This window comes from Mycobacterium interjectum, from assembly GCF_900078675.2.
Lineage (GTDB): Bacteria > Actinomycetota > Actinomycetes > Mycobacteriales > Mycobacteriaceae > Mycobacterium > Mycobacterium interjectum.
The window spans coordinates 4060945-4107314 of record NZ_LT546237.1; the positions used below are offsets into that span (position 1 = coordinate 4060945).

The 46370-nt window shown below is 69.2% G+C and carries 32 protein-coding genes, 1 tRNA gene and 8 pseudogenes; 28 read left to right on the forward strand and 13 right to left on the reverse strand.

The features are described from left to right. Positions 1 to 331: pseudogene (locus tag BN4348_RS54130) on the reverse strand (hypothetical protein); the annotation flags it as partial. Positions 332 to 354: 23 nt separating this feature from the next. Between BN4348_RS54130 and BN4348_RS54135 the strand changes: the two are divergent. The 4 genes and pseudogenes from BN4348_RS54135 to BN4348_RS54150 all read left to right on the forward strand — a co-directional run bounded on the left by BN4348_RS54135 (position 355) and on the right by BN4348_RS54150 (position 2862). After that, on the forward strand, positions 355 to 1179 hold the full coding sequence (locus BN4348_RS54135) for a crotonase/enoyl-CoA hydratase family protein (RefSeq protein WP_066916948.1): 825 nt from the start codon (positions 355 to 357) through the stop codon (positions 1177 to 1179). Positions 1180 to 1205: 26 nt separating this feature from the next. Then, positions 1206 to 2441: a lipase LipE gene (lipE, locus tag BN4348_RS54140; protein ID WP_066916950.1), complete on the forward strand. Its 1236-nt coding sequence runs from the start codon at positions 1206 to 1208 to the stop codon at positions 2439 to 2441. Positions 2442 to 2470: 29 nt separating this feature from the next. Beyond that, positions 2471 to 2674, forward strand: a pseudogene (locus BN4348_RS54145) (hypothetical protein). After that, on the forward strand, positions 2674 to 2862 hold the full coding sequence (locus BN4348_RS54150) for a hypothetical protein (protein ID WP_066916952.1): 189 nt from the start codon (positions 2674 to 2676) through the stop codon (positions 2860 to 2862). The pseudogene BN4348_RS54145 and the gene BN4348_RS54150 overlap by 1 nt, the downstream one beginning before the upstream one ends. A gap of 6 nt (positions 2863 to 2868) precedes the next feature. Here BN4348_RS54150 and BN4348_RS54155 read toward each other — a convergent pair. Then, positions 2869 to 2958 (reverse strand) — tRNA-Ser (locus tag BN4348_RS54155). Positions 2959 to 2995: 37 nt separating this feature from the next. Here BN4348_RS54155 and BN4348_RS54160 point away from each other — a divergent pair. Then, complete coding sequence (locus BN4348_RS54160) at positions 2996 to 3967, forward strand: NAD(P)H-quinone oxidoreductase (protein WP_066916954.1); 972 nt, start codon at positions 2996 to 2998, stop codon at positions 3965 to 3967. Between the two features lie 8 nt (positions 3968 to 3975). Here BN4348_RS54160 and BN4348_RS54165 read toward each other — a convergent pair whose 3' ends face one another. After that, positions 3976 to 5172, reverse strand: a complete 1197-nt coding sequence (locus BN4348_RS54165; protein ID WP_066916956.1) for a cysteine desulfurase-like protein — start codon at positions 5170 to 5172, stop codon at positions 3976 to 3978. Between the two features lie 102 nt (positions 5173 to 5274). On the opposite strand from BN4348_RS54165, the gene BN4348_RS54170 reads away from it, so the two are divergent. The 13 genes and pseudogenes from BN4348_RS54170 (at position 5275) to BN4348_RS54230 (ending at position 20950) form a co-directional block, all read left to right on the forward strand. Beyond that, complete coding sequence (locus tag BN4348_RS54170; RefSeq protein ID WP_066916957.1) at positions 5275 to 7254, forward strand: DUF6541 family protein; 1980 nt, start codon at positions 5275 to 5277, stop codon at positions 7252 to 7254. A gap of 14 nt (positions 7255 to 7268) precedes the next feature. Continuing rightward, positions 7269 to 7805 carry a bacterial proteasome activator family protein gene (locus tag BN4348_RS54175; protein WP_096866216.1) on the forward strand — a complete coding sequence of 179 codons (537 nt, stop codon included), beginning with the start codon at positions 7269 to 7271 and terminating at the stop codon, positions 7803 to 7805. A gap of 10 nt (positions 7806 to 7815) precedes the next feature. Continuing rightward, entirely contained in the window at positions 7816 to 8613 is a 798-nt protein-coding gene (wzt, locus tag BN4348_RS54180) for a galactan export ABC transporter ATP-binding subunit Wzt/RfbE (RefSeq protein ID WP_066916958.1), read from the forward strand. Further along, positions 8610 to 9518 carry a galactofuranosyltransferase GlfT1 gene (glfT1, locus tag BN4348_RS54185; protein WP_066916959.1) on the forward strand — a complete coding sequence of 303 codons (909 nt, stop codon included), beginning with the start codon at positions 8610 to 8612 and terminating at the stop codon, positions 9516 to 9518. The genes wzt and glfT1 overlap by 4 nt, the downstream gene beginning before the upstream one ends. After that, positions 9515 to 10345 (forward strand): galactan export ABC transporter permease subunit Wzm/RfbD, encoded by an 831-nt coding sequence (gene wzm, locus BN4348_RS54190; protein WP_066916960.1) that lies wholly within the window; start codon positions 9515 to 9517, stop codon positions 10343 to 10345. The genes glfT1 and wzm overlap by 4 nt, the downstream gene beginning before the upstream one ends. Before the next feature lie 65 nt (positions 10346 to 10410). Then, positions 10411 to 11946: pseudogene (locus tag BN4348_RS54195) on the forward strand (DUF222 domain-containing protein). 54 nt (positions 11947 to 12000) lie between these two features. Continuing rightward, complete coding sequence (locus BN4348_RS54200) at positions 12001 to 12540, forward strand: 6-carboxytetrahydropterin synthase (protein WP_066916961.1); 540 nt, start codon at positions 12001 to 12003, stop codon at positions 12538 to 12540. A gap of 169 nt (positions 12541 to 12709) precedes the next feature. Next, a complete protein-coding gene (locus tag BN4348_RS54205) occupies positions 12710 to 13189 on the forward strand; it encodes a GreA/GreB family elongation factor (RefSeq protein ID WP_066916962.1) in 480 nt (159 codons plus the stop codon). Between the two features lie 105 nt (positions 13190 to 13294). Next, the gene (locus BN4348_RS54210) at positions 13295 to 13660 is read left to right on the forward strand and encodes a GtrA family protein (protein WP_096866325.1); all 366 of its coding nucleotides are present in this window, start codon (positions 13295 to 13297) and stop codon (positions 13658 to 13660) included. Between the two features lie 31 nt (positions 13661 to 13691). Beyond that, positions 13692 to 15056: an FAD-binding oxidoreductase gene (locus tag BN4348_RS54215; RefSeq protein WP_066916964.1), complete on the forward strand. Its 1365-nt coding sequence runs from the start codon at positions 13692 to 13694 to the stop codon at positions 15054 to 15056. Next, positions 15057 to 15821, forward strand: a complete 765-nt coding sequence (locus tag BN4348_RS54220; protein ID WP_066916965.1) for a decaprenylphospho-beta-D-erythro-pentofuranosid-2-ulose 2-reductase — start codon at positions 15057 to 15059, stop codon at positions 15819 to 15821. A 32-nt stretch (positions 15822 to 15853) separates the two neighbouring features. Beyond that, positions 15854 to 17710: a galactan 5-O-arabinofuranosyltransferase gene (locus tag BN4348_RS54225; RefSeq protein WP_096866326.1), complete on the forward strand. Its 1857-nt coding sequence runs from the start codon at positions 15854 to 15856 to the stop codon at positions 17708 to 17710. Between the two features lie 3 nt (positions 17711 to 17713). Continuing rightward, positions 17714 to 20950: an arabinosyltransferase domain-containing protein gene (locus BN4348_RS54230; protein ID WP_096866217.1), complete on the forward strand. Its 3237-nt coding sequence runs from the start codon at positions 17714 to 17716 to the stop codon at positions 20948 to 20950. A 16-nt stretch (positions 20951 to 20966) separates the two neighbouring features. Here the strand turns inward: BN4348_RS54230 and BN4348_RS54235 are convergent, their stop codons facing one another. Next, positions 20967 to 21431, reverse strand: a complete 465-nt coding sequence (locus BN4348_RS54235; RefSeq protein WP_160040589.1) for a PASTA domain-containing protein — start codon at positions 21429 to 21431, stop codon at positions 20967 to 20969. A gap of 258 nt (positions 21432 to 21689) precedes the next feature. Between BN4348_RS54235 and BN4348_RS54240 the strand changes: the two genes are divergently transcribed. The 3 genes from BN4348_RS54240 to BN4348_RS54250 are packed head-to-tail and all read left to right on the forward strand — an operon-like array spanning position 21690 to position 23115. Continuing rightward, entirely contained in the window at positions 21690 to 22016 is a 327-nt protein-coding gene (locus tag BN4348_RS54240) for an ArsR/SmtB family transcription factor (RefSeq protein ID WP_066916969.1), read from the forward strand. After that, positions 22013 to 22495: an SRPBCC family protein gene (locus tag BN4348_RS54245; RefSeq protein ID WP_066916970.1), complete on the forward strand. Its 483-nt coding sequence runs from the start codon at positions 22013 to 22015 to the stop codon at positions 22493 to 22495. Before BN4348_RS54240 ends, BN4348_RS54245 begins: the two co-directional genes overlap by 4 nt. Continuing rightward, positions 22492 to 23115 carry a maleylpyruvate isomerase family mycothiol-dependent enzyme gene (locus tag BN4348_RS54250; protein WP_066916971.1) on the forward strand — a complete coding sequence of 208 codons (624 nt, stop codon included), beginning with the start codon at positions 22492 to 22494 and terminating at the stop codon, positions 23113 to 23115. The genes BN4348_RS54245 and BN4348_RS54250 overlap by 4 nt, the downstream gene beginning before the upstream one ends. 2 nt (positions 23116 to 23117) lie before the next feature. Here BN4348_RS54250 and BN4348_RS54255 read toward each other — a convergent pair whose 3' ends face one another. Next, the gene (locus BN4348_RS54255) at positions 23118 to 24257 is read right to left on the reverse strand and encodes a BTAD domain-containing putative transcriptional regulator (RefSeq protein ID WP_066916983.1); all 1140 of its coding nucleotides are present in this window, start codon (positions 24255 to 24257) and stop codon (positions 23118 to 23120) included. A gap of 141 nt (positions 24258 to 24398) precedes the next feature. Here BN4348_RS54255 and BN4348_RS54260 point away from each other — a divergent pair, with 141 nt between their 5' ends. From BN4348_RS54260 to BN4348_RS54270, 3 genes are all read left to right on the forward strand, one after another. Next, positions 24399 to 27689: an arabinosyltransferase domain-containing protein gene (locus tag BN4348_RS54260; RefSeq protein WP_066916972.1), complete on the forward strand. Its 3291-nt coding sequence runs from the start codon at positions 24399 to 24401 to the stop codon at positions 27687 to 27689. Further along, positions 27686 to 30901, forward strand: coding sequence for an arabinosyltransferase domain-containing protein (locus BN4348_RS54265; RefSeq protein WP_066916973.1), 3216 nt, complete (start codon positions 27686 to 27688; stop codon positions 30899 to 30901). The genes BN4348_RS54260 and BN4348_RS54265 overlap by 4 nt, the downstream gene beginning before the upstream one ends. A gap of 184 nt (positions 30902 to 31085) precedes the next feature. Next, the gene (locus BN4348_RS54270) at positions 31086 to 31592 is read left to right on the forward strand and encodes a hypothetical protein (protein WP_066916974.1); all 507 of its coding nucleotides are present in this window, start codon (positions 31086 to 31088) and stop codon (positions 31590 to 31592) included. 16 nt (positions 31593 to 31608) lie between these two features. Here BN4348_RS54270 and BN4348_RS54275 read toward each other — a convergent pair whose 3' ends face one another. Continuing rightward, positions 31609 to 31803 carry a DUF1918 domain-containing protein gene (locus BN4348_RS54275; protein WP_066916975.1) on the reverse strand — a complete coding sequence of 65 codons (195 nt, stop codon included), beginning with the start codon at positions 31801 to 31803 and terminating at the stop codon, positions 31609 to 31611. Positions 31804 to 31991: 188 nt separating this feature from the next. Between BN4348_RS54275 and BN4348_RS54280 the strand changes: the two genes are divergently transcribed. The 4 genes and pseudogenes from BN4348_RS54280 (at position 31992) to BN4348_RS54295 (ending at position 35521) form a co-directional block, all read left to right on the forward strand. Continuing rightward, on the forward strand, positions 31992 to 32459 hold the full coding sequence (locus BN4348_RS54280; RefSeq protein WP_066916976.1) for a hypothetical protein: 468 nt from the start codon (positions 31992 to 31994) through the stop codon (positions 32457 to 32459). Next, entirely contained in the window at positions 32456 to 32902 is a 447-nt protein-coding gene (locus tag BN4348_RS54285; protein ID WP_066916977.1) for an FHA domain-containing protein, read from the forward strand. The genes BN4348_RS54280 and BN4348_RS54285 overlap by 4 nt, the downstream gene beginning before the upstream one ends. Positions 32903 to 32967: 65 nt before the next feature. Further along, entirely contained in the window at positions 32968 to 33690 is a 723-nt protein-coding gene (locus BN4348_RS54290) for a Crp/Fnr family transcriptional regulator (protein WP_372514174.1), read from the forward strand. A 53-nt stretch (positions 33691 to 33743) separates the two neighbouring features. Then, a pseudogene (locus BN4348_RS54295) lies at positions 33744 to 35521 on the forward strand (acyl-CoA dehydrogenase family protein). Positions 35522 to 35524: 3 nt separating this feature from the next. On the opposite strand, the gene BN4348_RS54300 reads toward BN4348_RS54295, so the two are convergent. The 7 genes and pseudogenes from BN4348_RS54300 to BN4348_RS54325 form a co-directional block, all read right to left on the reverse strand. Beyond that, a complete protein-coding gene (locus BN4348_RS54300; RefSeq protein ID WP_066916978.1) occupies positions 35525 to 37099 on the reverse strand; it encodes an acyl-CoA carboxylase subunit beta in 1575 nt (524 codons plus the stop codon). A gap of 7 nt (positions 37100 to 37106) precedes the next feature. Further along, positions 37107 to 40063: pseudogene (locus BN4348_RS62975) on the reverse strand (acyltransferase domain-containing protein); the annotation flags it as partial. A gap of 221 nt (positions 40064 to 40284) precedes the next feature. Continuing rightward, positions 40285 to 40338, reverse strand: a pseudogene (locus BN4348_RS62980) (hypothetical protein); the annotation flags it as partial. 52 nt (positions 40339 to 40390) lie between these two features. Further along, positions 40391 to 42877: pseudogene (locus BN4348_RS62985) on the reverse strand (beta-ketoacyl synthase N-terminal-like domain-containing protein); the annotation flags it as partial. 11 nt (positions 42878 to 42888) lie between these two features. Beyond that, positions 42889 to 44781 (reverse strand): long-chain-fatty-acid--AMP ligase FadD32, encoded by a 1893-nt coding sequence (gene fadD32 / locus BN4348_RS54315; RefSeq protein WP_066916980.1) that lies wholly within the window; start codon positions 44779 to 44781, stop codon positions 42889 to 42891. Positions 44782 to 45060: 279 nt separating this feature from the next. Continuing rightward, a complete protein-coding gene (gene culp6, locus BN4348_RS54320; protein WP_066916981.1) occupies positions 45061 to 46071 on the reverse strand; it encodes a carboxylesterase Culp6 in 1011 nt (336 codons plus the stop codon). A gap of 96 nt (positions 46072 to 46167) precedes the next feature. Then, a pseudogene (locus BN4348_RS54325) lies at positions 46168 to 46370 on the reverse strand (hypothetical protein); the annotation flags it as partial.

The window sequence follows — 46370 nt, forward strand, 5'->3', positions numbered from 1 at the left end:
ACCCACAGACCTGTCCCTCATCCCCAGCGTGAGCGTTAGAAGACACCGCGTCCAGGGCGGGCCGGGCCGCGGCGATGACCTGCCGCTCCACCGAATCGCCGTCGTCGCGCTCCGGCAGCTGCGCGCCCACCATGCCGCCGAGGCCGGCGATCGACTTCAGCAGGTGCGCGGTCAGCCGCGTGACATCGAACTCGCTGCACGGCGTTTGGCGGGTCAGGTCGTCGGCGGCGATCGGGTGCAGCACGCGCTGCAACACCCCCAGCGTGTCCTCGGCGCTGTGCAGCTCGTCGGTGGGCGGGGAATGAGGTCCGGGTCGCAGATCGGGAGCCATGTTTGCCACGCTACGGTCTGCTGATGGGCGAAACATACGAATCCGTCACCATTGAAACCAAGGACCAGGTTGCTCAGGTGACGTTGATCGGGCCGGGCAAGGGCAACGCGATGGGTCCCGCGTTCTGGTCGGAGATGCCGGAGGTGTTCGCGGCGCTGGACGCCGACCGCGACGTGCGGGCGATCGTCATCACCGGATCGGGCAAGAACTTCAGCTACGGCCTGGACGTGCCCGCGATGGGCGGGTCGTTCGCCCCGCTGCTGTCCGGGGACGCGCTGGCCGGCCCGCGCGCGGATTTCCACCGCGAGGTCAAGCGCATGCAGGGCGCGATCACGGCCATCGCCGACTGCCGGACGCCGACCATCGCGTCGGTGCACGGCTGGTGCATCGGCGGCGGCGTCGACCTGATCTCCGCGGTGGACATCCGCTACGCCAGCGCCGACGCCAAGTTCTCCGTGCGGGAGGTCAAGCTCGCCATCGTCGCCGACGTCGGCAGCCTCGCCCGGCTGCCGCTGATCCTGAACGACGGACACCTGCGGGAGTTGGCGCTCACCGGTAAGGACATCGACGCGGCCCGCGCCGAGAAGATCGGTCTGGTCAACGACGTCTACCCCGACGCCGACGCCACGCTGGCCGCCGCCCACGCCACCGCCGCCGAGATCGCGGCCAATCCGCCGCTGACGGTCAACGGCATCAAGGACGTCCTCGACCAGCAGCGCATCGCGGCGGTGTCGGAGAGCCTGCGCTACGTCGCGGCCTGGAACGCGGCGTTCCTGCCGTCCAAGGACCTGACCGAGGGCATCTCGGCGACGTTCGCCAAGCGCCCGCCGCAGTTCACCGGGGAGTAGCGCACCGCTCGGCTACTCTCGCTGAAGTGACTCCCGACGGCAGAATCCGCGTCCCGACCGACCTGGACGCCGTGACGGCGATCGGCGACGAGGACCACTCGCAGATCGACAGCGCGGCCGTCGAGCGCGTCTGGCAGGCGGCCCGGCACTGGTACCAGGCCGGCTTCCACCCCGCCATCCAGGTGGCCATCCGGCACCGCGGTCGCGTCGTGCTGAACCGCGCCATCGGCCACGGCTGGGGCAACGCGCCCACCGATCCGCCCGACGCGGAGAAGAAGCCCGTCACCACCGACACACCGTTCTGCGTGTACTCGGCGGCCAAGGGCATCACCGCGACCGTCGTGCACATGCTCGTCGAACAGGGGCACTTCTCGCTCGATGACCGGGTCTGCGAGTACATCCCGAGCTACACCAGCCACGGCAAGCACCGCACCACGATCCGGCACGTGTTGACCCACAGCGCGGGCGTCCCCTTCCCCACCGGACCCAAGCCGGACCTGCGCCGGGCGGACGACCACGAGTACGCGCAGGAGCAGCTCGGCAAGCTGCGGCCGCTCTATCGGCCGGGCCTGGTGCACATCTACCACGCGCTCACCTGGGGCCCGCTGATGCGCGAAATCGTCTATGCCGCCACGGGTAAGGACATCCGCGAAATCCTGGCCACCGAGATCCTCGACCCGCTGGGCTTCCGCTGGACCAATTTCGGCGTCGCCAAGGAGGACATCCCGTTGGTGGCGCCCAGCCACGCCACCGGCAAGCCCCTGCCGCCGGTGATCGCGGCGATCTTCCGCAAGGCGATCGGCGGAACCGTGCACGAGATCATCCCGTACACCAACACCCCGGCGTTCCTGTCCACCGTGGTGCCCTCGTCCAACACCATCTCGACCGCCAACGAGCTGTCGCGCTTCGCCGAAATGTGGCGTCGCGGTGGGGAACTCGACGGGGTGCGGATCATCAGCCCGGAGCGGATGTACGGCGCGGTGCAGGAGTGCCGACGGCTGCGGCCGGATTTCGCCCTCGGCCTGCAGCCGGCCCGCTGGGGCACCGGATACATGCTGGGCACCAAGCGCTTCGGGCCGTTCGGGCGCAACGCGCCGAAGGCGTTCGGCAACCTCGGCCTGGCCAACATCGCGATCTGGGCCGACCCCGAGCGCAGCATGGCCGCCGGCGTGATCAGCAGCGGCAAGCCCGGCCGCGATCCCGAAATCCGCCGCTACACCGCCCTGATGGACACGATCACCGCCGAGATTCCGACCGGTTGAGCCCTCCCGGCGGTGGGAACATTGGGGGCATGGCCACCTACCGAGTGCTCAACCCCAAGGGCGACGTCGTCGCGACCAAGGAGATCGACAGCGCTGACAAGGCAGCAGCGCGTGGTTTCTAGACAAGCAAAGACGACGCGGTCGAGGGCAACGAACTGGGCTGGCGCATGGAGGTCGAGCAGGACGGCGTATGGCATTCCTTCGATTACAGCGAGGGCGATCGAAGCTACTAGTGTTTGTCTCCCCGCGAGCGGGGCAACTGTCTGAGCAGGGCGCCGAGCCCGCCAAGACGCTGCGGGCCGACGAGGCGCTGCCGATGTTCGCGGTGTCGGTGGGGGCGGCGCTGCTGCACGCCGGCGAGCGCGTCGCACCGGCCGACGGCGTCGGCGCCGTGCTTCGGTACGCGCCGACCCTGCACTGACCCGGTTGGCGGTGGCGGAGGGATTTGAACCCCCGGACGGTTTTGGCCGTCTCTCGCTTTCAAGGCGAGTGCATTAGGCCGCTCTGCCACGCCACCGCTGATAAGGGTAACGGGGCTCGGTAGCGTTGCCCCCATGCGCGCCATCGTCGCCGAATCCCCCGATCAACGGTCCTGGCAGGAAGTACCCGACGCCGCGGCGGGGCCCGGCGAGGTGCTGCTCAAGGTCGCCGCGGCCGGCGTCAATCGCGCTGACGTGCTGCAGGCCGCCGGCAAGTACCCGCCCCCGCCGGGCGCCAGCGACATCATCGGCATGGAGGTGTCGGGGGTGGTCGCCGACGCGGGCGAGGGCGTCACGGATTGGTCTGCGGGACAAGAGGTTTGCGCCTTGCTGGCCGGCGGCGGCTACGCCGAATACGTCGCCGCGCCGGCCGGCCAGGTGCTGCCGGTTCCCGACGGCGTGGACCTCGTCGACGCCGCCGGGTTGCCGGAGGTGGCGTGCACGGTGTGGTCGAACCTGGTGATGGTCGCCCATCTGGGCAAGGGCCAGGTGTTGCTGATGCACGGCGGGGGCAGCGGCATCGGCAGCCACGCGATCCAGGTCGCGCGTGCGCTGGGCGCGCGGGTGGCCGTCACCGCCGGCTCGGCGGAGAAACTCGAATTCTGCCGCGAGCTGGGCGCCGAGATCACCATCAATTACCGCGACGAGGACTTCGTCGCCCGATTGCGGGAGGAGACCGGCGGCGCCGACGTGATTTTCGACATCATGGGCGCCTCCTACCTGGACCGCAATATCGACGCCCTGGCCACCGACGGGCAGCTGGTCATCATCGGCATGCAGGGCGGGGTGAAGGGCGAGCTCAACATCGGCAAGCTGCTGGCCAAGCGGGCCCGGGTCATCGGCACCACGCTGCGGGCCCGGCCGGTGAGCGGGCCGAACAGCAAGACCGAGATCGTGCAGGCGGTGCGGGCATCGGTGTGGCCGATGATCGCCGAGGGCCGGGTCCGAGAGATCATCGGCGCGCGCCTGCCCATCCAGCAGGCCGGTGCGGCGCACCAACAGCTGGTGGGCGGCAAGGTGACCGGAAAGATCGTGCTGACCGTCTAGCGGCGCGCTCAGCCCAGCGACGCCAGCGCGCGCACCAGCTGGTCGACCTCGGCCGTCGTCGAGTAATGCGCCAGCCCGACGGTGACGGCGCCGCCCACGTCGTTGACGCCCAGCACGTCGAGCGCGCGTGAGCTCTCGTTGGTGATGGCCAGGATTCCGTTGTCCGCAAGGCGCTGCACCACGCGTTCGGCCGGGACGTCCTGCAGGGCGAAGCTGACGACCGGTATCCGCGCCTCGGGACGGCCGATGACCATCACCAGCGGCAGGGACCGCAGCGACACCATCAGGTAGTCGAACACCCGGTTCAGGTACGCGGTGGCCGACTGCGTCGAGACCGACAGACGTTCACGGCGGGTGCCGCGCGCGGACTCGTCGAGCGCCGCCAGGTACTCGATACTGGCGACCACGCCGGCCAGCAGACCGAACTGGTGGGCACCGAGCTCCAGGCGCGCCGGGCCGGCGGCGTTGGGGTCGGTCGAGACGGTGCCGAAGGTGCGGATCGTTCCCGGGTCGCGGAACACCAGCGCCCCGACCGGCGGGCCGCCCCAGGCGAGGGCGTTCACCGCCACCACGTCGGCGTCGGTCTCCTTGACGTCGAGCAACCGGTAGGGGGCGGCGGCGGAATGGTCGACCACCACCAGGCCGCCGACGTCGTGCACCAGCTTGGTCATCGCCCGCAGGTCGGTGACCGTGCCCAGCGTCGCCGACGCCGTCGAGACCGCGACCAGCCGGGTCGACTTCCCGATCAGGCTTTCCCACTGCCAGGTCGGCAGCTCGCCGGTCTCGATGTCGATCTCGGCCCACTTCACCTTGGCGCCGTAGCGGTGGGCGGCCCGCAACCACGGTGCGATGTTGGCCTCGTCGTCGAGCCGACTGACCACCACCTCGTAGCCGAGGCCGGCCCGCGAGGACGACGCCTCGGCCAGCGACGACAACAGGATGGCGCGATCGGCGCCCAGCACGACGCCCGCCGGGTCGGCGTTGAACAGATCGGCCACCGCGGCCCGCGCCGCGTCGAGCACCGCGGCGCTGCGCCGGGCCGACGGGTGCGCGCCGGAGGTGGTGGCGCCCGACCGGCGAAACGCCGTGGACACCGTGGTCGCAACGGAATCCGGGATGAGCATGCCGGCCGGCGCGTCGAAGTGCACCCATCCGTCACCCAGCGACGGATGCAGTCCGCGCACCCGGGCGACGTCGTAAGCCATGCCAGCCACCTTAGAGCTTCGCAGTTCCGCGAAAATTGTGACGGTAGCGGGTGCCCTTCAGGCATTGGCAAGCCGGGTCACCCGGGCAGCCATACTAGTCGAGTGGGCCTGTGGACCGGAACGCTGATCGCACTGTTCTTGCTGATCGCACCGGGTGTGATAGTCGCGCGCATCAACCAGCAAACCTGGCCGGTGGCCATCGCGGTCGGCCCGGCGCTGACCTATGGCGTTGTGGCGCTGGCGATTATCCCCTTCGGAGCGCTCGGGATCCCGTGGAACGGTTGGACTGCGCTGGCGACGCTCGCGGTGGTGTGCCTGGCGGCGACGGGTTTGCAGCTGCTGCTGGCCCGCTACCAGCGCGGCGACGCCGAGGAAAAAGGGACCCGCGGAATCGGGGCGTGGCCGGCGGCACTGGTGGCCGCCGGCGTGCTGCTGGGCGCCGCGCTCATCATGTGGGCGGGCTACCGCGGGCTCACGCACTGGCAGTCGATCCCCAGCACCTGGGACGCGGCCTGGCACGCCAACGAGGTGCGCTACATCCTCGACACCGGCCAGGCGTCCTCCACCCACATGGGCGAGCTGCGCAACGTCGAGACCCACCAGCCGCTGTACTACCCGTCGGTCTTTCACGCGCTGACCGCCATCTACTGTCAGCTCACCGGTGCGGCGCCCACCACCGGCTACACCCTGACTTCGCTGGCCGCGTCGGTGTGGCTGTTTCCCTCCAGCGCCGCCACGCTCACCTGGTTCCTGCTGCGCCCGATCAGCACCCAATGGCGCACGGCCGCCGTCTCGGCCACCGCCGCGGCGCTGTCGGCGTCGTTCACCTCGGTCCCCTACGTCGAGTTCGGCGTCGCCGCGATGCCCAACCTGGCCGCCTACGGGGTCGCGATCCCGACGTTTGTCCTGATCGCCTCGACGTTGCGGCACCGCGACCGCATTCCGGCGGCGGTGCTGGCGCTGGTGGGCGTGCTGTCGATGCACCTGACCGGCGGGTTCGTCGTCATCCTGTTCCTGGTGGGCTGGTGGCTCCTGGACGCCCTGTGGCACCCGGTGCGGGGCCGCCTGCCCGACGTGCTGACCCTGGCGGCCGTGGCCGTGCCGACGGGCCTGGTGCTGGCCCCGCAGTTCATCGGGGTGCTCCGGCAGGCCGACATCATCGCCGGGCACGCGTTCCCCAGCTTCAAGAGCGCGAAGCAGGGCGTCATCGACGCGCTGCTCCTGCACACCCGCCACCTCAACGACTTCCCCACCCAGTACGGGTTGCTGGTGCTGATCTACCTCGGCATGGCGATCCTGCTGTACAAGCGGATCTGGTGGCCCCCGGCCGTCTGGCTGGTGCTGACCGTGGCGACGATCTACTCGGGGGCGCCGTTTCGCAATCCCGCGGGCCGCGCCATCGAGGAGTTCAGCCAGTTCTTCTACAACGATCCGCGGCGCCTGGCGGCGGTGGTGACGATGCTGGTGACGCCGATGGCGGCCATCGCGCTGTTCGCGATCGTGGCTGTCGTGGTGGGGGTGGCCAGGCATGTCACCGACCGGTTCAAACAGCTACGCTCCCCGGTCTGGACCGCCGCCACGGCGGTCCTTCTTCTGCTGGCCACCGTGCTCACCGCCCGGCACTACCTGTACCGGCACATCGTCCTGTTCGGTGACAAATACGACTCGGTGATGATCGATCAGCGGGACCTCATGGCGATGGCCTACCTGGCCACGCTGCCCGGCGCGCACGACACGCTGATCGGCGACTCCAACGTCGACGGCACCACCTGGATGTACGCAGTGGCCGACCTGCACCCGCTGTGGACGCACTACGACTTCCCGCAGCAGACCGGCCCCGGCTATTACCGCTACATCTTCTGGACCTCGGCGCGCAAAGGCGAAGCGGATCCCAAGGTGGTCGAGGCGATTAAAGCGCTCAATATCAGGTACATCTTGACCAGCACGCCCAACGTCAGAGGGTTTGCCACGCCCGACGGGCTAGTCTCTCTGGATAAATCGACGTCGTGGACGATGATCTACGACAACGGTGGGGCTCGAATCTACGAGTGGCGCCCAGACGCCGCGGCGCCACACCCTTAAAGTCCCCAAAGAGGATGGTGAATGCATTGACTAACGGCAACGACGGCCCGGACGCCGACGGCATCGAGGTCATCGGCGGCGTCGACCCGCGGATCATGGCGCTCCGCGACGCCGAGGACGACTCCGACGAGCGCTCCCTGACCGACCTGGTCGAGCAGCCGGCCAAGGTGATGCGGATCGGCACCATGATCAAGCAACTGCTCGAGGAGGTGCGCGCCGCACCCCTGGACGAGGCCAGCCGCAACCGGCTGCGCGACATCCACGCCACGAGCATCCGCGAGCTCGAAGACGGCCTCGCGCCGGAGCTGCGCGAGGAGCTCGATCGGCTCACGCTGCCGTTCAGCGAGGACACCGCGCCGTCGGACGCCGAATTGCGCATCGCGCAGGCGCAGCTGGTCGGCTGGCTGGAGGGGCTGTTCCACGGCATTCAGACCGCGCTGTTCGCACAGCAGATGGCCGCCCGCGCGCAGCTGGAGCAGATGCGCCAGGGCGCCCTGCCCCCGGGCATCGGCAAGCCGGGCACCGGGTCCGGACACGGTCAATACCTGTAAGTAGCCGACGGTGCCCGGGCCTCACATCGAGACGCGCGACGCGTGGGTGGAATTTCCCATCTTCGACGCCAAGTCGCGGTCTTTGAAGAAGGCCGTCCTGGGCAAGGCCGGCGGCACGATCGGTCGCAACAACTCCAACGTCGTCGTCATCGAGGCGCTGCGAGACATCACCATGACGCTCGAGCTGGGTGACCGGGTCGGGCTCGTCGGCCACAACGGGGCCGGGAAATCGACGCTGCTGCGGCTACTTTCGGGCATCTACGAGCCCACCCGCGGCTGGGCGAAGGTCACCGGCCGGGTCGCGCCGGTCTTCGACCTCGGGGTCGGCATGGACCCCGAGATCTCCGGCTACGAGAACATCATCATCCGCGGGCTGTTCCTGGGCCAGACGCGAAAGCAGATGATGTCGAAGGTAGACGAGATCGCCGAGTTCACCGAGCTGGGCGACTACCTGTCGATGCCGCTGCGCACCTACTCCACCGGGATGCGGGTCCGGCTGGCGATGGGCGTGGTCACCAGCATCGACCCCGAGATCCTGCTGCTCGACGAGGGCATCGGCGCGGTCGATGCCGACTTCCTGAAGAAGGCCCAGACCCGATTGCAGAAGCTGGTGGAGCGCTCCGGAATCCTGGTATTCGCCAGCCATTCCAACGAATTCCTCGCCCGGCTGTGCAAGACGGCGATGTGGATCGACCACGGCGTCATCCGCATGACCGGCGGCATCGAGGACGTGGTGCGCGCCTACGAGGGCGAGGACGCGGCGCGGCACGTGCGCGAGGTGCTGGCCGAGACCGCCGGACAGCCGTGAGCGACACCGTCTTCGCCGTCGTGGTCACCCACCGGCGCCCCGACGAGCTGGCCAAGTCGCTGGACGTGCTCAGCACACAAAGCCGGCTGCCCGATCACCTGATCGTGGTCGACAACGACGGTGACGACCGGGTCCGGGATCTGGTTGCCGGGCAACCCATTCCGACGACCTACCTCGGCTCGCACCGAAACCTCGGCGGCGCAGGGGGTTTCGCGCTCGGCATGCTGCACGCGCTGGCGCAGGGGGCCGACTGGGTCTGGCTCGCCGACGACGACGGGCGCCCGCAGGACTCGCGCGTGCTGGCGACGCTGCTGGCCTGCGCCGAGAAGTACGCCCTGGCCGAGGTGTCGCCGATGGTGTGCAACTCCGACGACCCGCAGCGGCTCGCGTTTCCGCTGCGCCGCGGCCTGGTGTGGCGCAGGCGCACAAGCGAATTGCGCACCGAAGCGGGCCAGGATCTGCTGCGCGGCATCGCGTCGTTGTTCAACGGCGCGCTGTTCCGGGCGTCGACGCTGGAATCGATCGGCGTTCCGGACCTGCGGCTGTTCGTTCGCGGTGACGAGGTGGAGATGCATCGCCGGCTGGTTCGCTCCGGCCTGCCGTTCGGCACCTGCCTGGACGCGGTCTACCTACACCCGTGCGGATCCGACGAGTTCAAGCCGATCCTGGGCGGCCGGATGCACACCCAGTACCCCGACGACGACGCCAAGCGGTTCTTCACCTACCGCAACCGCGGCTACCTGATGGCGCAGCCCGGCCTGCGCAAGCTCCTGTTCCAGGAGTGGGTCCGATTCGGCTGGTTCTTCCTGGTGACCCGCCACGACCCCAAGGGCCTGGTCGAGTGGATTCGGTTGCGCCGCTTGGGGCGTCGCGAGCGATTCGGGAAGCCGGGAGGGTTGGCATGACATTCATCGACGCGGCGGCACAGTCGCGGACGTTTGCGCGCGCCCGCAGCGACCTGCTCGACGGCTTCCGCCGTCACGAGCTGTGGCTGCACCTGGGCTGGCAGGACATCAAGCAGCGCTACCGCCGCTCCGTGCTGGGGCCGTTCTGGATCACCATCGCCACCGGCACCACCGCGGTCGCGCTGGGCGCGTTGTATTCCAAGCTGTTCCACCTGGATTTGGCGGTGCACCTGCCCTACGTCACGCTCGGGCTGATCATCTGGAACATGATCAACGCCGCCATCCTGGAGGGCTCCGAGGTGTTCGTCGCGAACGAGGGGCTGATCAAGCAGCTGCCGACGCCGCTGAGCGTGCACGTCTACCGGCTGGTGTGGCGGCAGATGATCCTGTTCGCGCACAACATCGCCATCTACGTCGTCGTCGCCATCATCTTCCCCAAGCCGTGGTCGTGGGCCGATCTCTCGGTCATCCCGGCGCTGGGGTTGATCGTGCTGAATTCCATCTGGGTGTCGCTGTGTTTCGGCATCCTGGCGACCCGCTACCGCGACATCGGTCCCCTGCTGTTCTCGGTTGTGCAGTTGCTGTTCTACATGACGCCGATCATCTGGAACGACGAGACGCTGCGGGCGCAGGGCGCCGGGCGCTGGGCGAGCATCATCGAGCTCAACCCGCTGCTGCACTACCTCGACATCGTTCGGACACCGTTGCTGGGCGGCCACCAGGAACTGCGGCACTGGGTGGTGGTCTTGGTGCTCACGGCCGTCGGCTGGCTGCTGGCCGCGTTCGCGATGCGGCAATACCGCGCCAGGGTGCCGTACTGGGTCTAACCCCAGGCGCCGTGGGGGATCCGGGTCCCTAACCCGTGTCAGACCCCCGTGACATACTCGAACGTATGTTCGATACCGTGGCCGACGCCGGGGTGATGGATGCCATCACCGATGCCGGGCGCGCACAGAACGTGGCGTGCGCCCGGGAGTTGGCCGCCATCGGTGAGCTGTACGCGCGACGGGCGCCCGACGACGATTCCGAGCGGTTCAGCTGGGCCGTCGACGGGTACGAGAACGTGGTCGCCGAGGTCGCCGCGGCGCTGCGGATCAGCCGTGGCCGCGCCCGGGGGCGNCGGGCGCGCGACGACGACTCCTAGCGGTTCAGCTGTGCCGTCGACGGTTACGAGAACGTGGTCGCCGAGGTCGCCGCGGCGCTGCGGATCAGCCGTGGCCGCGCCCGGGGGCGGTTGCGGCATGCGATCGCCCTGCGTGAGCGGCTGCCCCGGGTGGCGGAGGTGTTTGCGCGGGGCGACATCGATTTCCGGCTGGTAGCGGCGCTGGTGACGCGCACCGAGGTGGTCCACGACGCGGAGTTGATCGCCAAGATCGACGCCGCGGTGGCCCGCCACGCCCCGAAGTGGATGCGCCTGTCCGGGCCCAGGACCGCCGAGCGCATCGACATGTGGGTGGCGCGATACGACCCCGCCGGGGTGCGGGTGCCCGGCCCCCGCAACGAAAATCGCTACGTCGATATCGCGTCCACCGACCCGGGGCTGGCCGGTGTGTGGGCACAGTTGCACGCCACTGACGGCGCAGCCCTCGAACAGAAGCTCGACGCACTGGCCGCCACGGTGTGCCGCGAGGATCCGCGCACCAAAGCCCAGCGCCGAGCCGACGCGCTGGGTGCCTTGGCAGCCGGGTCCGAGGTGCTGGGCTGCCTGTGTGGCGGGCCGGATTGCGCTGCGCCGCAACGCACTGGAGGCAAGAATATAGTCATTCACGTGCTCGCCGAGCAGGCTGCGGTCGATGGCGACTCGGAAGTCCCCGGTTATCTGGCCGGGCATGGTCCGCTGCCTGCTGCGCTGCTGCGAGAGGTGGCCGGGCACGCCAAGGTCAAGCCCCTGTGGATTCCGCCGGCCAAGGCGGAGTCGGGGTATCGGCCGTCGGCTGCGCTGGCCGAGTTTGTCCGGTTTCGGGATTTGACCTGCCGCTTCCCCGGTTGCGACGCGCCGGCCGAAATCTGCGACATCGACCACACGGTGCCGTTTCCGCTGGGGCCCACCCACCCGTCGAACCTCAAACTGCTCTGCCGCTACCACCACCTGCTCAAGACCTTCTATATCCAATGGCGGGATCGGCAGGAGCCCGACGGCACCGTGGTGTGGACCTCGCCGACGGGGCGTGAGTACGTCACCAAACCCGGTGGCAGCCTGCTCTTTCCAGCGTTGGCAGTCCCGACCGGAGCACTGGTGCTCCCCGCCGCCCCGCACCCGCCGCGTGAAGGCCGCGGACTCATGATGCCGACCCGCCGAAGAACCCGCGCCCAGGAGCACGCCGCGCGGATCAGGTGGGAGCGCGGAAGGAACGAAGCGCGCATCGCCGCGGAGGCGGCGCGACGCGCCGAGCGGATCGCTGGCAGCTACGAGCCACCGCCCTTCTAGCGGTGCCAAGGATCTTTCAAGGATCCAGCAAGGGGCCGACCCGACGCTGCACCCATGAGTCACATTGCTTTCGACGACGACGTTCGCGTCGCAACCATGCACCGGGCCGACGCACCGAGCGGCCGCACCGCGCGATTCCACATGCGCAAGCTCTTCGACGAACTCCCGTGCTGCCATCGCTCGTGGGCCAATCTGGGGAAGCGCTTCTTCCTGCACGGCTGCGAACGCGCGTTCGAGCTCGAGTTCGCCTGCGCCGAAACCGAACTCGGCACCGGCATGGTGGTGGACGGCGGCGCCGTCGGTGAGGTCCGCTCGGCACTGCGCTACCAGTTCGACCACACCACGCTGATCGCGCAGGATGACCCGCAGCGCGACCTGTTCGAACTGCTGGCCGAGCGTGGCGTCATCGACCTGCGGATCATGGAGAACACCGGCATGGAGGGTTCGGCGGCCTGGGCGTTCGAGACCGCCGAGCGCATCGTCGCACTGGCGACCGGCGGCCGGGTGTGGGTGTCTCGCATCGAGGCGCGGGAAAGCCGCGACAACGTGGTCACCCTCACCGCGGGACCGGTGACGGCGGGCGGCTGGGCGTAGCGCACAGGAGAGTGCCCCGCCCCGCTGCCGTGGGTAGATCCGCCGCCCTGCTGGGTATGTGTAGAACAACAAAGTTTGCGTTCGCGTAAGGTGGCGGCTGCCTGGTGGTGGTGCAACACTGTAGCGCTACAGGTCAGCAGTGGCGACAGACAGGATCGGGTCGACTGACGTGAGCAAAAAGGCCAAGTCGGCGGTGGACGTGGCGCGGGAAAACCTCGCCGCGGAGCTGGACCGACTCAAGCAGCGGCGTGATCGCCTCGAGGTCGAGGTCAAAAACGACCGCGGCATGGTCGGCGACCATGGCGACGCGGCCGAGGCGATACAACGCGCGGACGAGCTCGTCGTCCTCGCCGACCGGATCAACGAGCTGGACCGGCGACTGCGCAGCGGGCCTTCGCCGTCGGACGACTCGGAAACGCTGCCCGGCGGGACCGAGGTGACACTGCGATTCCCCGACGGCGAGGTCGTCACGATGCACGTGATCTCCATCGTCGAGGAGACCCCCATCGGCCGCGAGGCCGAGACGTTGACCGCCCGCAGCCCGCTGGGGCAGGCCTTGGCCGGGCACAAGGCGGGCGACACGGTGACCTACACGACGCCGCAGGGGGAAAACCAGGTTGAGCTCATCTCGGTGAAGCTGCCCCGCTAACTCACCCATGCCGTCGGCGACGGCCCCGTTAGACTCGCCGCAATGATCCCCCCAGAACCCGGCGCCGCTCCCGCGCGCCCACACCTGGGTCTGAAGACACAGGTGATGCGCTTCGTTGTCACCGGCGGTCTGGCCGGGATCGTCGACTTCAGCCTCTACCTGGTGCTCTGGAAGGTGGTGGGGCTGCAGGTTGACCTGTCGAAGGCCACCAGCTTCATCGTCGGCACCATCACCGCCTACCTGATCAATCGCCGATGGACGTTTCAGGCGGCGGCCAGCACCGCGCGGTTCGTCGCGGTCATGGTGCTCTACGGCATCACCTTCTCGGTGCAGGTCGGGCTAAACCACCTCTGCCTCGTGCTTCTGCACTATCGGGGGTGGGCGCCCGTCGTCGCGTTCGTGATCGCGCAGGGCACCGCGACGGTGATCAACTTCATCGTGCAGCGAGCCGTTATCTTCCGCATCCGCTGACCGACCTGGCCAAGCGGTACCCTCTTTGACGATGTTCACCACCAAGCGCCTAATGGGCTGGGGGCGTACCGCGCCGTCGGCCGCGACGGTGCTTTCCACGCCGGACCCGGAGGAGATCGCCAAGGCCGTGGCCAACACGGCCGACTCGGGCGGGCGCGGCGTGATCGCCCGCGGGCTGGGGCGTTCCTACGGCGACAACGCGCAAAACGGCGGCGGCCTGGTGATCGACATGACCGAGCTGAACACCATCCACTACATCAGCGCCGACACCAAGCTGGCCGACCTCGATGCCGGGGTCAACCTCGACCAGCTGATGCAGGCCGCGCTGCCGTTCGGCCTGTGGGTGCCGGTGCTGCCCGGCACCCGGCAGGTCACCATCGGCGGCGCGATCGCCTGCGACATCCACGGCAAGAATCACCACAGCGCGGGCAGCTTCGGCAACCACGTGCGCAGCATGGACCTGCTGACCGCCGACGGCCAGGTCCGCCACCTCACTCCGACCGGCGAGGACTCCGAGCTGTTCTGGGCAACGGTCGGGGGCAACGGCCTCACCGGGATCATCCTGCGGGCCACCGTCGAGATGACACCGACGGAGACGGCGTATTTCATCGCCGACGGCGACGTCACCGCCAGCCTGGATGAAACCATCGCGTTTCACAGCGACGGCACCGAGGCCGACTACACCTATTCCAGCGCGTGGTTCGACACGATCAGCGCGCCGCCGAAACTCGGCCGCGCGGCGATTTCGCGCGGCTCGCTCGCCAAGCTCGACCAGTTGCCGCCGAAACTGCGGCGCAATCCGCTGAAATTCGATGCGCCGCAACTGCTCACGTTTCCCGACGCCTTCCCCAACGGGTTGGCCAACAAGTACACCTTCGGGCCGATCGGCGAGTTGTGGTACCGCAAGTCAGGCACCTACCGCGGCAAGATTCAGAACCTGACGCAGTTCTACCACCCCCTCGACATGTTCGGCGAATGGAACCGCGCCTATGGCCCAGCCGGTTTCGGCCAGTACCAGTTCGTCGTACCCACCACCGCGGTGGAGGAGTTCAAGGGCATCATCCGCGACATCCAAAAGTCCGGGCACTACTCGTTTCTCAACGTGTTCAAGCTGTTCGGCCCGGGCAACCAGGCCCCGCTGAGCTTCCCCATTCCGGGCTGGAACGTGTGCGTCGACTTCCCTATCAAGCCGGGGCTCAACGAGTTCCTCAACGAACTCGACCGCCGTGTGCTGGAATTCGGTGGCCGCGTCTACACCGCCAAGGATTCGCGGGTGAATGCCGAAACCTTCCACGCCATGTATCCGCGCATCGACGAGTGGATCGCCGTGCGCCGCAAGGTCGATCCCCTGCGGGTGTTCGCCTCCGACATGGCCCGACGCTTGGAGCTGCTGTAGATGGTGCTTGACGCCGTGGGAAATCCGCAGACGATCCTGTTGCTCGGGGGCACCTCCGAGATCGGGCTGGCCATCTGCGAGCGCTACCTGCAAAACGCGCACGCCCGAATCATCCTGGCGGCCATGCCGAACGACCCGGGTCGCGACGACGCGGTGGCCCAGATGAAGGCCGCGGGCGCGCGCTCGGTGGAGCTGATCGACTTCGAGGCCACTGACCCCGACAGCCACCCGAAGATGATCGACCAAGCATTCGCCGACGGCGATGTCGACGTGGCCATCGTTGCGTTCGGAATCCTCGGCGACGCCGAGGAGCTGTGGCAGAACCAGCGCAAGGCCGTGCTGGCCGCCGAGATCAATTACACCGCAGCGGTTTCCGTGGGCGTTCTGCTGGGCGAGAAAATGCGCGCCCAGGGCTTCGGCCAGATCATCGCGATGAGCTCGGCGGCCGGGGAGCGGGTGCGGCGGTCCAACTTCGTCTACGGCTCCACCAAGGCCGGCCTGGACGGCTTCTATCTCGGACTGGCGGAGGCGTTGCGCGAGTTCGGAGTTCGCGTCCTGGTGATCCGGCCGGGCCAGGTGCGTACCCGGATGAGCGCGCACGTCAAGGAGGCCCCGCTCACCGTCGACAAGGAGTACGTCGCCAACCTCGCGGTGACCGCGGCGGCACAAGGTAAGGAATTGGTTTGGGCCCCAGCAGCATTCCGTTACGTGATGATGGTGTTGCGACACATCCCGCGGAGCATCTTCCGCAAGCTGCCAATCTGAGCGTGCGCAACGCGCTGGCCACCCTGGGCCAGATGGCCGCGGGGGTGGCGGTCGCCGTGATCGTGGCGGTGCCGTCGCTCATCGCGATCGACGGCGTGCAATGGCCGGCGTTTCCGTCGTCGAACCAGCTGCACGCGCTGACCACCGTCGGGCAGGTCGGCTGCCTGGCCGGGCTCGTCGCGGCCGGCTGGCTGTGGCGCCGGGGGCGTCGCGTCCTGGCCCGGCTGGGCGGGCTGGTGTTCCTGTCCGCGTTCACCGTCGTGACGCTGGGCATGCCGTTGGGCGCCACGAAGCTGTACCTGTTCGGCATCTCAGTCGACCAGCAGTTCCGCACCGAATACCGGCCCCGGCTCGCGGACAGCCCCGCCCTGCACGACATGACCTCCCTCGGCCTGCCGACGTTCTACCCGCCGGGCTGGTTCTGGATCGGCGGTCGCGTCGCGGCGCTGACGGGCACGCCGGCCTGGGAGATGTACAAGCCGTGGGCGATCACGTCGATCACCATCGCGGTGGCCGTCGCGCTGGTGCTGTGGTGGCGGATGATTCGCTTTGAATACGCGTTGCTCGTCACGACCGCGACCGCGGCGGTGACGCTGGCCTACGGTTCGCCGGAGCCCTACTCCGCGATGATCACGGTGCTGCTGCCGCCGGTGCTGGTGCTGACGTGGTCGGGCCTGCGGGCCGGGGAACGCGGCGGTCCCCCGCAAGCGGGAGGTGCCCCCAGGGCCGCGGTGATCGGCGCCGGGCTGTTCCTCGGCTGGACGGCCACCTGGTACACGCTGCTGTTCGGCTTGACCGCGTTCACGATGGGGCTGATGGCGCTGCTGCTGGCCGGTGCGCGCTGGCGGCGGGACGGCTTCCGCGCCGCCCTCGCCCCGCTGCGCCGGCTGGGCGTCATCGCCGCCATCGCGGTCGCCATCGCGAGCACCACCTGGCTGCCGTTCGTGTTGCGTGTAGCGACGAGCCCGGTCAGCAACAGCGGCAGCGCATTGCACTACCTGCCGGCCGACGGCGCCGAACTGACCTTCCCGATGCTGCAGTTCTCCCTGCTCGGGGCGGTCTGCATGCTGGGCGCGCTGTGGCTGGTGGTGCGGGCAGGCACCTCGGTGCGGGCCGGTGCCCTGGCCATCGGCGTGCTCGCCGTCTACCTGTGGTCGCTGTTGTCGATGCTGACCACCCTGGCGCGCACCACGCTGCTGTCGTTCCGGTTGCAGCCGACGCTGAGCGTGCTGCTGGTCGCGGCCGGGGTGTTCGGCTTCGTGGAGGCCGTCACGGCCCTCGCCCCGCGCGGCCGCGTGATCGTGCCGGTCGCCGCCGCGATCGGGCTGGCCGGGGCGATCGCGTTCAGCCAGGACATCCCCGACGTGCTGCGCCCGGATCTGACCATCGCCTACACGGACACCGACGGCCACGGCCAGCGCGGCGACCGGCGACCGCCGAGTTCCGAGAAGTTCTACCCGGTCATCGACGCCGCCATCCTCAAGGTGACCGGCAAGCCGCGCGACCAGATCGTGGTGATGACGGCCGACTACAGCTTCCTGTCCTACTACCCCTACTGGGGGTTCCAGGGGCTGACGTCGCACTACGCCAACCCGCTGGCACAGTTCGACCTGCGGGCCGCCCAGATCGAGAAGTGGTCCAAGCTCAAGACCGCCGACGAATTCATCCACGCGCTGGACACGTCGCCGTGGCCCCCACCGACGGTCTTCCTCATGCGCCGCGGGGCGAACAGCAACTACACGTTGCGGCTGGCGCAGGACGTGTACCCCAACCAGCCCAACGTTCGTCGGTACACCGTCGATCTGCCGGCGGCCCTGTTCGCCGATCCGCACTTCGTCGTCGACAGCGTCGGCCCGTTCGTGCTGGCCATCCGCAAGCCGACGGCGTAGCGGCTGGAACTACCATCTACCCCCGTGGACGACGCGGGAGGTAACTACCGGATCGCTCGGGTGGTTGCTATCGTCGCCGGCCTGCTCGGCGCCCTGCTGGCGATCCTCACGCCGCTGCTGCCGGTCAACCAGACCACCGCACAACTCAACTGGCCGCAGAATGGCACCTTCAACAGCGTCGATGCCCCGCTGATCGGCTACGTCGCCACCGATTTGAACGTCACCGTGCCGTGTCAGGCCGCCGCCGGGCTCGCGGGACCGCAGAACGCCGGCAAGACGGTGCTGCTCTCCACGGTGCCCAAACAGGCCCCCAAGGCCGTCGACCGCGGCCTGCTCATCCAGCGCGCCAACGACTACCTGGTGCTCGTGGTGCGCAACGTCGCGGTGGTCACCGCACCGTTGAGCGAGGTGCTCAGCCCGGCCTGCCAGCGGTTGACCTTCACCGCGCACGCCGAGAAGGTGACCGCCGAATTCGTCGGCCTGACACAGGGACCCAACGCCGAGCATCCCGGCGCGCCGCTGCGGGGGGAGAAGAGCGGCTACGACTTCCGGCCGCAGATCGTCGGCGTCTTCACCGACCTGAGCGGGCCGGCGCCGCCCGGCCTGAGCTTTTCGGCGACCGTCGACACCCGCTACAGCAGCAGCCCGACCACGCTGAAGATGGCGGCGATGATCCTCGGGGTGGTGCTGACGGCGGCCGCCCTGGTCGCCCTGCACGTCCTCGACACCGCCGACGGGACCCGGCACCGCCGTTTCCTGCCCGCGCGCTGGTGGTCCGTCGGCGGCCTGGACGCCCTCGTGATCGCCGTGCTCGCGTGGTGGCATTTCGTCGGCGCCAACACGTCTGACGACGGCTACATCCTGACCATGGCGCGGGTCTCCGAGCACGCCGGCTACATGGCCAACTACTACCGCTGGTTCGGCACCCCCGAGGCCCCGTTCGGCTGGTACTACGACCTGCTGGCGGTGTGGGCCCACGTCAGCACCACCAGCATCTGGATGCGGCTGCCCACCCTGGCGATGGCGCTGACGTGCTGGTGGGTGATCAGCCGCGAAGTGATGCCCCGGCTGGGTCACGCCGTCAAGCGGAACCGGGCGGCGGCGTGGACGGCGGCGGGCATGTTTCTTGCGGTCTGGCTGCCGCTCGACAACGGGCTGCGTCCCGAACCGATCATCGCCCTGGGCATCCTGCTGACCTGGTGCTCCGTCGAACGCGCGGTGGCCACCAGCCGGCTGCTGCCGGTCGCCATCGCCTGCATCATCGGCGCGCTGACCCTGTTCTCCGGGCCGACGGGCATCGCCTCGATCGGCGCGCTGCTGGTCGCGATCGGGCCGCTGCGGACGATCCTGCACCGCAGATCCAAACTGTTCGGTGCGCTACCACTGGTGGCGCCCCTGCTGGCCGCGGTCACCGTCACCGCGATCCTGATCTTCCGCGACCAGACGCTGGCCGGCGAGATCCAGGCCACCGCCCTCAAGCGCGCCGTCGGGCCCAGCCTCAGCTGGTTCGACGAGCACCTCCGCTACGAGCGGCTGTTCATGGCCAGCCCCGACGGGTCCGTCGCCCGCCGCTTCGCGGTGCTGGCGTTGGTGCTCGCGCTCGGGATAACCGTCGCAATGTCGTTGCGCAAGGGCAAGATTCCGGGCACCGCGGCCGGGCCGAGCCGGCGCATCGTCGGCATCACCATCATCTCGTTCGTCGCGATGATGTTCACGCCGACCAAATGGACCCACCACTTCGGGGTGTTCGCCGGCCTCGCGGGACCGCTGGGTGCGCTCGCCGCGGTCGCGGTGACGGCCGCGGCGATGCGGTCACGGCGCAACCGCACCGTCTTCGCCGCCGTGGTGCTGTTCTTGGTGGCGTTGTCGTTCGCCAGCGTCAACGGCTGGTGGTACGTGTCCAATTTCGGTGTGCCCTGGTCGAATTCGTTCCCGGCCTGGCATTACGCCTTCGCCACCATGCTGCTCGGGCTCACCCTGCTGGTACTGCTGATGGCGGCGTGGTTCCATTTCGTCGATCCCGACAACGGCGCGCCCAAAACCCGCCTGGGCGCGCGAGTCGCCGGAATTGTCCAGTCCCCGTTGGCAATTGCGACGTGGATCCTGGTGGTTTTCGAGGTGGCGTCGCTGACCCTGGCGATGATCGACCAGTATCCCGCGTGGACGGTGGGCCGCTCCAACCTGGAGGCGCTGACCGGCAAGTCGTGCGGCCTGGCCGAGGACGTGCTGGTGGAGCAGGACCCCAACGCCGGCATGCTGGCGCCCGTGAGCGCAACGGCGGCCGACGCCCTGGGCGCGGGCCTGTCGGAAGCGTTCACCCCCAACGGCATTCCCGCCGACGTCCGCGCCGACCCGGTGATGGAACGGCCCGGCGACCGCAGCTTCGTCGGCGACGACAGGCTGATCACCGGCGCGGAGGCCGGCACCGAGGGCGGCACCACCCCCGCACCGGGCATCAACGGCTCGGTGGCCCAGCTGCCCTACAACCTCGACCCGGCGCGCACGCCGGTGCTCGGCAGCTGGCGCTCGGGCATCCAGTTGCCCGCCCATCTGCGGTCGGGCTGGTACCGCCTGCCCGCCCGCGACAAGGCGGGGCCGCTGCTGGTGGTCAGCGCGGCCGGCCGCTTCGACCCCCGCGAGGTCCAGGTGCAGTGGGCCACCGACGACCAAGCGGCCGCCGGACACCCCGGCGGGTCATTCCAGTTGGCCGACGTCGGGGCGTCCCCCGCCTGGCGCAACCTGCGGCTGGCGCTGTCCGCCATCCCCAGCACCGCCACCCAGATCCGCCTGGTCGCCGACGACGACGACCTGGCGCCGCAGCACTGGATCGCGCTGACGCCCCCGCGGATTCCGGAGCTGCGCACGCTGCAGGACGTGGTGGGCTCGGAGGACCCGGTGTTCCTGGACTGGCTCGTCGGGCTGGCCTTCCCCTGCCAGCGACCGTTCGGCCATCAAAACGGCGTCGACGAAACACCGAAATGGCGCATCCTGCCGGACCGATTCGGCGCCGAGGCGAACTCGCCGGTGATGGACAACAACGGCGGCGGCCCGTTGGGCGTCACCGAGCTCTTGGTGAAGGCGACCACCATCGCCACCTACCTGAAGGACGACTGGTCCCGCGATTGGGGCTCGCTGCAACGGCTGACCCCGTACTACCCCAACGCAAAGCCCGCCGATCTGCAGCTGGGAATCGCGACGCGCAGCGGCCTGTGGAACCCCGGCCCGCTGCGCCGTACCTAGCCTTTTTGTCGGAGGCTCATCCGACCGCTTGATCGCGAGGTTCGGGCCGCATCTCGCGGGCCGATATGGGCGTGGGTCGCGGGCGGCGCGGTTCGCGGACGCCCGCGCCCCCGTCACCGGTGAGCCACAGCCGGACGGCGGATCCCGACTTGACTCGCGCGCCGGACTCGGGGCTCTGGTCGGTGACGATCCAGTCCCGGTCCCCGGGCGCAGACGGGAAGTCCGGTTGGGCGTTCATGGCGATCAGCCCCTCGTCGTTGAGCGCCTCGCGGGCCGCGACCCACTCGAGCCCGACGACGTTCGGCACCGTCACCTTTGCGCTCCACGGCGCCTCCCGGACACGCACCTCCGCCAAATCCGCGGCGATAGCGCCGACCGGCGTCGGCTCGGCACCGCGCGCGGAGTCGTCGAGGTCCCGCCAGCGTTCCCACGCCGATTGCCGCGTGACGCCCAATTCCGTGGCNCACGTCCGATCTATCACAAACGGATGGGTATAAGAGCCAGGTCCGGACCCCAGCCAACTCCGCCTGGTCCAGCATGCGGCGCACAGCGCCGATGTCGGCCAGGGTCTCGAGGCCGTCGCCGCTGGGCAGCCCGCTTCGCGCGGCGAGCCGGCGCCACGCCTGTTGGGCCTGCTCCCACGCGTCCGCAAGGCTCACATCGTCAGGGTAGCCTGACGCGACCTGTCCAACCAAGGGCGCCTTGCCACGGCCCATCGGTAAGCTTAGACTTACGGTTCGTGGCCACTTACCAACCGGTCGGTGCTGCCTGGCTGGCGTTGGCCGACGGGACCCGGCGCTCGATCGTGGAGCGTCTGTCCCACGGCCCGGCGGCGGTCGGTGAGCTGGCACGCGACCTGCCCGTCAGCAGGCCGGCCGTCTCGCAGCACCTCAAGGTCCTCAAGTCGGCCCGCCTGGTCCGCGACCGGGCCGCCGGCACGCGCCGCCTCTATCAGCTCGACCCGACCGGCCTCGAGGCGTTGCGCGCCGAGCTCGACCGGTTCTGGGCCCAGGCGCTGGCCGCCTACGCGAAAACAGTCGAGGAGATGGAGGGAGATCCGTCATGACGCGAACACCGAACGTCGCGCACTACGTCGTCGTCAACGCCCCGATCGAGCGAGCGTTCGCCGTCTTCACCGAGCGCTTCGGCGACTTCAAGCCGCGCGAGCACAACCTGCTCGCCGTTCCCATCGCCGAGACCGTGTTCGAGCCCCGGGTGGGCGGCCACATCTACGACCGCGGCGTCGACGGCAGCGAATGCCGTTGGGCACGCGTCTTGGTCTACGAACCGCCCCACCGCGTGCTGTTCACGTGGGACATCGGCCCCACCTGGCAGGTGGAAGCCGATCCGTCCAAGACCAGCGAGGTCGAGGTCCGCTTCACCGCCGAGTCCGGCGAACGCACCCGGGTCGAGCTCGAACACCGCGACCTGGACCGGCACGGCCCGGGCTGGGAGTCGGTCGCCGACGGCGTCGACGGGGACGCCGGCTGGCCGCTGTATCTCGATCGCTACGCGCGTTTGCTCAGCGTCGAGGCGCACCCATGACCGCGACCCTGATGACGATGGCGCACGCCGAGCGGGCCGACCTCGCCGACTTCCTGGCCACGTGCGCGCCGCAGGACTGGGCGGCACCCACCCTGTGCTCGAAATGGACCGTCAAAGACGTTGTGGCGCACGTGATCAGCTACGAAGAGCTGGGCGCCGCGGGGCTGCTGAGGCGGTTCGCGAAGGGCTGGGTGGTGCGGGCCAACCAGGTGGGCGTCGACGAGTTCGCCGCGCTGAGCCCGCAGCAGCTGCTGGATTTTCTGCGCGACCACCTCACGCCGAAGGGGCTGACCGCGGGCTTCGGCGGCATGATCGCGCTCGTCGACGGCACCATCCACCATCAGGACATCCGGCGCTCGCTGGGCCGGCCGCGCGCCGTTCCCGAGGACCGGCTGCGACGGGTGCTGGGCCTGGTGCCCGGCAACCCCCGGCTCGGCGCCGGGCGCCGGATCAGGGGACTTCGCCTGCGCGCCAACGACATCGACTGGACCCACGGCCGCGGGCCCGCGGTCACCGGCCCGGGCGAGGCGCTGCTGATGGCGATGGCGGGCCGGCCGGCGGCGCTGGCGGACCTCGACGGGCCGGGCCTGCCCACCTTGGCCAAGCGGCTGGCGAAATAGCCTCAGCCCGAGCGGATTTCGAAGGTGAACTCGTGGCCGCCGATGCGGACCCGGTCGCCGTCGGCCAGGGCGGCGCTGCCGCGGATGCGCTGGCCCTGCACCTCGACCCCGTTGGTGGACCGCAGGTCGGTCATCATGAAGCCGGTTCCGGTGTCGGTGATGACGGCGTGGTGGCGGCTGACGTCGGTGTCGTCGAGGACTACGTCGTTGTCGGTGAAGCGCCCGATCCGGGTGATCGCGCCCGTGAGCGGGTGCAGCCGTCCCGTCTGGTCGCGCAGCCCGGCGAGCGCCGGCTCGGCCAGCTGGATCCCCGCGGTGGACGGCTCCTGCCGGTAGACGCCGCGCTTGTGTGTGGTCAGATCGGCCCGTTTCAGGCCCAACGGTTCCTGGCGCAGGATCCGCTCGTGCAGGGCGCTGACGGTGCGGCCGGGGTCGATACCGAGCCCCTCGGCCAGCGCCGTCTTGAGCCGCCGGTACGCGCCGAGCGCGTCGGACTGGCGCTCGGTGACGTAATAGGCGGTGATCAGTTGCGCCCACAGCGGTTCGCGGTACGGGTGCTCGGCGGTGAGCGCCTCGAGCTCGCCGATCACCTCCCCGGCGCGCCCGCACGCGATCTCGGCCTCGGCGCGCGCGGTGTGGGCGGCCACCTTTTCTTCCATCAGCGCGGTGGCGAACGCGTCGACGAAGGCATAGTCGCACAGGTCGTCGAGCACCGGCCCCCGCCATTCGCCCAGCGCCAACGAGAAGTGCCGGCTGGCCTCGTCGAAGCGTCCCGCGGCGGCGGCCTGGTTTCCCGCCACCTTCGCGGCGGTGAAGCGCCCCAGGTCGCAGTCGGGGTCGGCGACGCTGAGTTGATACCCCGGCGGCGCGCTCGCCAGCACCTGGTACGGGTCGACGCCGGCGCTGCGCAGCAGCCGGCGCAGGTTGGACACGTGGGCCTGGATGCTGGTGCGCGCGGCGGGCACCGGGTCCTCGTCCCACACCGCGTTGATCAACGAGTCGACGGACACCGGCCGGTTGCGGTTGATCAAGAGCATGGCCAGCACCGCCCGCTGCTTGGGCGCGCCGACCGGGACCCGCACGCCATGGCTGGTCATCAGCAACGGTCCCAAGACACCGAACCCGAGACCTGCATTCGTCATCGCGCCGCCAGCCTCCTGGGTCATCGGGGCCGTTCTTGACACAGGAGTTTATTTCGTGGGAGGGGCGCGGCAAATCACCGGGCCGTGACCGCGGCCCCGCGTCCTCAAGAGACTAAGCCGCGTCCCTTACCATCGAGCCTCGTGCCCCACGACCGTAATGAGCGATCGCCGCGCATCCCACGGTCGATCGCCGTCGTCGCGGGACTCGTCGGCCTGCTGTTGTGCGTCACCGTGCCCTTGCTTCCGGTGAAGCAGACGACCGCGACCGTGCTGTGGCCTCAGGGCAGCACGGACGGGCACGTCAGCCAGATCACCGCCCCGCTGGTGTCCGGGGCGCCGCGCGCGCTGGACATCTCCATCCCGTGCCCGGCGATGGCCACCTTGCCCCCGGCCGGCGGCCTCGTGGTGTCGACCCTGCCCGCGGGCGGGGTGGACACCGGCAAGAATGGGCTGTTCGTGCGTGCCGACAAGGACGTGATCGTCGTTGCGTTCCGCGACACCGTGGCAGCGGTGGCCAAGCGCTCGGCCGTCGCCGCGGGCGCCTGCAGCGTCCTGCACATCTGGGCCGACGCCGGTGCCGCCGGCGCGGACTTCGTCGGCATCCCCGGGGCCACGGGCACCCTGCCGTCGGAGAAGAAGCCCCAGGTCGGCGGGATCTTCACCGACCTGAAAGTGCCGGCGCAGCCGGGACTTTCAGCGCGCATCGACGTCGACACCCGGTTCATCACGTCGCCCACCGCGCTGAAGGCGCTCGTGATGGCCGTGGGCACCCTGGCGGTCCTGGTGGCCATCGCCGCGATGGCGGCGCTGGATCGGCGCAGCCGCGGCGGCAACCTGGTGATCAACTGGCGTTCCCCGCTCGCGCGGCTGCGCCGCGTCGGCGCCGCGACATGGTTCGCCGACGTCGGCGTGATCGGAACGCTGCTGCTCTGGCACGTCATCGGCGCCACCTCGTCGGACGACGGCTACAACCTGACCATCGCCCGGGTCGCCCCCAAAGCCGGCTACGTGGCCAACTACTACCGCTACTTCGGGACGACCGACGCGCCGTTCGACTGGTATCTCGCGGTGCTGGCCAGGCTGGCCTCGGTCAGCACCGCCGGCGTGTGGATGCGGCTGCCGGCGACGCTCGCCGGAATCGCCTGCTGGCTGATCATCGGCCATTGGGTGCTGCGGCGGTTGGGACCGGGAAGGGGCGGCCTGGCGGCCAACCGCGTGGCGGTGCTCACCGCGGGTGCGGTGTTCGTCGCCGCGTGGCTGCCGTTCAACAACGGGCTGCGGCCCGAGCCGCTGATCGCGCTCGGCGTGATGGTGACCTGGGTGCTGGTGGAACGCGCCATCGCACTGGGCCGGCTGGCCCCCGCGGCGGTCGCGATCATCGTCGCGATGCTGACGGCCACGCTGGCGCCGCAGGGACTCATCGCCGTCGCCGCGCTGCTGACGGGCTCCAGGGCCATCGCGCGGGTGATCCGGCGGCGCCGTGACACCGACGGGCTGCTCGCCCCACTGCTGGTGCTGGCCGCCGCCCTGTCGCTGATCACCGTGGTGGTGTTCCGCAGCCAAACGCTGGCCACCGTCGCCGAGTCGGCGCGCATCAAATACAAGGTTGGCCCGACGATCGCCTGGTACCAGGATTGGCTGCGCTACTACTTCCTCACGGTGGAGTCCAACCCGGACGGATCCATGACTCGCCGCTTCGCGGTGCTGGTGCTGTTCCTGTGCCTGTTCGGCATGCTGGTGGTGCTGCTGCGGCGCGGCGGGGTGCCCGGGCTGGCCAGCGGGCCGGCGTGGCGGTTGATCGGCACCACCGCCGTCGGCCTGTTGCTGCTGACGTTCACCCCGACGAAGTGGGCCGTGCAGTTCGGCGCGTTCGCCGGGCTGGCCGGCGCCCTGGGTGCGGTCACCGCGTTCGCGTTCGCCCGGATCGGCCTGCACAGCCGCCGCAACCTCACGCTGTACGTGACCGCGCTGCTGTTCGTGCTGGCGTGGGCGACCTCCGGGGTCAACGGCTGGTTCTACGTCGGCAACTACGGGGTGCCCTGGTACGACATCCAGCCGGTCATCGCCAGCCACCCGGTCACGTCGATGTTCCTGACGTTGTCGATCCTGACGGGGCTGCTGGCCGCCTGGCAGCACTTCCGGATGGACTACGCCGGGCACACCGAGGTCAAGGACAACCGGCGTAACCGGGTGCTGGCGTCCACCCCGTTGCTGGTGGTCGCGACGATCATGGTCCTCGGCGAAGTGGCCTCGCTGGCCAAGGGGGCGGTCGTGCGCTATCCGCTGTACACGACGGCCAAGGCGAACCTCGCGGCGCTCGAATCGGGTCTGTCGCCCACCAGCTGCGCCATGGCCGACGACGTGCTGGCCGAGCCCGATCCCAACGCCGGTCTGCTGCAACCGATTCCGGGGCAGACGTTCGGGCCCGCCGGCCCGCTCGGGGGAATCAATCCCGTCGGCTTCAAACCCGAGGGGGTGGGCGACGACCTGCGGTCGAACCCGGTGGTCACCAAACCGGGGGTGGTGAATTCCGACGCGTCACCGAACAAGCCCAATGCCGCCATGAGTGACTCCGCGGGCACCGCGGGCGGGAAGGGCCCCGTCGGCGTGAACGGGTCGCACGCGGCGCTGCCGTTCGGCCTCGACCCCGCGCGCACGCCGGTGATGGGCAGCTACGGCGAGAACTCCCTGGCCGCCACCGCCACCTCGGCCTGGTACCAGTTGCCGCCTCGTACCGGCGACCGACCGCTGGTCGTCGTCTCCGCCGCCGGCGCGATCTGGTCGTACAAGGAGGACGGCACCTTTACCTACGGGCAGTCGCTGAAACTGCAGTGGGGGGTCGCGCGCCCCGACGGCTCCACCCAGCCGCTCGCGGAGGTGCAGCCGATCGACATCGGTCCGGAGCCTGCGTGGCGCAACCTGCGGTTCCCGCTGGCCTGGGCGCCGCCGGAGGCTAACGTGGCTCGCATCGTCGCCTACGACCCGAATCTGAGCTCCGAGCAGTGGTTCGCGTTCACGCCGCCGCGCGTGCCGGTGCTACAGACTCTGCAGCGGCTGATCGGGTCGCAGGCGCCGGTCCTGATGGACATCGCGACCGCCGCGAACTTCCCCTGCCAGCGGCCGTTCTCCGAACACCTTGGCGTTGCCGAACTTCCGCGTTACCGCATCCTGCCCGATCACAAACAGACGGCGTCGTCGTCGAACGGGTGGGAGGCCAGCGAGACCGGGGGTCCGTTCCTGATCACCCAGGCGATGCTGCGCACCTCGACGGTCTCGACGTACCTGAGCGGTGACTGGTATCGGGACTGGGGATCGGTCGAGCAGTACTACCCGTTGGTGCCGACCGATCAGGCACCGGACGCCGTCGTCGTGCAGGGTGTGACCACAGTGCGGGGCTGGACCCGGCCGGGACCGATCAGGGCCCTGCCATGAGCGTCATCGACGCCCGTGACAACGTGCGGGTGACGCGCTGGGTCGCGACGATCGCCGGGCTGATCGGTTTCGTCCTGTCGGTCGCCACGCCGCTGTTGCCGGTCGTGCAGACCACCGCCACGCTGAACTGGCCACAGAACGGCCAGCTGAACAGTGTTACGGCGCCGTTGATTTCGCTGACGCCCGTCGACGTGACGGCGACCGTGCCGTGCTCGGTGGTACGCGGGCTGCCGCCCGACGGCGGGGTGGTGCTGAGCACGGCGCCCAAGAAGGGCAAGGACGCCGCGCTCAACGCGTTGTTCGTCGTCGCCAGCAGCCAGCGCGTCGACGTCACCGACCGCAACGTCGTCATCGCCAGCGTCCCCCGGGATCAGGCCATCTCGCCGCAATGTCAGCGCATCGAGATCACCTCCACGAGCGCGGGGACCTTCGCGACCTTCGTCGGACTGACCGATCCCGCGGGCAAACCCCAGCGTGGCGGCTTCCCCGATCCCAACCTGCGCCCGCAGATCGTCGGGGTCTTCACGGATCTGGCGGGCCCGGCGCCCGACGGCCTGCGCCTTTCGGCGACCATCGACACCCGGTTCTCCACCACCCCGACGACGCTGAAACTGGCGGCGATGGTGCTGGCGATCGTGTCCACCATCGTCGCGCTGGTCGCCCTGTGGCGCCTCGACCAGCTCGACGGCCGCCGGATGCACCAGTGGATCCCGACGCGCTGGCGCAAGTTCACACTCGTCGACGCCACGGTGATATTCGGCTTCCTGCTGTGGCACCTGATCGGCGCGAATTCCTCCGACGACGGCTACATCCTCGGCATGGCCCGGGTCGCCGACCACGCCGGCTACATGTCCAACTACTTCCGCTGGTTCGGCAGCCCCGAGGACCCGTTCGGCTGGTACTACAACCTGCTGGCGCTGATGACCCACGTCAGCGACGGCAGCCTGTGGATGCGACTGCCCGACCTGGTCGCCGGGCTGGTCTGCTGGCTGCTGCTGTCGCGCGAGGTGTTGCCGCGGCTGGGGCCGGCGGTGACGGGCAGCACCGCCGCCAACTGGGCGGCGGGCATGGTCCTGCTCACCGCGTGGATGCCGTTCAACAACGGCCTGCGTCCCGAGCCGATCATCGCGGTGGGCGCGCTGATCACCTACGTGCTGATCGAGCGCTCCATGTGTGCCTCCCGCCTGACGCCGGCGGCGCTGGCGGTGATCACGGCGGCCTTCACCCTGGGGGTGCAGCCCACCGGCCTGATCGCGGTGGCCGCCCTGGTCGCCGGTGGCCGCCCCATCCTGCGGATCCTGGTGCGCAGGCATCGCGTGGTCGGGACCTGGCCGCTGGTGGCCCCCATGCTGGCGGCCGGGACGGTCATCCTCACCGTGGTCTTCGCCGACCAGACTCTGTCAACGGTGTTGGAGGCCACCAGGATTCGCACCGCGATCGGCCCCAGCCAGGCCTGGTACACCGAGAACCTGCGCTACTACTACCTGATCTTGCCCACCGTCGACGGTTCGCTGTCACGCCGCTTCGGCTTCCTCATCACCGCGCTGTGCCTGTTCACCGCCGTGTTCATCATGTTGCGGCGCAAGCGAATTCCCGGTGTGGCCCGCGGCCCGGCGTGGCGGCTGATGGGCGTCATCTTCGGCACCATGTTCTTCCTCATGTTCACCCCCACCAAGTGGGTGCACCACTTCGGGCTGTTCGCCGCGGTGGGCGCGGCGATGGCCGCGCTGACCACGGTGCTGGTGTCGCATGAGGTGCTGCGCTGGTCGCGCAACCGGATGGCGTTCGCGGCGGCGGTGTTGTTCGTCTTGGCGCTCTGTTTCGCCACCACCAACGGCTGGTGGTATGTCTCCAGTTACGGCGTCCCGTTCAACAACGTCATGCCGCGGTTCGCCGGAATCAGCGTCAGCACAGTGTTTTTCGTGCTGTTCGCGATCGCGGCGGTCTGGGCGTTCTGGTTGCATTTCGCGTCGCGAACCCACGGCGAGGGCCGGCTGGCGCGCGCCGTGACCGCCGCGCCGGTACCGATCGCGGCCGGATTCATGGCGCTGGTGTTCGTCGCGTCGATGGTCGCGGGAATCGTGCGTCAGTACCCGACCTACTCCAACGGCTGGGCCAACTTGCGCGAATTCGCGGGGGGCTGCGCACTGGCCGACGACGTGCTCGTCGAACCCGACAGCAATGCCGGCTTCATGGCTGCCCTGCCCGGCAACTACGGTCCGTTGGGTCCGCTGGGAGGCGCCGACCCGGTCGGGTTCACCCCCAATGGCGTACCGGACCACACCGTGGCCGAGGCGGTGCAGGAGACGTCGGTGCCACAGCCCGGCACCGACTACGACTGGTACGCGTACGACTGGCGCGCACCGACCAAGCTCAAGGCGCCGGGCATCAACGGATCCCTGGTGCCGCTGCCCTACGGCCTGAACCCCGACCAGGTTCCGCTGGCCGGCAGCTACACCACGGGCCCCCAGCAGCAGAGCCGACTCACCTCGGCTTGGTACCAGCTGCCGAAGCCCGACGCAGGGCATCCCCTGCTGGTGGTGACGGCCGCGGGCACGATCGCCGGCAACAGCGTGCTGCACGGGCACACCAGCGGGCAGACCGTCGTGCTCGAGTACGGCCGGCCCGGTCCCGGCGGCGACGTGCTGCCCGCCGGGCGGTTGGTGCCCTACGACCTGAACGGGGAACAGCCGAAGGCGTGGCGCAACCTGCGCTTCGCGCGCGACAAGATGCCCCCGGACGCCGTCGCGGTCCGGGTGGTGGCCGAGGACCTGTCCCTGACGCCGGACGACTGGATCGCGGTGACCCCACCGCGGGTGCCGGAACTGCGCTCGCTGCAGGAGTACGTCGGCTCGTCGCAGCCGGTGTTGCTGGACTGGGCGGTCGGGCTGGCGTTCCCGTGCCAGAAGCCGATGCTGCACGCCAACGGCGTCACCGAGATCCCGAAGTTCCGCATCACGCCGGATTACAACGCCAAGAAGCAGGACACCGACACCTGGGAGGACGGCGTCAACGGCGGCCTGCTGGGCATCACCGACCTGCTGCTGCGCGCCCACGTGATGTCCACCTACCTGTCCCGCGACTGGGGCCGCGACTGGGGCTCGCTGCGCAAGTTCGAGACGATCGCCGATGCCCGGCCCGCGCAGCTCGACCTGGGCACCGCGACCCGCAGCGGATTGTGGTCACCCGGGGAGATTCGAATCAAGCCCTAGCTAACGCGGAAACACCTGTATTGCAACGGTTTTTAAATCCCTAGGCCATTAATTCGTCATTCGTCGAATAGCCTCCGAAATTAACGTTCGGGTAATTACGCGCCGAATGTTTAGCCTTTCCAACTGCGGGTTAATACCTATTTCCCCGGTGGGGTAACTAACACACGCGTTAAAAGGTGGCCCGATGCACATTCTGACATGTTTAGGTACCGCCACCGCGGCCGTCGTCGTGGTGATATCCCCGGCGGCGACGTTCGGAATCGCCGGCGCGGCCGCCCAAGGAGGCACCACCGTCGTGATGGACAGTTACGAGCGGCGCTGCGATTTCAGCAAGGTGACCGAGGCGGCGTGGATCCCCCAACCGCCCGAGGGAACCGGTTCGGCGCTCATCAGCACCTCCGGATCGACAGCCGTCGCGCAGGTGCACATGGCGATCCCCAACGAGCCGGCCACTCATTACGACGTCGGCCTTATCGAGGAACCTCGTCCGTCGTCCGCGACCTGTGGCCCCGGGGCACCCGGCACCGCGTTTATCGGAATGGACACCGACGCGGCCGGCAATGCAACGGTGACCGTCCAAGACAGCATTCGCCAAGGCACGACGGGCGTCTGGGTGATTATCGAGCGCGCAAACCCCAACTCGCAAAACCCCGCCGAGTTCTACACGTCCGAATTCTTGGTCCCGGTATGACCAGTTTTGGCTGAGATCACTGCTCGGCCGCGGGGACGACGAGCGCGTCCGATCCCGGAAACACCGTGGCGACATGGCCGCTGGCGAGCCAGCGCACCACATACGGCGGCGCGCCGTCGGCGCCGCGCACCTCGGTGATCACCCCGCGCTGATCCGCTAACTCGGTCGTCGTGCCCTTGATCACGAGCCAGTCACCCACGTCGGCCTTCATCATCGACTCCCTTGCTGACTGATATGCCGATCATGCACCGCGGCGGACCCGGCAGGGAGGGCCATAGGTCACCGCCGGCGTGCGAGGACGAACGCCCCGGACGAACGGGACTTCGGTCCCTATCTCGACCCTCCGGTCAAATGGTCGGATACAGGTGTCGAGTAACGACGGGGGTGAAAGGCACGCCGATGAACGCTTCAGCAGAATCTCAGGCAAGGACGCGCTTTTTCGCGCGGGCCCTCGGACCCTTCCTCGTCATTGTCGACGTCACGGCGGTGGCGCGCGCTTCGGACATGCAAGCGCTGCTGTCGCAGTTCGAGGCGAATTCGATGTGGGCGTTTGTCAGCGGCGCCTTCATTCTGCTGTTCGGGCTGATCACGGTCGCCGCTCATCAGTACTGGAACGGCGCCGCGGCGATCATCGTGTCCTCGCTGGGCTGGCTGATCGTGCTGCGCGGGCTGCTCCTGGTGGCCTTTCCCAAGGCATTCGTCGCCGTGGCCAACAGCATGATCGGCGCGCAGGGCTGGTGGGTTTCGCTTTGCATCGTCTTCGCCCTCATCGGGCTGTATCTGACCTACATCGGCTGGACCCCGGCGCCCCACCGGCCGGCATCGCACGCGGCGACCGCGGCCCCGGATCTTCCCCGGGCGGCGTGACCACGACGGTGTCCACGCCAGCGCCCGACGAAAGCACCGCCGATATCGGCCCCGCTCTGTGCGCGCACCTGCGCGACGAGTTCGACACGTCGACGGCCGTCGCCGACGCGACGGTCGAGGACATGGCAACGATGGGCAGGGGCTCGGGTGTGCTCATCGTGAAACGGGGTCCCAATGCCGGGTCGCAGTTTCTCCTGCAGCAGCCCATCATGTCGGCAGGAAGGCATCCGGCCAGCGACATTTTCCTCGACGACATCACGGTCAGTCGCAGGCACGCCGAGTTCCGAAGGGAGAACGGCCAATTCCGCATCGTTGACCTCGGCAGCCTGAACAGCACCTATCTCAACCGCCAACCCGTCGATTCGGCGGTGCTGGCCAACGGCGACGAGATCCAGATCGGCAATTTCCGTCTGATTTTCCTCACCGGGCCGGCGACCGGTTGAGGACGAGGAGGGTTTTCGTGAGCGCTGCACCCAGCCTCGATCAAGGCAACGCGGACCGGATCCTGATGCAGCTCCTCGGCGAGGCCGGAATATTGCGTCACGTCGAACCCGAGGCGGCGTCGGCGATGGTCAAGCAGCTGCATACGTCCGGATTTGCGGCGGGGCAGACAATTTTCGCGCAGGGCGACCCGGGTGATCGGGTGTACGTCATCGTCACGGGCAAGGTCAAAATCTGCCTGAGGGGCCCCGGCGACCGCGAGAATCTCCGGGCGGTCATGGGCCCGACCGACGTCTTCGGCGAGCTGGCGGTGTTCGATCCCGGTCCTCGATCCTGCTCCGCGACGGCGATCACCGACGTTCGCGCGGTGTGGGTGGACCGGGCCACGCTGCGCGGCTGGATAGCCCGCCGGCCGGTGATCGCCGAGCAACTGCTGCGGGCCCTGAACCAACGGCTACAACACACCGAGGACCAGCTCATCGAACTGATCTCCAGCGATGTGGCAACCCGCGTGGCGCGCCAACTGGTGCTGTTGGGCCGGCGCTTTGGAACCCGCGAGCGCGACGGGCTGCGGGTCGCGCACGAGCTGAGCCAGGACGAGATGGCTCAACTCGTCGGCGCCGACCGCGTGTCGGTCAACAAGGCGCTGCGCGATTTCGCTTCCAGCGGCTGGATCACGTTGCAAGGCAAGGGCGTACTGATAACCGACGCCGATGCGCTCGCCCGCCGAGCGGCGGCGGGCGCCGCCGTGGGCGTCTATCGGCGGCGACCGCTGCGCGCCACCGCATGAGAATTGGCCCCAGCTTCCTTCACGCGGCGTCACGCCTGTAATACCGTCGCGTCATGAGCGACTACGCCTCAGAGGCGGTGGACAGGCTGCCGTTCTCCACCGAAGAGAAGTCGCAGCGCTACGAAACCGGCAACTATCGCGGAGCCGTGGGTCTCAACTGGTACCTGACCGATCCCACCCTGCAGTTCACCATGGCCTATTACCTGCGGCCCGACGAATTGGCCGTCCTGGAGCCCCATCTGGCCCGCATCGGCGACCTGATGGGTGGCCCGGTGGCGCGCTGGGCCGAGGAGACCNGACAGGGCGGGAGCGCTCCGACCGGTGGGGACGCGACGTCAGCCGCGGCGTCATGCCGGCGTCGTTCACGCAGTCCAAGCGCGCGGTCCTCGACGCGCAGCAGGCCCTGCGCGACGCGGCGCGGGGCGCCCGGGTGAGCTCCGGCCTGGCGCTGTTCGCGTCGAACTATCTGCTCAACCAGGCCGACATCGGAATGGGCTGCGCGCTGGGCACCGGCGGCGGGATGGTGCAGTCGCTGGTGTCCGCGTACGCGCCGCCCGACGTGGCCGAGCACGTGCTGGGGAAGTTCGCCTCCGGCGAATGGGCGGGCGAGACGGCCCAGTTGCTGACCGAACGCACCGGGGGCTCCGACCTGGGCGCGCTGGAGACGACGGCCACGCGCGCCGGTGACGCGTGGCTGCTGAACGGCTTCAAGTGGTTCGCCTCCAACTGCGCGGGTGAGGCGTTCGTCGTCCTGGCCAAGCCCGAAGGGGCGCCGGATTCGTCCCGCGGCGTGGCCAACTTCCTCGTGTTGCGCACCAGGCGGGACGGTTCGCGCAACGGGGTGCGGGTGCGCCGGCTCAAGGACAAGCTCGGCACCCGCTCGGTGGCCTCCGGCGAGGTCGAGTTTGTCGACGCCGAGGCGTTCCTGCTGTCCGGCGAACCCGGCGCGGACACCGGCCCGGGCGACGGCAAGGGGCTCGGCCGGATGATGGAGTTGACCAACGCCGCGCGGCTCGGCATCGCCCAGTTCGGGCTGGGCAACGCCCGCCGCGCCCTGGTCGAGTCGCTGTGCTACGCCCGGCAGCGCCACGCGTTCGGCGGGGCGCTCATCGACAAGCCGCTGATGCGGCGCAAGCTCGCCGAGATGATCGTCGACGTCGAGGCGGCGCTCGCGCTGGTCTTCGACGGCACCGGCGCCACCAACCACCGCCAGCCCCGCGGCGTGCGGCAGCGCATCGCGGTACCCGTGACCAAGCTGAAGGTGTGCCGGCTCGGGATCACGGCGGCGTCGGACGCGATCGAGATCCACGGCGGCAACGGCTATATCGAGACGTGGCCGGTGGCCAGGCTGCTGCGCGACGCGCAGGTGAACACCATCTGGGAGGGCCCGGACAACATCCTGTGCCTCGACGTGCGCCGCGGCATCGAGCGGGCCGGCGCGCACGAGGCGCTGCTGGCGCGGCTGCGCGACGCGGTGTCGGTGTCCGATGACGACGAGACCACGCGGTTGGTCGCGCGCCGCGTCGAGGACCTCGACGCGGCGCTCACGGCGTGGGGCAAGCTCGATCGGGCGGTGGCCGAGGCGCGGCTGTTCCCGCTGGCGCAGTTCATCGGCGACGTCTACGCGGGAGCGCTGCTCACCGAGCAGGCCGCGTGGGAGCGGGAGACGCGTGGCGGGGACCGCAAGGCGCTCGTCGCGCGACTGTACGCGCAGCGCTACCTCGCCGATCGTGGTCCCTTGCGCGGCATCGACGCCGACTCCGATGAGGCGCTGGAGCGTTTCGACGAGCTGGCGGACGGGGCGCTGCGAGTTTGCGTCTGCTCGCCGTAGGGACTAGACCGGGATCAGCCCGTGCTTGCGGGCGACGCGGAACCACAGCTGCTTGTCCCGCAACAAGTGCATCGACTTGCGCAGCAGCAGCCGGGTCTGGTGCGGGTCGATCACCGCGTCGATGAAGCCGCGCTCCGCGGCCGTCCACGGGATCGCCATGTTGAGGTTGTAGCCCTCGATGAAGTCCTTCTTGATCTGCTGCGCCTCGGGCGTGGTCGGGTCCGGGAACCGCTTCATCAGCAGCTGGGCGGCGCCCTCGGCGCCGATCACCGCGATGCGCGCGGTCGGCCAGGCGAAGTTGAAGTCGGCGGTCAGCTGCCGCGAACCCATCACGGCGTACGCGCCGCCGTAGGACTTGCGCACGGTGATGGTCACCTTCGGCACGTCGGCCTCGACCACGGAGTACAGGAACCGCCCGCCGCGCTTGATGATGCCCCGCTTCTCCTCCTCGGCGCCCGGCAGGAAACCCGGGGTGTCGACGACGAAGACCAGCGGGATGTTGAACGCGTCGCAGAACCGGATGAACCGCGCCGCCTTGTCGGACGCCTCGTTGTCGATCGCCCCCGACATGTGCATCGGCTGGTTGGCGATCACCCCGACGGGGTGGCCGTCGACGCGGGCGTATCCGGTGATGATGGCGGGCCCGTGCTGCGCGGCGACGTCGAGGAAGTCGCCGTCGTCGAAGATGCGCAGCAGGATCTCGTGCATGTCGTAGGCCGCGTTGTCGGAGTCGGGCACGATCGCGTCCAGCTCCAGGTCGGTCGGGGTGATCTCGGGCTCCAGCCCGGGGTTGACGATCGGCGGCTTGTCGAAGCAGTTCGACGGCAGAAACGACAGGTAGTCGCGGACATACTGGAAGGCCTCCGCCTCCGAGTCGACCACCTGGTGAATGTTGCCGTAGCGGGCCTGGGCGTCGGAGCCGCCGAGCTCGTCGAGGGTGACCTCCTCACCGGTGACTTCCCGGATCACGTCCGGCCCGGTGACGAAGAAGTAGCCCTGGTCGCGCACCGACACCAGGAGATCGTCCTGGATCGGCGAATACACCGCTCCCCCAGCGCATTTGCCGAAGATGAGGGAGATCTGCGGCACCAGCCCGGACAGCGCCTCGTGCCGGCGGCCCAGCTCGGCGTACCAGGCCAGCGAGGTCACCGCGTCCTGGATCCGGGCACCGCCGGAGTCCTGGATGCCGATGATCGGGCAGCCGACCATCGCGCACCACTCCATCAGCCGGGCGACCTTGCGGCCGAACATCTCCCCGACGGTGCCCTGGAAGACCGTCTGGTCGTGCGAGAACACCCCGACCGGCCGGCCGTCGATCGTGGCGTGCCCCGTGACGCAGCCGTCGCCGTAGAGCGCGTTCGGGTCGTTGGGCGTCTTGGCCAGCGCGCCGATCTCGAAGAAGGTGCCCGGATCGACCAGCGCGTGCACCCGGGCGCGGGCGCTCGGGATGCCCTTCTTGTCGCGCTTGGCGGCGGCCTTCTCCCCGCCGGGCTCCTTGGCCAGCTCGAGGCGAGCGTGCAGCTCGGCCAGCTTTTCCGCGGTGGTGTGCTGAACAGGAGCTGGGACGGTCTCCGTCACTACTCGCCTACCTCACTCTTTCCGACGTCTCCGGCTGGTGCTTTGCCGCGATCCCGTTCAGCGCCTGGGTCATGTGCGCCCCCACCTTGGCGATGATCGGCTCGTCGATGACCTGGATGTGCTCGCCCCCGACGGGCACGACCTCGAGGTCGGTCACGTGCTCGCCCCACCCGCCGTCCGGCTTGCGGGTGGCGTAGCGCGGTTCGAACATGATCGCGTCGTCATGGTAGCGATCGGCCATGTAGAGCGTGACGTGCCCGTCGTACGGCTGGATCTCGGCGGTGTCGATGGCCCGCTGGTCCAGGTACGACGTGCGCTGGTGCTCGATGATCCCACCCGGGATCTGCACACCGCTCGCCTGGACCGCGTCGAGCACGAGCTGGACCTGCCCCGCGTCGTCGAGCTCCTCGAGCTGTTCGTAGGGGATCTCGTCGATCGTGACGTTGAAGGTCTTCTCGGCGAACCGGGCGTAGCGATCCCAGCGCTTGCGGATCTCCTCCTTGGTCTGCGGGATCTCCTCGCCCGGCCGCACCGCGTCGATGAGGCCGACGAACTCGACGTCCTTGCCCATCCGCTTGAGGCCGATCGCGCAGGCATAGGCCAGCGCGCCGCCCAGCGACCAGCCGGCCAGAATGTACGGCCCGTCGCCCTGCATCTCGATCAGCTTCGGAACGTATTGGGCCGCACGCTCTTCGATCGTCCCCTCGACCCGCTCGAGGCCGTACATCGGGGTGTCGGACGGCAGCCGGTTGAGCAGCGGCTCGTAGACCACCGTCGAGCCGCCGGCCGGGTGGAACACGAAGACCGGCGGCTTCGTGCTGCCCTCCGGCCGCGCCCGCAGCGTGCGGACGAACCCGTCCACCACCCCGGCCTCCAGGTGCTCGCGCACCTTCTCGGCCAGCGCCTCGATGTTCTGCGACGTCAGCACGTCCTCGGCGGAGATCGGCCCTCCCCCGCTAGCCGGAGGTGCCCCCACGGCGCGCTCCGACAACCGTTCCGCCACCTTGGCGGCGGCGTCGGCGTCCAGCTTGGGCAGCGGGTTGAAGATGCCGCCCGGCGACTTGCCGGTCACGATCGCCCACGTGGCGAAGGTGACCCGCTCGGCGGCGTCGCGCGGCGGTACGTCGGAGTTCAGCGCCTTGGCGACCGCCTCCTGGTTGAGCGCTTCGGCCACCCCGGACACCTTCGGCTGTCCGCCGTTGACGCCGGGCCCCGACGGGCCCGAGGGGTCGGTCGGCGGCGGCGGGATCGGAACGTCGGAGGCCGGCGGCGTCCGGGTGTCCGGCTCGGCTTGCGGGTCGGGCGCGGCCACCACCGAGGCCGGCGTCGCGCCGCTGAGCAACTCGGCCTGCGCGCGGGCAATTTCCTCGGCCGTCTGCGTCTTCTGGTGCTCGTGCAGCTGCTCGACCTCGTCGCGGTGCTCGACCGCGTACTCGATCAGCTTCTCGACGGCGTAGAGGTTGGCGTCGCGCACGGCCGTCAGCTGAATGGGCGGCAGGTCGAAGTCGTACTCGACGCGGTTCTTGATCCGCACCGCCATCAGCGAGTCCAGGCCCAGCTCGATCAGCGGCACCTCCCACGGCAGGTCCTCGGGGTCGTAACCCATGGCCGCGCCGACGATCGCGCCGAGCCGCTCGGCGATGGTCTCGCCCGAGTCCGGTGTCCACTTGGTGAAACCGCTCGGCATGTAGCGGTTGGTGAGGCTGTCCCCCAGCGTTCCCGCCGCGTCCTCGGCGGGAGCGTCCGGCGCCGCGACTGAAACCCCTGCCGCCCCGTTGGTCGGGGCCGCGATCGCCGTGCCCGCGCCCACCGCCGCCGGCAGCACCGATTCGGAGCCGCCCCGGGTCACCAGCGCGTCGTACACCAGCGTGAAGGACTCGTCGATGCGCGCGTGCACCTGGACCGACGCGCCACCGGGGTGCCGGGTCAGCGTCGTCACCAGCCGGGCGCCCTCGCTCGGCTTCGCGCGCTCCTCCGCCGCCGTCAACTGCGCGTCCGGAAGCACCTCGGCCGCAGCGGCTTTCACCAGCGCCGCCAGGTCGGTCAGGCCCCGGGGCGCGTACTCCCAGACGTGGCGGCCGTCCGGCAGCGCGACGTGGCTGCCCGGCATGAGCACCGAGCTGGTGCCGTGCGAGAAGTGCACGTCCAGCCAATGCTCCTTGCGCTTGAAGCGGGTCGGCGGGATGTTCGCGTAATCCTGCGGCCCGGCCGCGCGGGTGAACAGCGTCCGCATGTCCAGGTCGTGGCCGTAGACATAGAGCTGCGCCATGGTCGAGACCATCGACTCGACCTCGTCCTGCTTGCGGGCCAGCGTCGGGATCAGTTGGGCGTCATGCAAACCCGCCGAGGCCGTGGTCAGACCCACCTGCATCAGCGCGACGGGGTTGGGCGCCAGCTCCAGGAACGTGGTGTGCCCGCTGTCGACGGCGTTGCGGATCCCGTGGGTGAAGTAGACGCTGTGCCGCAGGCCCTTCTTCCAGTAGTCGACGTCGTGGATCGGCTCGGCGCCGGGCTTGATGTAGCTGCCCTCGTGCACCGTCGAGTAGATCCCGCACGTCGGGCTCATCGGCTTGATGCCCTGCAGCTCCGCCGCCAGCTCGCCGAGCAGCGGGTCCATCTGCGAGGTGTGGCTGGCGCCCTTGGTCTGGAACTTGCGGGCGAACTTGCCCTCGGATTCCGCGCGGGCGATGATCGCGTCCACCTGCTCGGGCGGGCCGCCGATGACCGTCTGGGTGGGTGCGGCGTAGACGCACACCTCCAGGTCGGGGAAGTCGGAGAACACCGTCTTGATCTCCTCGGCGGAGTACTCCACCAGGGCCATCAGCCGGATGTACTCGCCGAACAGCATCGCCTCGCCCTCGCCCATGAGATGCGAGCGCGAGCAGATGGCCNGAGGCCGGCGGCGTCCGGGTGTCCGGCTCGGCTTGCGGGTCGGGCGCGGCCACCACCGAGGCCGGCGTCGCGCCGCTGAGCAACTCGGCCTGCGCGCGGGCAATTTCCTCGGCCGTCTGCGTCTTCTGGTGCTCGTGCAGCTGCTCGACCTCGTCGCGGTGCTCGACCGCGTACTCGATCAGCTTCTCGACGGCGTAGAGGTTGGCGTCGCGCACGGCCGTCAGCTGAATGGGCGGCAGGTCGAAGTCGTACTCGACGCGGTTCTTGATCCGCACCGCCATCAGCGAGTCCAGGCCCAGCTCGATCAGCGGCACCTCCCACGGCAGGTCCTCGGGGTCGTAACCCATGGCCGCGCCGACGATCGCGCCGAGCCGCTCGGCGATGGTCTCGCCCGAGTCNCAGCGACAGGCCGCCGGCGAAGTAGGCCGACGCGGCCTCGCCCAGCGACTGGCCGACCACCGCGGCGGGCTTGGCGCCGTGGTGCTTGAGCAGCTCGCCCAGCGCGATCTGGATGGCGAAGATGGTGACCTGGGTGGTCTCGATGCCGTAGTCCTGCGAGTCGTCGAGGATCAGCTCGAGCACCGAGTAGCCCAGCTCGTCCTGGACCAGCGCGTCGACCTTCTCGATCCACTGGGCGAAGACCGCGTCGCGCAAATACAGGCTCTTGCCCATCTTGCGGTGCTGCGCGCCGAATCCGGCCAGCACCCACACCGGGCCGTTGGTCACCGGCCCGTCGGCGCTGAACACGTTCGGCCGCTGCTTGCCCTCGGCGACGGCCCGCAGCCCCTTGATCGCCTCGTCGTGGTCGTGCGCCAGCACCACCGCGCGGGAGCGCCCGTGGTTGCGCCGCGACAGCGACCGGCCGATCGATTCCAGCGACGACGCCTGTCCCTCGGGGCTTTCCATCCAGTCCGCGAGCTCGGCGGCCGCGGCCTTCTTGCGCGACGTCAGGAACGCCGACACCGCCAGCGGGATCAGTGGCTTGGCGGGACCTTCGGCTTCCTCTTGCGCCGCAAGCTCCGCCAGCGCGGCCTCTTTGAGGCTCAGCGCCTCCTGCGTCACGTCCGGCAGGTCGGGCTCGTCCTCCTCGGCCTCGGGCGTGTCGGTGAGGATGTTGCCGAAGTCGTCGAACCGCAGCGAGTGGCCCTCGAACGTGGGCGCCTCGGCCGCTTCGGCGGCGGCCTTCACCTCGGGTTTGGGCTCGGGCTCTTTGTCGACGACGTCGCGCGGCAGGACCTCGCGTACCACCACGTGCGCGTTGGCGCCGCCGAAGCCGAAGCTCGACACCCCGGCCAGGGCGTAGCCGCCGTAGCGCGGCCAGTCGGTGGCCTGGTCGACGACCTTCAACCGCATCCCGTCGAAGTCGATGTAGGGGCTCGGTCCGGCGAAGTTGATGGACGGCGGCAGCTTGTCGTGCTGCAACGACAGCACCACCTTGGCCAGGCTGGCCGCGCCGGCCGCCGACTCCATGTGGCCCACATTTGTTTTCACCGCGCCCAGCAGCGCCGGCCGATCGGCGGGGCGTCCGCGGCCGACCACGCGGCCCAGCGCCTCGGCCTCGATCGGGTCGCCCAGGACGGTCCCGGTGCCGTGCGCCTCGATGTAGTCGACGTTGCGCGGATCGATCCCGGCGTCCTTATACGCCCGGCGCAGCACGTCGGCCTGCGCGTCCTGGTTGGGCGCGATCAGGCCGTTGGACCGGCCGTCGTGGTTGACCGCGCTGCCGGCGATCACGGCGAGGATCTGGTCCCCGTCGCGGCGGGCGTCGTCGACCCGCTTGAGCACCACCATGCCGCCGCCCTCGGAGCGGGTGTAGCCGTCGGCGTCCGAGGAGAACGACTTGATCCGGCCGTCGGGGGCCAGCACCGCGCCGATCTCGTCGAAACCGAGGGTCACCGCGGGGGTGAGCAACGCGTTGACGCCGCCGGCGACGGCGACGTCGGCTTCGCCGTTGCGCAGCGCCTGCACGGCCTGGTGGACCGCCACCAGCGAACTCGAGCACGCGGTGTCGACCGCGACCGAGGGCCCGCGGAAGTCGTAGAAGTACGACACCCGGTTGGCGATGACCGACATCGCGTTGCCGGTGATCGCGTAGGGGTGGGCGACGCTCGGGTCCGAGATCGCCAAGAATCCGTAGTCGTGGTTGGAGACGCCGACGTAAACGCCGACGGACTCGCCGCGCAGGCTGGACGCCGGGATGCGGGCGTGTTCCAGCGCCTCCCAGGTCAACTCCAGCGCCATCCGCTGCTGCGGGTCGATGTTGTCGGCCTCGGTCTTGGCGACGGCGAAGAACTCGGAGTCGAAGCCCTTGATGTCCTTCAGATACCCGCCGCGGGTGCGGGCCTTGTTGACCCGCTCGGCCAGCCGCGGCTCCTCGAGGAATTCCGACCAGCGGCCCTCGGGCAGGTCGGTGATGGCGTCGCGGCCCTCCAGCAGCGCCTGCCAGGTTTCGTCGGGGGTGTTCATGTCGCCGGGCAGCCGGGTGGACAGGCCCACGATCGCGATGTCGACGCGCTCCGCGGGCCCGTTGCGCGACCAGTCGACGATGTCGACGTCGTCGTCGGGCCGTTCGGGTTCGCCCTCGATGATCCGGGTGGCCAGCGATTCGATGGTCGGATGCTGGAAGGCCACCGCGACCGACAGGGTGACACCGGTCATGTCCTCGATGTCGGCGGCCATCGCCACGGCGTCGCGCGACGACAGGCCCAGCTCGACCATCGGCACCGACTCGTCGATCGAGTCGGGCGACTGCCCGGTCGCCTTGGCCACATAGTTGCGCAGCCACTGGCGCATCTCGGGGACCGTCACGTCGGTCTTCTTGGCGGGCAGGTTCTCCTGCTGGTCCTGGGGGTCGTCGTCCGCTTTGAAATCGTCTATGTCAGCCATGGTTCCTGGGTTCAGTCGTTGGCGCCGGCGAAGGCGGTCGGCGAACCGATGCCGCTGCGCAGGCTTCCGTCGAGGTAGGCGGCGCGGCAGGCGCGCCGCCCGATCTTGCCGCTGGAGGTACGCGGAATGGTTCCGGCCGACGCCAGCAGCAAGTCTCGGACGGTCACCCCGTGGCGTACGGCGATGGCCGCCCGGATGTCGTCGGCGATGGGCTGGTAGTCGAGTTTGTGCGTTCCGGCGGCGCGCTCGGCAACGATCACCAGCTGCTCGGAGGTGTCCTCGGGGTCGTACTTGATGCCGGCGTGCGGGTTGTCGAACACGACCTGGGGCAGCTGGTTGGCCGGGACCGAGAACGCGGCCACGTAGCCGGTCCGCAGCGCACGGCTGGCTTCCTGCGCCGAGTACTCGAGGTCCTGCGGGTAGTGGTTGCGGCCGTCGATGATGACCAGGTCCTTGATTCGGCCCGCTATATATAGGTGTCCCTTGAAGTAGGTGCCGTAGTCGCCGGTGCGTACCCACAACCCGTCGTCGGCGGCTCCCTCGGCGTGCGATTCGGAGACGCGCGACTTCAGGATGTTGCGGAAGGTCTCGTTGGTCTCCGTCTCCTTGCCCCAGTAGCCGACGCCCAGGTTATTGCCGTGCAACCAGATCTCGCCGATCTGCCCGTCCGGCAGCTCGCTGGCGGTGTCGGGGTCGACGATGACCGCCCATTCATCGACACCAACCTTGCCGGCGGAGACCTGCGCGACGGCGTTCGGTGCGTCGGGCGGCACCTCGACGAACCGTTGGTTGTTCAGCTCGTCACGGTCGACGTGGATGACCGTTGGCGGCTCGTCCCCCGGGGTGGTCGAGACGAACAGCGTCGCCTCGGCCAGGCCGTAGGACGGCTTAACCGCAGTGTCCTTCAAACCGTAGGGCGCGAACGCCTCGTAGAACTTGCGCATCGACGCCGGGTTCACCGGCTCGCTGCCGTTGAGGATGCCTTTGACGTTGCTCAGGTCCAGCGGCGGCTCATCGTCACGGGGCAGGCCGCGCACCGCGGCGTGCTCGAACGCGAAGTTCGGCGCGGCGGAGAAGACGCCGCCGGTCTCGCCGGGTTTGCGTGCGAGTTCGCGGATCCAGCGACCGGGCCGGCGCACGAACGCGGCCGGGGTCATAAAGGTGAAGCTTTGGCCGAGCACCGGAGCGCACAATGCCGTGATCAGGCCCATGTCATGGAAGAACGGGAGCCAGCTGAGGCCGCGGTCGCCTTCGGCGCCCTCCAGTGCGACCAGCGTCTGCAGCACGTTGGTGGGCAAGTTCAGGTGGGTGATCTGCACGCCCGTCGGTGTGCGGGTGGAGCCGGACGTGTACTGCAGGTAGGCGATGGTGCCCTCGTCTGCCTCGGGCTCCTGCCAGGTGGAGGCGACCTCGGTGGGCACCGCGTCGACGGCGATGACGCGGGGCCGTTCCTTGGCCGCGCGGGCACGGATGAACTTGCGGACGCCTTCGGCGGAGTCGGTGGTGGTCAGGATCGTCGACGGGGCGCAGTCGTCGAGCACGGCGTGCAAACGGCCGACGTGACCCGGCTCGGCCGGGTCGAACAGCGGTACCGCGATCCTGCCGGAGTACAGCGCGCCGAAAAAGGCAACAAGGTAGTCCAGGTTCTGCGGGCACAGGATGGCGATGCGGTCACCGGGCTGGGTGACTTGCTGCAGACGGGCACCCACCGCGCGGTTGCGGGCGCTGAATTCGGACCACAGAATGTCACGCTCGACACCGTCGCGTTCGGTGGAGTAATCCAAGAACCGGTAGGCCAGCTTGTCGCCGCGAACCTTCGCCCACTTCTCAACGTGACGAACCAAGTTCGTGTTCTCCGGGAACCTGATCTTTCCATTCACGATGAACGGGTTGTGGTACGCCATGCCGCCCTCTCCTGTTACAACCATCTCGTCGGCTTCGCCGACTCAATGTCTCCTCGGCCGGCTTCGCCGACTGGTCCTCTATACACGAGCCGGCTGTGCACGGCACACGCCTGGGAGCGCCGGTTCCGTGCCAGTCCCCGCCAGCTTCAGCCCCGATCGGGGCCGCAACGAAGTTCTGATTGCTCTTAGTTTTCTCTTAATGTTAAGGGCCGCCCCGCGGCAGACCAAATCACAAGGTACCGCCGATCGCGTCACGGATTCGACTACGTCGCGGCTGTGTCACCCATGTTTGGGGTGCGGCGCGTTTTCGACCAGCCCGCGGGCCCAATTGAGCGTCCAATCGGTCGCCGGCGCCCCGTCGGAGTTCCAGAACTCAGTCGTGGCGTACAGCGCGTGGACGGGTTGGCCTGCGCCACCGGCCAGGGTGTTCAGGGTGTCGGGCAGCTTGGCCACGCTGAACGCTTCGTTCGGCGCGGCGCAGATGAGGTCGCCGGGCGCGCAGATCTCGTTGGTCTTGCTGTTCAGCGCGCCGAAACCGCCGGGCCTGGCGCCGGTCATGGTCAGGCCGAGGCCGGACAGCACCGGCACCTCGTGCAGGGTGATCTCGGCGCCCTCGCCGGGCGGGTTGGGCCCGATGTCGTTGCCGACCCCGTCCTGGCGGCGACCGTCGGCGATCAACGTCACACCGAGCACCAGGTCGTCGTCGACGGGCCCGCGGCCGTTGCCGATGTCGCTGGCGATGTCACCGACGATCACCGCGCCCTGGGAGAACCCCATCAACACGTAGCTGGTCAGCGGGCACTTGTTGTTCATGTCGGTCAGCGCCTGCACGGTCGCGCGGGTGCCTTCGGCCCGGCTGTCGTTGTAGGACATCTGCGTGTCACCGCTCAGCGGGTTGTGGAACTGCGCGGTGTAGGGCGTGGTGTACGTCTGCACCCGCGAGGAGGGGAACTGCTGGGAGATGTCAGCGGTCACCTTGTGCAGCAACGCATTCGGGAACTGTGTGGGGTTGAGCGGGTCGTCCTGGGGGGCGGACTCCCAGGTGCCCGGGACGTTGATCAGCTGCACATCGGGGCACGACGCGTCTTGGGAAGCGGGCCGGGGCTTGTGCGGGTGCGTCGTCGTGGAGGTCGGCGGCAGGATGCCCGGAGGCACCGCGCTGGGCGGTGTTTTGGGGCCGCGCAGCAGCATCACCACGGCCACGATGACCAACAACACGACGCCGGCCACCGCGAGGGCGGCGATCCAGGCGAGGGTCCGATGGCGTTTACGCCGCGCGCTCGTGGTCATGCTCTCCTGCCGGCAGAGTCGGTCGTTCGCAGCTCGATACCCGGAAAACGGCCGTCCCGCCCCTGCTGCGCTCCCTACACGGTACCGGCGTTTGGACTAGCGGATCGCGCCCACGATGTCGCCCGACATGGCGCCCAGCTGCCCCGACCACGTGCCCCAGCCGTTGTCGCCGCCGCCCGGGAAGTCGAAGTGGCCGTTGTGCCCGCCGTTGCTGCGGTACTGCTGATAGAACATCCGGCTGTTGCCCATCGCCTCGCCGGCCTGGCCGATCATGGCGGCGGGATCGCTGGCCGCGTCGG

What these genes read in the sequence shown, in the direction of transcription:
- BN4348_RS54135 (WP_066916948.1), top strand. Translation starts at nt 355, where the DNA reads ATGGGCGAAACATACGAATCCGTCACCATTGAAACCAAGGACCAGGTT.
- BN4348_RS54160 (WP_066916954.1), top strand. Translation starts at nt 2,996, where the DNA reads ATGCGCGCCATCGTCGCCGAATCCCCCGATCAACGGTCCTGGCAGGAA.
- BN4348_RS54165 (WP_066916956.1), bottom strand. Translation starts at nt 5,172, where the DNA reads ATGGCTTACGACGTCGCCCGGGTGCGCGGACTGCATCCGTCGCTGGGT.
- BN4348_RS54175 (WP_096866216.1), top strand. Translation starts at nt 7,269, where the DNA reads ATGGTGAATGCATTGACTAACGGCAACGACGGCCCGGACGCCGACGGC.
- wzm (WP_066916960.1), top strand. Translation starts at nt 9,515, where the DNA reads ATGACATTCATCGACGCGGCGGCACAGTCGCGGACGTTTGCGCGCGCC.
- BN4348_RS54200 (WP_066916961.1), top strand. Translation starts at nt 12,001, where the DNA reads ATGAGTCACATTGCTTTCGACGACGACGTTCGCGTCGCAACCATGCAC.
- BN4348_RS54210 (WP_096866325.1), top strand. Translation starts at nt 13,295, where the DNA reads ATGCGCTTCGTTGTCACCGGCGGTCTGGCCGGGATCGTCGACTTCAGC.
- BN4348_RS54215 (WP_066916964.1), top strand. Translation starts at nt 13,692, where the DNA reads ATGTTCACCACCAAGCGCCTAATGGGCTGGGGGCGTACCGCGCCGTCG.
- BN4348_RS54220 (WP_066916965.1), top strand. Translation starts at nt 15,057, where the DNA reads ATGGTGCTTGACGCCGTGGGAAATCCGCAGACGATCCTGTTGCTCGGG.
- BN4348_RS54225 (WP_096866326.1), top strand. Translation starts at nt 15,854, where the DNA reads ATGGCCGCGGGGGTGGCGGTCGCCGTGATCGTGGCGGTGCCGTCGCTC.
- BN4348_RS54245 (WP_066916970.1), top strand. Translation starts at nt 22,013, where the DNA reads ATGACGCGAACACCGAACGTCGCGCACTACGTCGTCGTCAACGCCCCG.
- BN4348_RS54250 (WP_066916971.1), top strand. Translation starts at nt 22,492, where the DNA reads ATGACCGCGACCCTGATGACGATGGCGCACGCCGAGCGGGCCGACCTC.
- BN4348_RS54255 (WP_066916983.1), bottom strand. Translation starts at nt 24,257, where the DNA reads ATGACGAATGCAGGTCTCGGGTTCGGTGTCTTGGGACCGTTGCTGATG.
- BN4348_RS54265 (WP_066916973.1), top strand. Translation starts at nt 27,686, where the DNA reads ATGAGCGTCATCGACGCCCGTGACAACGTGCGGGTGACGCGCTGGGTC.
- BN4348_RS54270 (WP_066916974.1), top strand. Translation starts at nt 31,086, where the DNA reads ATGCACATTCTGACATGTTTAGGTACCGCCACCGCGGCCGTCGTCGTG.
- BN4348_RS54275 (WP_066916975.1), bottom strand. Translation starts at nt 31,803, where the DNA reads ATGAAGGCCGACGTGGGTGACTGGCTCGTGATCAAGGGCACGACGACC.
- BN4348_RS54280 (WP_066916976.1), top strand. Translation starts at nt 31,992, where the DNA reads ATGAACGCTTCAGCAGAATCTCAGGCAAGGACGCGCTTTTTCGCGCGG.
- BN4348_RS54290 (WP_372514174.1), top strand. Translation starts at nt 32,968, where the DNA reads ATGCAGCTCCTCGGCGAGGCCGGAATATTGCGTCACGTCGAACCCGAG.
- fadD32 (WP_066916980.1), bottom strand. Translation starts at nt 44,781, where the DNA reads ATGGCGTACCACAACCCGTTCATCGTGAATGGAAAGATCAGGTTCCCG.
- culp6 (WP_066916981.1), bottom strand. Translation starts at nt 46,071, where the DNA reads ATGACCACGAGCGCGCGGCGTAAACGCCATCGGACCCTCGCCTGGATC.